54 protein-coding genes and 2 pseudogenes are annotated in these 55,376 nt (G+C 71.3%); 15 read left to right on the forward strand and 41 right to left on the reverse strand.

Translation table 11 applies throughout. The features are described 5' to 3' along the window. Positions 1–85: 85 nt before the first annotated feature. Positions 86–538 carry a hypothetical protein gene (locus ACIA5F_RS27265; RefSeq protein ID WP_399357408.1) on the reverse strand — a complete coding sequence of 151 codons (453 nt, stop codon included), beginning with the start codon at positions 536–538 and terminating at the stop codon, positions 86–88. 318 nt (positions 539–856) lie between these two features. Between ACIA5F_RS27265 and ACIA5F_RS27270 the strand changes: the two genes are divergently transcribed. Next, positions 857–2,476 carry a DUF6923 family protein gene (locus ACIA5F_RS27270; RefSeq protein WP_399357410.1) on the forward strand — a complete coding sequence of 540 codons (1,620 nt, stop codon included), beginning with the start codon at positions 857–859 and terminating at the stop codon, positions 2,474–2,476. A 264-nt stretch (positions 2,477–2,740) separates the two neighbouring features. Here the strand turns inward: ACIA5F_RS27270 and ACIA5F_RS27275 are convergent, their stop codons facing one another. The 4 genes from ACIA5F_RS27275 to ACIA5F_RS27290 form a co-directional block, all read right to left on the reverse strand. Next, complete coding sequence (locus ACIA5F_RS27275; protein WP_399357411.1) at positions 2,741–3,349, reverse strand: GNAT family N-acetyltransferase; 609 nt, start codon at positions 3,347–3,349, stop codon at positions 2,741–2,743. 60 nt (positions 3,350–3,409) lie between these two features. Beyond that, the gene (locus ACIA5F_RS27280; RefSeq protein WP_399357413.1) at positions 3,410–3,772 is read right to left on the reverse strand and encodes a DUF4180 domain-containing protein; all 363 of its coding nucleotides are present in this window, start codon (positions 3,770–3,772) and stop codon (positions 3,410–3,412) included. Positions 3,773–3,782: 10 nt separating this feature from the next. Next, positions 3,783–4,409, reverse strand: coding sequence for a hypothetical protein (locus ACIA5F_RS27285; protein WP_399357415.1), 627 nt, complete (start codon positions 4,407–4,409; stop codon positions 3,783–3,785). 232 nt (positions 4,410–4,641) lie between these two features. Continuing rightward, positions 4,642–6,321, reverse strand: coding sequence for a DUF418 domain-containing protein (locus ACIA5F_RS27290; RefSeq protein ID WP_399357417.1), 1,680 nt, complete (start codon positions 6,319–6,321; stop codon positions 4,642–4,644). Between the two features lie 289 nt (positions 6,322–6,610). Between ACIA5F_RS27290 and ACIA5F_RS27295 the strand changes: the two genes are divergently transcribed. Next, the gene (locus ACIA5F_RS27295; RefSeq protein ID WP_399357419.1) at positions 6,611–7,858 is read left to right on the forward strand and encodes a serine hydrolase domain-containing protein; all 1,248 of its coding nucleotides are present in this window, start codon (positions 6,611–6,613) and stop codon (positions 7,856–7,858) included. Between the two features lie 258 nt (positions 7,859–8,116). On the opposite strand, the gene ACIA5F_RS27300 is transcribed toward ACIA5F_RS27295, so the two are convergent. The 9 genes from ACIA5F_RS27300 to ACIA5F_RS27340 all read right to left on the reverse strand — a co-directional run bounded on the left by ACIA5F_RS27300 (position 8,117) and on the right by ACIA5F_RS27340 (position 15,418). Further along, positions 8,117–8,719, reverse strand: coding sequence for a recombinase family protein (locus tag ACIA5F_RS27300; protein ID WP_399357421.1), 603 nt, complete (start codon positions 8,717–8,719; stop codon positions 8,117–8,119). Positions 8,720–8,875: 156 nt separating this feature from the next. Further along, the gene (gene eis, locus ACIA5F_RS27305) at positions 8,876–10,045 is read right to left on the reverse strand and encodes an enhanced intracellular survival protein Eis (RefSeq protein ID WP_399357423.1); all 1,170 of its coding nucleotides are present in this window, start codon (positions 10,043–10,045) and stop codon (positions 8,876–8,878) included. Positions 10,046–10,054: 9 nt separating this feature from the next. Continuing rightward, positions 10,055–10,585 carry a MaoC family dehydratase gene (locus tag ACIA5F_RS27310; protein ID WP_399357425.1) on the reverse strand — a complete coding sequence of 177 codons (531 nt, stop codon included), beginning with the start codon at positions 10,583–10,585 and terminating at the stop codon, positions 10,055–10,057. Then, positions 10,582–11,427, reverse strand: coding sequence for an HpcH/HpaI aldolase/citrate lyase family protein (locus ACIA5F_RS27315; protein ID WP_399357427.1), 846 nt, complete (start codon positions 11,425–11,427; stop codon positions 10,582–10,584). Before ACIA5F_RS27315 ends, ACIA5F_RS27310 begins: the two co-directional genes overlap by 4 nt. An 8-nt stretch (positions 11,428–11,435) precedes the next feature. Beyond that, positions 11,436–11,666, reverse strand: coding sequence for an acyl carrier protein (locus ACIA5F_RS27320; RefSeq protein ID WP_399357429.1), 231 nt, complete (start codon positions 11,664–11,666; stop codon positions 11,436–11,438). After that, positions 11,663–12,664, reverse strand: coding sequence for a beta-ketoacyl-ACP synthase III (locus tag ACIA5F_RS27325; protein ID WP_399357431.1), 1,002 nt, complete (start codon positions 12,662–12,664; stop codon positions 11,663–11,665). The genes ACIA5F_RS27320 and ACIA5F_RS27325 overlap by 4 nt, the downstream gene beginning before the upstream one ends. After that, positions 12,661–13,686 (reverse strand): 4-hydroxy-2-oxovalerate aldolase, encoded by a 1,026-nt coding sequence (dmpG, locus tag ACIA5F_RS27330; RefSeq protein ID WP_399357433.1) that lies wholly within the window; start codon positions 13,684–13,686, stop codon positions 12,661–12,663. The genes ACIA5F_RS27325 and dmpG overlap by 4 nt, the downstream gene beginning before the upstream one ends. Positions 13,687–13,700: 14 nt before the next feature. Then, positions 13,701–14,558, reverse strand: coding sequence for an acetaldehyde dehydrogenase (acetylating) (locus ACIA5F_RS27335; RefSeq protein ID WP_399357435.1), 858 nt, complete (start codon positions 14,556–14,558; stop codon positions 13,701–13,703). Positions 14,559–14,626: 68 nt separating this feature from the next. Then, positions 14,627–15,418, reverse strand: a complete 792-nt coding sequence (locus ACIA5F_RS27340) for a 2-keto-4-pentenoate hydratase (RefSeq protein WP_399357437.1) — start codon at positions 15,416–15,418, stop codon at positions 14,627–14,629. Between the two features lie 190 nt (positions 15,419–15,608). Between ACIA5F_RS27340 and ACIA5F_RS27345 the strand changes: the two genes are divergently transcribed. Beyond that, positions 15,609–16,982: a hypothetical protein gene (locus tag ACIA5F_RS27345; protein WP_399357439.1), complete on the forward strand. Its 1,374-nt coding sequence runs from the start codon at positions 15,609–15,611 to the stop codon at positions 16,980–16,982. A gap of 2 nt (positions 16,983–16,984) precedes the next feature. On the opposite strand, the gene ACIA5F_RS27350 is transcribed toward ACIA5F_RS27345, so the two are convergent. The 7 genes and pseudogenes from ACIA5F_RS27350 to ACIA5F_RS27380 form a co-directional block, all read right to left on the reverse strand. Then, a complete protein-coding gene (locus ACIA5F_RS27350) occupies positions 16,985–17,725 on the reverse strand; it encodes an NUDIX domain-containing protein (protein ID WP_399357441.1) in 741 nt (246 codons plus the stop codon). A gap of 135 nt (positions 17,726–17,860) precedes the next feature. Next, positions 17,861–18,787 (reverse strand): annotated as a pseudogene (locus ACIA5F_RS27355) (Tn3 family transposase); the annotation flags it as partial. A gap of 80 nt (positions 18,788–18,867) precedes the next feature. Beyond that, complete coding sequence (locus ACIA5F_RS27360; protein WP_399357443.1) at positions 18,868–19,233, reverse strand: hypothetical protein; 366 nt, start codon at positions 19,231–19,233, stop codon at positions 18,868–18,870. A 269-nt stretch (positions 19,234–19,502) separates the two neighbouring features. Beyond that, positions 19,503–20,381 (reverse strand): carbohydrate ABC transporter permease, encoded by an 879-nt coding sequence (locus tag ACIA5F_RS27365; RefSeq protein WP_399357445.1) that lies wholly within the window; start codon positions 20,379–20,381, stop codon positions 19,503–19,505. Continuing rightward, on the reverse strand, positions 20,378–21,346 hold the full coding sequence (locus ACIA5F_RS27370; protein WP_399357447.1) for a carbohydrate ABC transporter permease: 969 nt from the start codon (positions 21,344–21,346) through the stop codon (positions 20,378–20,380). The genes ACIA5F_RS27365 and ACIA5F_RS27370 overlap by 4 nt, the downstream gene beginning before the upstream one ends. A 38-nt stretch (positions 21,347–21,384) precedes the next feature. Then, positions 21,385–22,689 carry an extracellular solute-binding protein gene (locus tag ACIA5F_RS27375; RefSeq protein WP_399357449.1) on the reverse strand — a complete coding sequence of 435 codons (1,305 nt, stop codon included), beginning with the start codon at positions 22,687–22,689 and terminating at the stop codon, positions 21,385–21,387. Positions 22,690–23,092: 403 nt separating this feature from the next. Then, a complete protein-coding gene (locus ACIA5F_RS27380; RefSeq protein ID WP_399357451.1) occupies positions 23,093–23,734 on the reverse strand; it encodes a GntR family transcriptional regulator in 642 nt (213 codons plus the stop codon). Positions 23,735–23,897: 163 nt separating this feature from the next. Here ACIA5F_RS27380 and ACIA5F_RS27385 point away from each other — a divergent pair, with 163 nt between their 5' ends. The 4 genes from ACIA5F_RS27385 to ACIA5F_RS27400 all read left to right on the forward strand — a co-directional run bounded on the left by ACIA5F_RS27385 (position 23,898) and on the right by ACIA5F_RS27400 (position 29,749). Further along, the gene (locus tag ACIA5F_RS27385; protein WP_399357453.1) at positions 23,898–25,661 is read left to right on the forward strand and encodes an L-lactate permease; all 1,764 of its coding nucleotides are present in this window, start codon (positions 23,898–23,900) and stop codon (positions 25,659–25,661) included. Between the two features lie 20 nt (positions 25,662–25,681). Then, a complete protein-coding gene (locus tag ACIA5F_RS27390; protein WP_399357455.1) occupies positions 25,682–26,971 on the forward strand; it encodes a glycerate kinase in 1,290 nt (429 codons plus the stop codon). A 315-nt stretch (positions 26,972–27,286) separates the two neighbouring features. Then, positions 27,287–28,528: an alpha/beta hydrolase family protein gene (locus ACIA5F_RS27395; protein ID WP_399357457.1), complete on the forward strand. Its 1,242-nt coding sequence runs from the start codon at positions 27,287–27,289 to the stop codon at positions 28,526–28,528. Positions 28,529–28,669: 141 nt separating this feature from the next. Further along, the gene (locus tag ACIA5F_RS27400; RefSeq protein WP_399357459.1) at positions 28,670–29,749 is read left to right on the forward strand and encodes an RICIN domain-containing protein; all 1,080 of its coding nucleotides are present in this window, start codon (positions 28,670–28,672) and stop codon (positions 29,747–29,749) included. 106 nt (positions 29,750–29,855) lie between these two features. Here the strand turns inward: ACIA5F_RS27400 and ACIA5F_RS27405 are convergent, their stop codons facing one another. The 8 genes from ACIA5F_RS27405 to ACIA5F_RS27440 form a co-directional block, all read right to left on the reverse strand. Next, positions 29,856–30,236, reverse strand: coding sequence for a GNAT family N-acetyltransferase (locus ACIA5F_RS27405; protein WP_399357515.1), 381 nt, complete (start codon positions 30,234–30,236; stop codon positions 29,856–29,858). A gap of 194 nt (positions 30,237–30,430) precedes the next feature. Beyond that, positions 30,431–31,789, reverse strand: a complete 1,359-nt coding sequence (locus ACIA5F_RS27410; RefSeq protein WP_399357461.1) for an AMP-binding protein — start codon at positions 31,787–31,789, stop codon at positions 30,431–30,433. Between the two features lie 114 nt (positions 31,790–31,903). Continuing rightward, positions 31,904–32,896 carry a hypothetical protein gene (locus ACIA5F_RS27415; RefSeq protein WP_399357463.1) on the reverse strand — a complete coding sequence of 331 codons (993 nt, stop codon included), beginning with the start codon at positions 32,894–32,896 and terminating at the stop codon, positions 31,904–31,906. Beyond that, on the reverse strand, positions 32,896–33,879 hold the full coding sequence (locus ACIA5F_RS27420) for a hypothetical protein (protein ID WP_399357465.1): 984 nt from the start codon (positions 33,877–33,879) through the stop codon (positions 32,896–32,898). Before ACIA5F_RS27420 ends, ACIA5F_RS27415 begins: the two co-directional genes overlap by 1 nt. After that, a complete protein-coding gene (locus tag ACIA5F_RS27425; protein WP_399357467.1) occupies positions 33,869–34,924 on the reverse strand; it encodes an ABC transporter ATP-binding protein in 1,056 nt (351 codons plus the stop codon). Before ACIA5F_RS27425 ends, ACIA5F_RS27420 begins: the two co-directional genes overlap by 11 nt. Before the next feature lie 2 nt (positions 34,925–34,926). After that, the gene (locus tag ACIA5F_RS27430; protein ID WP_399357469.1) at positions 34,927–35,478 is read right to left on the reverse strand and encodes a septum formation family protein; all 552 of its coding nucleotides are present in this window, start codon (positions 35,476–35,478) and stop codon (positions 34,927–34,929) included. Positions 35,479–35,570: 92 nt separating this feature from the next. Continuing rightward, positions 35,571–35,870, reverse strand: a complete 300-nt coding sequence (locus ACIA5F_RS27435) for a hypothetical protein (RefSeq protein WP_399357470.1) — start codon at positions 35,868–35,870, stop codon at positions 35,571–35,573. A 336-nt stretch (positions 35,871–36,206) separates the two neighbouring features. Further along, entirely contained in the window at positions 36,207–36,734 is a 528-nt protein-coding gene (locus ACIA5F_RS27440) for an ATP-binding protein (protein WP_399357472.1), read from the reverse strand. A gap of 328 nt (positions 36,735–37,062) precedes the next feature. Between ACIA5F_RS27440 and ACIA5F_RS27445 the strand changes: the two genes are divergently transcribed. The 3 genes from ACIA5F_RS27445 to ACIA5F_RS27455 all read left to right on the forward strand — a co-directional run bounded on the left by ACIA5F_RS27445 (position 37,063) and on the right by ACIA5F_RS27455 (position 38,530). Beyond that, positions 37,063–37,950: a helix-turn-helix domain-containing protein gene (locus tag ACIA5F_RS27445; RefSeq protein WP_399357474.1), complete on the forward strand. Its 888-nt coding sequence runs from the start codon at positions 37,063–37,065 to the stop codon at positions 37,948–37,950. Further along, complete coding sequence (locus ACIA5F_RS27450) at positions 37,947–38,156, forward strand: DUF397 domain-containing protein (protein ID WP_399357476.1); 210 nt, start codon at positions 37,947–37,949, stop codon at positions 38,154–38,156. The genes ACIA5F_RS27445 and ACIA5F_RS27450 overlap by 4 nt, the downstream gene beginning before the upstream one ends. A gap of 170 nt (positions 38,157–38,326) precedes the next feature. Next, positions 38,327–38,530 (forward strand): DUF397 domain-containing protein, encoded by a 204-nt coding sequence (locus ACIA5F_RS27455; RefSeq protein WP_399357478.1) that lies wholly within the window; start codon positions 38,327–38,329, stop codon positions 38,528–38,530. 122 nt (positions 38,531–38,652) lie between these two features. Here the strand turns inward: ACIA5F_RS27455 and ACIA5F_RS27460 are convergent, their stop codons facing one another. From ACIA5F_RS27460 to ACIA5F_RS27475, 4 genes are all read right to left on the reverse strand, one after another. After that, complete coding sequence (locus tag ACIA5F_RS27460) at positions 38,653–39,471, reverse strand: ABC transporter permease (RefSeq protein WP_399357480.1); 819 nt, start codon at positions 39,469–39,471, stop codon at positions 38,653–38,655. Then, positions 39,468–40,490 (reverse strand): ATP-binding cassette domain-containing protein, encoded by a 1,023-nt coding sequence (locus ACIA5F_RS27465; protein WP_399357482.1) that lies wholly within the window; start codon positions 40,488–40,490, stop codon positions 39,468–39,470. Before ACIA5F_RS27465 ends, ACIA5F_RS27460 begins: the two co-directional genes overlap by 4 nt. A gap of 167 nt (positions 40,491–40,657) precedes the next feature. Then, complete coding sequence (locus tag ACIA5F_RS27470; RefSeq protein ID WP_399357484.1) at positions 40,658–41,527, reverse strand: DUF4097 family beta strand repeat-containing protein; 870 nt, start codon at positions 41,525–41,527, stop codon at positions 40,658–40,660. Positions 41,528–41,655: 128 nt separating this feature from the next. Next, on the reverse strand, positions 41,656–42,192 hold the full coding sequence (locus tag ACIA5F_RS27475) for a hypothetical protein (RefSeq protein WP_399357486.1): 537 nt from the start codon (positions 42,190–42,192) through the stop codon (positions 41,656–41,658). A 267-nt stretch (positions 42,193–42,459) separates the two neighbouring features. On the opposite strand from ACIA5F_RS27475, the gene ACIA5F_RS27480 reads away from it, so the two are divergent. Beyond that, entirely contained in the window at positions 42,460–44,274 is a 1,815-nt protein-coding gene (locus ACIA5F_RS27480) for an ABC transporter ATP-binding protein (RefSeq protein ID WP_399357488.1), read from the forward strand. Positions 44,275–44,449: 175 nt separating this feature from the next. Here ACIA5F_RS27480 and gdhA read toward each other — a convergent pair whose 3' ends face one another. The 4 genes from gdhA to ACIA5F_RS27500 all read right to left on the reverse strand — a co-directional run bounded on the left by gdhA (position 44,450) and on the right by ACIA5F_RS27500 (position 48,472). Continuing rightward, the gene (gene gdhA, locus ACIA5F_RS27485) at positions 44,450–45,841 is read right to left on the reverse strand and encodes an NADP-specific glutamate dehydrogenase (protein ID WP_399357490.1); all 1,392 of its coding nucleotides are present in this window, start codon (positions 45,839–45,841) and stop codon (positions 44,450–44,452) included. A 272-nt stretch (positions 45,842–46,113) separates the two neighbouring features. After that, positions 46,114–46,800, reverse strand: coding sequence for a 4'-phosphopantetheinyl transferase (locus ACIA5F_RS27490; protein WP_399357492.1), 687 nt, complete (start codon positions 46,798–46,800; stop codon positions 46,114–46,116). Continuing rightward, complete coding sequence (locus ACIA5F_RS27495; RefSeq protein WP_399357494.1) at positions 46,797–47,696, reverse strand: metallophosphoesterase family protein; 900 nt, start codon at positions 47,694–47,696, stop codon at positions 46,797–46,799. Before ACIA5F_RS27495 ends, ACIA5F_RS27490 begins: the two co-directional genes overlap by 4 nt. Next, positions 47,696–48,472, reverse strand: a complete 777-nt coding sequence (locus ACIA5F_RS27500) for a thioesterase II family protein (protein ID WP_399357496.1) — start codon at positions 48,470–48,472, stop codon at positions 47,696–47,698. The genes ACIA5F_RS27495 and ACIA5F_RS27500 overlap by 1 nt, the downstream gene beginning before the upstream one ends. A gap of 227 nt (positions 48,473–48,699) precedes the next feature. On the opposite strand from ACIA5F_RS27500, the pseudogene ACIA5F_RS27505 reads away from it, so the two are divergent. Together ACIA5F_RS27505 and ACIA5F_RS27510 are read left to right on the forward strand one after the other, a co-directional pair. Beyond that, positions 48,700–49,170, forward strand: a pseudogene (locus ACIA5F_RS27505) (hypothetical protein); the annotation flags it as partial. Next, positions 49,080–49,553, forward strand: a complete 474-nt coding sequence (locus ACIA5F_RS27510; RefSeq protein ID WP_399357497.1) for a hypothetical protein — start codon at positions 49,080–49,082, stop codon at positions 49,551–49,553. The pseudogene ACIA5F_RS27505 and the gene ACIA5F_RS27510, both read left to right, overlap by 91 nt. 164 nt (positions 49,554–49,717) lie before the next feature. Here ACIA5F_RS27510 and ACIA5F_RS27515 read toward each other — a convergent pair whose 3' ends face one another. Together ACIA5F_RS27515 and ACIA5F_RS27520 are read right to left on the reverse strand one after the other, a co-directional pair. Further along, positions 49,718–50,026 (reverse strand): hypothetical protein, encoded by a 309-nt coding sequence (locus tag ACIA5F_RS27515; RefSeq protein WP_399357499.1) that lies wholly within the window; start codon positions 50,024–50,026, stop codon positions 49,718–49,720. 11 nt (positions 50,027–50,037) lie between these two features. After that, a complete protein-coding gene (locus ACIA5F_RS27520) occupies positions 50,038–51,630 on the reverse strand; it encodes an acyl-CoA carboxylase subunit beta (protein WP_399357501.1) in 1,593 nt (530 codons plus the stop codon). A 182-nt stretch (positions 51,631–51,812) separates the two neighbouring features. Here ACIA5F_RS27520 and ACIA5F_RS27525 point away from each other — a divergent pair, with 182 nt between their 5' ends. Next, a complete protein-coding gene (locus ACIA5F_RS27525; protein ID WP_399357503.1) occupies positions 51,813–52,259 on the forward strand; it encodes a Tn3 family transposase in 447 nt (148 codons plus the stop codon). Between the two features lie 55 nt (positions 52,260–52,314). On the opposite strand, the gene ACIA5F_RS27530 is transcribed toward ACIA5F_RS27525, so the two are convergent. Continuing rightward, a complete protein-coding gene (locus ACIA5F_RS27530; protein WP_399357505.1) occupies positions 52,315–53,391 on the reverse strand; it encodes a winged helix DNA-binding domain-containing protein in 1,077 nt (358 codons plus the stop codon). Positions 53,392–53,417: 26 nt separating this feature from the next. Next, on the reverse strand, positions 53,418–54,152 hold the full coding sequence (locus ACIA5F_RS27535) for an alpha/beta fold hydrolase (RefSeq protein ID WP_399357507.1): 735 nt from the start codon (positions 54,150–54,152) through the stop codon (positions 53,418–53,420). A 79-nt stretch (positions 54,153–54,231) separates the two neighbouring features. Between ACIA5F_RS27535 and ACIA5F_RS27540 the strand changes: the two genes are divergently transcribed. Next, positions 54,232–55,206 carry a helix-turn-helix transcriptional regulator gene (locus ACIA5F_RS27540; protein WP_399357509.1) on the forward strand — a complete coding sequence of 325 codons (975 nt, stop codon included), beginning with the start codon at positions 54,232–54,234 and terminating at the stop codon, positions 55,204–55,206. The last annotated feature ends 170 nt before the right edge of the window (positions 55,207–55,376 follow it).

Below are 55,376 nucleotides of genomic sequence, written 5' to 3' on the forward strand. Positions count from 1 at the left end.
GTCCAGTACAAGCCGTGACCCTCCGCCTTGCGATCCACCGCACCGGACGCCGCGGGCCTACCGGCAAACCTTTCCGGTCACAGCACTAGAGGCCCGAGACCTTGGACTGGGGGAGCTGGAGCGGCTGGAAGTTCTGGCCCGTCAGCACGTCGTTCCCGGCGAACAGGTTCGTCGCCGCGCGCAGTGCCGTCTTCTCCGAGTGCAGCCGCGCCATCAGGCGCTTCACCTGGTCGTCCCAGTGGGTGTGCGCCTTCGTCAGGCCCGCCGCCGTCTCCCAACCGTTGAACGCCTTGACGGCGGCCCTGGTCGGCTCGTCGGCGGCGTCGGCGGCCTTCGTGGTGCCGGGCTGGAGGACGTTCTCGATGGTGTCGGCCGCCTTCTTCTTCTTGGCGGGGGTGGTCTCCAGGGTTCCTCCGGGGCCGCCACCGGGCGCCGTGGAGCCGCCCTGCTCGGCGGGGAGCTGGTTCAGCCGGGTCTGCGCGGGCGGACCCTCGGCCACGGCCTGCTTGTGCCGGCCCCACTCTTCCTCGAACGACATGGCTCCCCCTGGAACTCGGTACCGGACCCGCCGGGACCGGGCCATTTTACCGAGCCGCGCCGACGGTGGGCCGGGGAAGGCCGGGGCCTGGGGATGCCGGTGGTGGGCCGGGTGGACCGGGCCGGTGGACCGCGCGGGTGAACGCGCGGGGAAACGGTGGGTACAGCGCCGGATCAGCCGGGCCTTCGTGTTGTCGTCTTGTCACACAGTTCATGGAGAGCCGGACATCTGAACGGGCGGGCGGCGGGCATGCGGCCCGCCCGGGGCCCGCGTTGCCTGCCCGGTGCTCCCCCGGTCCTGGCAGGAAGGCGTATCCGAATGCGAAGACTCCTGGCACGCGCGTGGGCTTGCTCCGCGCTGGCCGTGCTGACGGTGACGGCCGGTGTGAACGCACCGGCCGTCGCGTCCGACGCTCCCCCCTCGTCCGCACCGAAAGCCACGGCGAAGGCGCGGGCTCCGTTCGGCTGTGCCGGTGACATCCTGCTGTCCGCCGGCGCGGACGCGTCACAGCTGTTCGACGGAGTCTCCGGTCCCGGCACGATCGCGTTCAACCCGGTCGGTCCGGCCACCACGCTCTACAACGCGACCGGGGTGAACCCGCTCGACCGGTTCCTGTACGCGATCAAGACGCAGGGGCCGGGCTGGGACCTGCTGCGGATCGACAACGCCGGCGCGGTGACCGACCTGGGCACCGTGGGCCTGCCCACCCCGTCCCCCCAGCCCTTCTACTACTCCGCCGCCTTCGACCCGGCGGGCAACTTCTACGTCGCCAGCGGGTACGACAACCAGCTCCAGAAGATCAACGTCGCCACCAAGACGTTCACCACGACCACCCTCAGCCAGCCCCTCGCCCAGGTGATCGACTTCGCCTACAGCGGCGGCTACCTGTGGGGCGCGGACCCGACGGGCGCCGTCTGGCGGATCGACCCGGTCACCGGCACCGTCACCACGTACCCCGGCATCGTCAGCACCTCGACGCAGGGGTACGGGGGCGCCTTCACCTACGGCAACGGTGACCTCGGGTTCTACGACAACAACGGGTTCATCGTCCGGGTCCAGCTCACCAACCCCGCCTCCCCGACGCTGACCCAGCTCTCCTCGCAGACCGCCCCGGCGATGTCGCGGCTCGTGGACGCCACCTCCTGCTTCGTCCTCCCGGTCGACCTGGGCGTGACCAAGACGGGCCCGGCGACCGTGCTGCCGGGCGGGAACGTCTCGTACACGATCCAGGTGACCAACAACGGGCCCAACGCGTCCTCCGGCTGGACCCTGACCGACGCGATCCCGGCCACGCTGGCCAACGCCGCGACCACCACCCCCGGCTGCACCGTCACCGGCGGCAACCTCTCCTGCACCAACGGCCCCCTCGCCGTCGGCGCCACCGCGAACATCACCCTGACCGGTACCGCGGCTGCCGGGGCCACCAGCATCGTCAACACCGCCGTCGTCCACGGCAACGACCCGGACCCCAACCCCGCCAACGACACCAGCACCTTCACCACCGTCGTCGGTACCCCCGGTCTGACCCTCACCAAGAAGCAGAACGGCCCCGCGACCGTGAAGGCCGGCGCCACCGTCGACTACACGATCACGGTCACGAACAGCGGCACCCTGCCCTACACCGCCGCGAACCCGGCCTCCTTCACCGACGACCTCAGCGCACTCCTCGACGACGGCCGTTACAACGACGACGCCACCGCCACCAGCGGTGAGGTCTCCTACGGGCGGCCCGTCCTGAGCTGGTCAGGGGCGCTCGACCCGGGCCAGAGCGCCACCATCACCTTCTCCCTCACCACCAACGTCCGCACCTTCGGCGACCTCAAGCTCGACAACACGGTCGTCTCCGACACCCCGGGCAACAACTGCCCCCAGGCCGGCACCGACCGCCGCTGCACCACCCACGGCACGGTCAAGGCGAAGGACAAGGACAAGGACTAGGACTGGGCGAGGACACGTACTGAGGAAGGTCCGCAGGACAGGCAGTGAGAACTGAGAGCTGATGACTGACAGCTGAGGGCTGAGCGCTGGGACCGGTCAGCCGGTCACCGCTCACCGCTCACCGCTCACCGCTCACCGAGGCCGGTCACCCGGCCCGGACAGTTCCCGCGCACCGCGCCCCCGGCTCCCGCACCGTGCGGTGACCGGGGGCGCTGCGCTGCCCCCGGTCACCCGGGGCGGTACGCCTGGGCGGCAGCCCTGGCCCTACGCGTCGGCCGGGCGGCGGGGCTCGCGCCGCATCGACCACAGCGGCGGGCCGCCGCCCGGCAGCCGCAACTCCCCGCGCACGGTGAAGCCGAAGTGCTCGTAGAAGGGGATGTTGGACGCCTTGGAGGACTCCAGGCAGACGGGCAGGCCCGCCGCGTCGCCCTTGGCCAGCCCCGAGCGCAGCAGGGCGGCGCCCTGGCCCTGGCCCTGGGCGGCGGGGTCGGCGCCGATCACCGCCAGGTACCAGTGCGGGTCCTGGGGTGTGTGCTCGGCGGCCAGCTCGACGGCTTCCCCGAACAGCCCGGCCCGGTCGCCGAGGAGGTTCCGCAGCTCCTGGACGGTCTCCTCGTCGGGAACGGCCTTGGCCTGTGCCTCCGGCGCCACCCAGAAGGCCGCCGCGTCCCCGGTGAACTCGCACACCCCGTTGTGGACGTACTGCCGGGTGAAGATCGTGGTGAAGTAGCTGCCCAGCGATGCTTCGCGCGAGGAGTCGTCGGGGAAGAACCAGCGCATCATCGGGTCGTCGTCGAAGGCTCGGGCCAGCGAGCGGCTGATCTGTGCCGCGTTGTCGATCGCTGCCGTCTTCGGCATGTTCGTTATCGCCATACGGACATCCTGCACATGATGATCTTCGACGGCCGGGTGGGGGGTGCCCTCCTGGTCAGCTCATGCTTGCAGGCGTTCGCGCAGTTCCCCGGCATCGGCGAGGAACCACGTCTGCCGCCCGCGGTTGCACTCGCGGACGAAGTCCCGCAGCGCGGAACTGGCCTCCGTGTGGTGGGAGATGTCGCCGAGGACGACGAGCCCCATGCGGTAGTTGGCGAACTTCTGGACGATGTCGCCCGCGACGCGGGTGCTCAGCCGGAAGAACGTCTCGTCGAGCCGCCCGGCGGGGACGACGACCCACTGGGCGCCCTGGTAGGAGGCGTTGCCTATGAGGTCCAGGGCATCGCGTTCGCCGGCTATGGCCTCGCCTTCGGTGTCGCACATCAGGACCGGCACGTCGTGGATCGTCTGCAAGGTGCTCATGAGGCCGAGGTTAGTTCGGGTCGTGGTCGCGGTCGACATCTTCTGTCCTGCCGTCGACATCATCGGTCCCGCCCCTGTCCGGGCGTTCCGCCGTCCATCGGGTCCACCGGGCCCACCGGGTCCACCGGTCGTGGGCGGGCTCGGTCCCCGTCGCCCAGGCCCGGGTCATGCCGTGCCAGAAGGTCCCGTACGGCCAGAGGGTCCCGTACGCGTGGCCCGGGTGCGGGATCTTCCGCTCGCCCAGGACCACGCGGACCGTCGCCACGTCCCGGGCCGTGTTGCGCGTGCTGGAGCGCGGCAGGGCCGGGCCGGCCCTGTCCCGGCGCTTCTCCGCGACCGTGCGCGCCCACACCACCTCCGAGGAGGAGATCCCTGGCCGGGCCGCCGGGTTCTCGCTCTTCGTCCGGGCTATCGCGAGGTCGATCATCCGGCCCTCGGGACGCCGGTAGTCGAGCGGGACCTTCACGGTCGCGCACTCGTACGCGGCCGGACCCTCGGGGCCGCAGCGCTGCCAGACGGGTTCCTGCACGAGGTATCCGGGTATCCGGGCGGCGGACGCCCGGGTCGCGAGGAGCAGGGGCACGGTGGTCGCGACGAGTGCGGCGACGAGCAGCGGGGCGAGGAGCTGGATGCGCACGGGAAGCTTCCTTTCGGGAAAATCACTTACCGGTACACCCTGTTACACGCGGTGCCCGGGGCGAATCCCTCCCAGGAGCCTTCTTCTTCGTCCACCTCACGGGGGATCGGGGGGCGTGGGTCAGACCTACGGGGGAGGGCGGGCGGTCACCGGTCGCCGGTCGGCAACCACCCCGCCCCGCCCGGCTCATCCCACCCCGCCCCGCCCTGCCCGTTCGGGAGACGCGCGCGGTTCAGCGCCGGTCGGGTGTGTGGTGCAGGAGTTCCAGGCGTTGCTGCGCCAGCCGCAGGTGCCGGGGGTCGAGCGACGGCAGGGCCCGCAGGAGGCGGATGAGTTCGGGACCGGCCTCGATGGCCGCCGCCTGGTCCTTGAGCTGGGTCCAGCAGTAGAGGGCACCGGCCGCGGCGGCGCGCACTTCCGGCGCGTCCGGGGTCTGGAAGGCGAGACGGGTCCGGCCCGCGCCGGTCCACAGCTGGGTCGCGAGGCGGAAGTCACCCGCGATCCGGGCGAGGTCCGCCCGGATCTCCACCCACTGGGTCACCTGCGGCGAGGTGAACCCGTACAGCTCCAGGACCTGTTGCTCACACGTCTGTGCGAGTTCGGCGGCCTCGCGGTGCCGGCCGGACGTGGCCAGGGCATGGATGCGCGGCCGTGGATCGTCCTGGACGGCCGTCACCCCCACCCCTTCCCCCGCCCCGGGTTCCCGCTGCCGCCTGGTCGCCACGGCCGCTCCCGGGGCCGCCCCCGGAGCCGTGGCGTCCGCCGCCCGGTCGCCGGGCGGGAAGCCGTCGCCGGGCGGGAAGCCGCCACCGTCCTCCGCCGGGCCCTCCGCCGCGCCCGTACGGCGGTCCGGCGCCGGCCCGGCCGACGCACCGAGTTCGCGGGCGGTCGGCAGGATGAGGGCGCCCGGCGGCAGCGCCGCGGCCCCCACCGCGAGGGTGTGCAGGGCCAGGTTGGCCGGCCGGGTGGGGCTGCTGCGGAGCTGGTCGATCCAGTGCCGTGTGTAGCTGCTCACCGTGTTGCCGCCGCCCGCGAAGCCCGGCGGGGAGACCACCCCGTACACCTCGGCGGACGGAAAGGCCGGCAGGCTGCCGTACTCCTGCAACAGCGGCCACGCGGCCTTGTCCGCGGCCAGGTCGAGCAGGACCGTGCTCAGCCCCGGGGGACGGCGGCCCAGTTCCGTGCCCAGCCACTCCCAGGGCAGTGCCGTGTAACGGACCGACACGGACGTGGTCCCGGCCAGGGCCAGGTGGAGCCGCCCCCTGCGGCGGTCGACCGTGAGCCTGCCCGACAGGTAGACGAGCAGCGGGCCCGGCGTGGCGGCGGCCGTACGCAGCCGCATCAGCACCATGTTCGGGTCCCGGACCCCGTCCAGACAGGTCGTGTCGCTGGGAACCTCGCTGTTCAGCAGCGCGGCGACCGGCACCACCCCCAGCGCGGCCAGGTTGGCGCTCGGCGCCACCTGCACGACGCGACGACGCACAGCGGCATCCCCCGCTATGAGGAGCACGTGCCCCCGCTGCTGCCCCGGCTCGATGATCTGCATGGACAGACCGTACTCACTCACCGCCCGGGGAGTCCGCCTCCCCCACCGTCCCGGCCGGGAGCCCGTCGGCGGCGAACGGCTCGGCGCGGCTCGGCGGACGGCTCGGCGGACGGCTCGGCGCGCGGGCCCGGCAGGCTCGCGCCACCGCGGGCGGGCGCCGTTGGTCACGGCGCGCAGCAGCCACTCGACCGGCCCGTGCGGGTGCGTACGGAGCCACCAGCGGCATGCCAGGGCCTGCCCGGCGAAGAGGGCGAGCGCCGTGCAGGCGACCAGCGGCGGGGAGGCCCGGCCGACCAGGGCGGCGCCGTAGCCCGTGAAGAGGAGCACGCAGACCAGGGACTGGGTGAGGTAGTCGGTCAGGGTCATCCGGGGCGGGCCGGAGGACGGGATCAGGGACGGGGAGCAGAACAAGGACGGGCACGGGGACGGAGACGGGGACGGGGACATGTCCGGAAGCAAGTCGGCACAAGTGGGCAGTAAATGCCCGTACCTCACACAACACCGCAGGTCAGGTCGTGTTGTTCGCCGCGTCGGCTACGTCGGCTGCGTCGGACCCGGCGCTCACCCTGCATGATGTTCCTGCATGAGGTGGCCCCAACCACCTCATCAGCATCATCTTTCACCGCGTTATCGCACAGAACGAGTTGAGGAACACGTGCTCCTGACCCTGAGACGTCGTCTGGCCCTGAGTACCACCGCCCTGGCGGTGGTGGCCGGTGTCGTACCGGCGGCGACCGCCCACGCCGCGCCCGCCGCGCCCGCCCCGGTGGTGCGGGCGACGGAGACGGCGCCCGACATGGAGGGTGTCCTCGCGGCCCTGCAGAAGACCCTCACCGCCGGAGCGCCGGGCGCCATGGCCCGGGTCTCCGGTCCCGGCGGGGTCCAGACGGAGTCGCTCGGCGTACGTGACAAGGTCACGGGCGAGGCGATGGACCCGCAGGCCCGCTTCCGCATAGGCAGTGTCACGAAGACGTTCTCGGCCGTCGTGCTGCTCCAGCTGGTGAGCGACGGCCGGGTGAACCTGGACGCCCCGGTGGTCCAGTACCTGCCCGGCCTGCTGCCCGACGAGCGGATCACCGTCCGTCATCTGCTGACCCACCGCAGCGGGCTGTCGGACTACACCAACGCCATGTTCGCCAACACCGTCCCCGGGTTCGAGTCCGTGCGCAACCGCGTGTTCTCGTACCAGGAGCTGGTGGACCTCTCGCTCGCCGAGCCGAGGACGGGCCAGCCGGGTGTCGCGTACCAGTACTCGAACACCAACTTCGCCGTGGTCGGCATGCTCATCGAGAAGATCACCGGCCGTCCGGTCGCCACGGAGTACGAGCGCCGCATCATCAAGCCGCTGCGCCTGCGGAACACCTTCTACGTGCATCCCGGCACGCAGATCCCGGGGCTGCACGTGCGGGGCTACCTCCACGAGGACCAGAGCGGCCTCCCGCAGGTCGACTCCACCGAGCAGACGGCGTCCTGGGCCCAGTCGGCCGGCGCGATGATCTCGACCACCGCCGACCTGAGCACCTTCGTGTCAGGGCTGACCCGTGGCCTGCTGCTGCGTCCCGCCATGCTCGAAGAGATGCTCACCATGACCCCGGTGAACACCGCGAACACCCGCTTCTACGGCCTCGGTGTGCGCCGCTACGACCTGTCCTGCGGCACGTCGATCTACGGCCACACCGGCACCGTCCAGGGCTTCTACACCTACGCCTTCTCCACCCGTGACGGCAAGCGCACCCTCACCGCCATGGCCAACACCTCGAACCGCGGCTCGGCCAACACCGCGCTCGGCGAGACGCTCGAATCGGCGTTCTGCGGCAAGCCGCCGGTGCCCGCCGCCGGTACGCGCAGCGCGTCGCCCACGGCGCCCGCAGCGCCCGAGCTGCCGCAGCGGGACGAGTACTGAGCCCTGCCAGGACCCGGTGACGTGACCCATGACGTGACCCATGACGTCACCGGGTGACACGACCGGGTGACACGACGGCGCCGTGTCCCGTGGCCGCACCTGCGGCTTCGGGGCACGGCGCTCCGTCGTACGGGGGACGGACGGCCACCGGCCACCGGCTCCGGTCAGCCGTGGTCGCCATCACCGTCGTCGGAGTCCGGACCGGCCATGCCGCTCGGGGTGCCGGTAAGAACGCTGTCACCAGCCGCAAACGATGGGTCAGGGCTTAGTGACCACGGTCTTCTTGGGCTGGCGGGGGACGGTCTTGGTCTTGTCGAGGTGCCCATACACCGTGGAACGGGGCACATTGAACATGTCGGCGATCTGCTGGACGGTCTTCTCGCGCGCGTCGTAGAGCTGCTGGGCGAGCTCGGCCTGATCGGTCGTGAGCTTGGGCCGGCGCCCGCCGACCCGGCCGCGGGCCCGTGCGGAGGCGAGCCCGTCGTTCGTGTTCGCCACGATCAGCTCCCGCTGGAGCTCGGCCAGTACGGACAGCATGCCGAACATGGCCCGGCCCTCCATCGTGGAGGTGTCGATGCCCTGCTCGATGACGTGCAGGCCAATGCCGCGCTCGCGCAGCTCGGAGCCGAGGGTGACCAGGTGCAGGACGGAGCGGGAGAGCCGGTCGAGCCGGGTGACCTTCAACGTGTCGCCCTCACGCATCAGCTGCATGACGAGGTCGAGTTTGGGGCGGGATGCCTTCGCGCCGCTGGCGACGTCGACGTGGATGTTGTCGCGGTCGACGCCGTTGCGCAGTAGTGCGTCAATCTGATGGTCAGGGTTCTGTTCGGCCGTCGAGGTGCGGCAGTATCCGAGAAGCATTGTCGGAAATTACCCCAACGACCGTTCGCCGAAGTTGATTTCCGACGCGAGTTGCCGACACTGCCCACCTGCGGGTTCGTGACATGACACCGAGTGTCGGCAGACGAAGGTTTGCCGACACTCGGGCAGGTGAGAACGGGGAGACTCCCGCTGCTGTCAGAAGTGGTCCGGCAGCCAGGGCTCGAACTGTGTCGTGCTGCGGACGAGGGTGGTGAGGGCTTTGTCCGATGTGGTGTGGACTCCGGCCATGCGGGCCGAGGTGGTGGACCGGTAGCCGCCGGCGTACCAGACCGCGAGCTGTCGCCGGGTGAAGGTCACCTGTCCCTCGACGTGGGTGGGGATGATCTCGGCTGCTCCGTCACTGAACTGAAGCATCCACCGGGAACAGTCGCCGGTCTCGTTCTCGATCTCGATCGGTACGGCGGCGGTGAGGTCGGTGGGCCACCCGCGGAGCCGGATGGCCTGGGAGGTGTTGAGGATGCGGAGCATCCAGGGGTGCCAGGCTTCGGCGGTTGTGCGGTGGTGGCGGAGTCCGTGGAGGAGGGTGGGGTAGGGCGGGAGGGCGCCGCGCCGGAACTCGATGGTGCGGGCGCGGGTGTTGTGGTGACCGAGGAAGGCGAGCATGGCGGCGGCGGTGGGCTGACCGGCGGCCCAGAAATCATGGACGACCAGGCTCATGCCGTGGCGCTCGTGCCGTTTGGTGGTGAGGCTGAGCAGGCCGGTGACGGGGTGGCTGGGCTGGGCGAAGCGGTAGGTGGTGAGGTTGCTCTTGTCGTGCTTCCACCGGGGCCACCAGGTGGGTCGGTGGACGGGGCCGTTCCACTGTCGGGCGAGGTCGCGTTGGAGAGCTTCGGCTTCGTCGGTGAGCCCCTGCTCGACTTCGAAGTCTGCGGTGGTGAAGGAGCGTTTGAGGTCGTCGGTGGCCACCGCCCAGGCGAGGACGCCGGTGGGGGCTTCCCATCCGAGGCGGCGGGCGTAGCCGGTGGAGGAGGTCACTACCGTGGAGATCACCGCTCCGCGATCGATCAGGGGGCGCAGTCGTTCGGTGGCCATGTCGGCGGCCAGGTGCTCGCCGCGCTCCTCGGGGGCCACGCAGCCGTCGCCGAGGCAGGCGCTGGCGACAGGAGCACCGCCGAAGAACTGATCGACGAGGAGGCCGAGGCCGCCGGCGACGACCCGGCCGCCGCGGACGGCGACCTGGAGGTCGGCGTGCTCGCGCAGGTGGGTGATGTCACCGACCGGGTGGCCGTAGGCGCGGGTGGCGAGCTGGTTGTACTGCTCCCACAGGCCGTCGTCGGCCGGGGCGAAGGTCAACTGCTGATTCATGGTTCGCCCTCAGTAGGAGGTGGCGTCGCGAGCGGCGTCCGCGTTCAGAGGCACGAGGAAGGTGCGGGTGAAGGCCAGGACGCTGGTGTTGTCCTGGTTGTGTGCGGTGGTGTGGCAGGTGATGACCCCGGTGTCGGGTCGGCTCTCGGAGGCCCGGCGGGTGAGGATCTTCGTCTCGGCGTACAGGGTGTCGCCGATGTGGACGGGCGTGGTGAAGCGCACGTGGTCGACGGCGACGTTGGCGGCGGTCAGGCCACTGACGCTGCGGACGGTCATGCCGGCCACGAGGTTGAGGGTGACGCCGGAGCACACCAGGATGCGGCCCCACCGGGTCTGGCTGCTGTAGTGGGCATCGGTGTGGATGGGGGCGACGTTGCCGCTCAGGGCGGCGCCGAGGAGGTTGTCGAGTTCGGTGACGGTCCGGCCGGGCCGGTGTTCGATGATCAGGCCGGGGGCGAGTTCGGGGTAGGAGAGGCCGACGTTCTCGCGGATCCGGTCCTCGCCGATCTGCCGGTAGCTGTGGGGCAGGCCGGTGCTCATGACGTACGGTCCGTTTCGGCGACGAGCGCGCGGGCCCGGTTGAAGAACGGGGTGCCGCGCATCTGCCCGTCGACGGTGGTCACCGTTCCGCCGCTGGCGTCGGCGGCCGCGACGATGGCGCGGGCCTGTGCGATCTCTTCGGTGGTCGAGGTGAAGACCTCGTTGATCACCTGTACGTGGCGGGGGTGGACGCAGCCCTTGCCGTAGAAGCCGATTTCCTTGGCTCGTTCGGCGTCACGGCGCAGGGTGCCGGGGTCGTCGAGTTCCCAGGTGGGGGCGTCGATGGCGGGGATGTTCGCGGCGGTGGCGGCGTTGATGAGGGCCGAGCGGGCATAGTGGAGGGTGTCCCAGTCCAGGCCGCAGCGGACGGAGGCGGCGTAGTCGGCGGAGCCGAAGAGGACGCCGCCGAGCCGGGGTGCACGCATGATCGCGGGGAGGGTGTCGAAGGCCCGGGGGCTTTCGATCAGCGCCCAGATGTCGGGGGTGTAGCCGTCGGTGTCGAGTACGGCGGCGACGAGTTCGATGTCGCGGGGGGATTCCACCTTGGGGACCACGATGAGGTCGGGCCGGGCGGTGTAGGCGGCGAGGGCGGCGAGGTCTTTGATGCCGTCGATCGTCGTGAGGCCGTTCATCCGGATGCCGAGGGTGCACGGCGGGTCGGGGTGGGCGAAGAACGACTCCGAGGTGGTGCGGGCGGTCTGCTTGTCGGGGAGGGCGACAGAGTCCTCGATGTCGACGACGGCGACCGCGGCGCCGGACTTCCGCGCGGTGGCGAAGCGGCCTTCGTACAGGCCGGGGGTGATGATCCAGGCCCGTCCGGGACGGCGGCTGTTGCTGGTCATGGGGTGGTTCACCTTCCGTTGCGCTTGGTGGTGATGAGGAGGTCGAGCCGGCCGAGGGTGGCGGCGTTCTTGATGTCGCTGTCGCTGATGTCGATGCCGTAGCGGTCGGTGAGCAGGACGGACAGTTCGACGACGGCGAGAGAGTCGAATCCGGCGTGGTCGAGGCTGGCGTCGTCGGTGAGCCGGTCGGCGGACAGCTTGAGGTCGTCGGTCAGGATGCGGGTGAGATCACCGGTCATGTCCGGCTCCATTCGGTGGGTGGCTGCGGGGAGAGGCCGGGCCAGGTGAGGGTGGTGGCACCCCAGGTCAGTCCGGCGCCGAACGCGGTGAGCAGGATGCGGTGGCCGGGCTTGAGACGGCCGTCCGCGGCGGAGCGGGCCAGGAGCAGGGGGATGGACGCGGCGCCGGTGTTGCCGGTCTCGGCGATATTGCTGAGCTGACGGTCTTCTGGGACGCCGAGCCTGCGTGCGACGAAGGCGGTGATGCGGCTGTTGGCCTGGTGCGGGACCAGGCGGTCGACGTCGCCGAGTTCCCACCCGGCGGCGGCGGTGGCCTGGCGGGACGCGGTGGACATGCGGTCGACCGCATGCCGGAAGACCTCGCCTCCGTCCATGTGCAGGGCACCGGGACGGGAGGCCCGGATCAGGCCGGCGCCGGTGCCGTCGCTGCCCAGGACCACCGGCCCGAGCGCCCCGGCTTCGTCCGCGCTGCCGTGGCGCAGCACCACGGCTCCGGCGCCGTCGCCGAACAGGGGGACGGTCGTGCGGTCCTCGGGGTCGGGAAGGGCGGCGAGGCGGTCGGCACCGATGACCAGGACGGTCCCTACGGTGCCGGCGGCGATGAGCCCGGCCGCGGTGGCGAGGGCGTAGAGGAACCCGGTGCAGCCGGCCGCGAGGTCGTAGGCGGGGATGCCGGTCAGGCCGAGCCGGGTGGCAACGGCGGGGGCGGTGGCCGGACAGCAGCGGTCCGGGGTGGTCGTGGCCACCACCAGTGCCTCCACGGTGACCGGTTCGCCGTCGGCGAGGGCCTGGGCGCCGGCCCGTACGGCGAGGTCGGTCGTGGACAGGTCCGCCCCGGCAACGTGCCGTTGGGTGATGCCGGTCCGCGAGCGGATCCACTCGTCCGTGGTCTCCAGACGTGCGGTCAGGTCGGCGTTCGAGACGATGTGCGGGGGCAGGGCCGCGCCGACTGCGCAGATCACGGCCGCTCTCCCGGCAGCGACGGATGCGGCGGTCATCGGGCGGCCGCCTTGAGCTTCCGGGCGACAACGCCGATCAGGTCTTCCTGTCCGGCGACAACCTGACGCTCGCCGAGGGCGAGAAACAGGTCGATGGGGTCGACGCCTTCCGCTTGCGCGGTCTGAAGGACGGGCCGCCTGAAGCCGGAGAACACCCCGGCGAGTCCGCTGGCCACGGCGATCGAGTCGATGGACGGCGGGGCCTCCATCAGGCGGTCGGCGGCGATGTCGGCGGCGGCCAAGACCTCGCGCAGGCCGATCCCGGTCTCGGCGCCGCGGCGCTCCAGGACTGCCACGAGGACTTCGAGCTGGGTGTTGCCGGCCCCGGCGCCGAACCCGCGGGCGGTCGCGTCGATGACGGTCGCCCCCGCGTCCACGGCGGCAAGGCTGTTCGCCACGGCCAGGCCCAGGTTGTTGTGGCCGTGGAAGATGACCGGCACACCGACGGCGTCGGCGATGGCGTGCACGCGCTCGGTGACGTCGGACGGGAGGTAGTACCCGGCCGAGTCCATGATGCCGACGGCCTGAGCACCGAACTTCACCATCAGTGCGCACTGTTCGGCGAGTTCAACCGGGCCGGTCATGTGGCTCATGAGCAGGACGCCCTGGGCTTCGGCTCCGAGGTCGCGGACGACACCGAGGTGGCGTTCGGTGACATCGGCCTCGGTGCAGTGCGCGGCGATCCGTACGATGTCGGCGCCGTGGTGGACGGCGGCCTCCAAATCGTCGGAGGTACCCCAGCCGGGGGCCATGAAGACGCCCATCCGCGACGAGGTGAGGGCTTCGCGGACGGTGGTGAGCATCGTGGCGTCGTCGAGCTTGGAGCGGCCGATCTGGAGGCTGGAGGCGCCCAGGCCGTTGCCGTGGCCGACCTCGACCACCGGCACGGCGGCGGTGTTCGCGGCGATGGCGTAGGCGCGGAGCTGGTCGGCGTCGAGCTGGTGGCCGACGGCGTGGTGTCCGTCGCGCAGAGTCGGATCGTGCAGGAGGATCCGGGGCCGCTCGTGCGGATATGTGTTCACGGGTGGGGTTCCCTTCATCGGGACTGCTCGGCGAGCAGAACGGCGGCGGCGTTGATGATGTCGACGCTTCCGGCGTGAGCGGGCAGGCGGCCGCCGCAGGCGGTCACCTCCACCGCGACCGAGATCCGGCCCGGTTCCACGGCGAGCGAGGTCACCTTGAACCCGGGCGTGTAGGCGCGCACGGCCTGGGCGGCTGCCGCGATGCTCGTGCGGACCGGTGCGGCACGGATGCTGTCCGCGAGGACGGTCATGGCCACCCGGAACGGCGGGGCGGGCCGGGCGGGGCTGAGGTTGACCATCACTTTGACGTCCCGGGTGCCGGTGAAGGTCCGGATCGCGGCGGAGGTGGTGGCGATGTACTGGTCGAGGTTCAGGCGGGTGGCCCGGCCGGCGCTCGCGCTCGCCCCCGTGGAGACCACCTCGATGTAAGTCGGGGTGCAGTGCCCGGAGATCGCGTACAGGACCGGAATGGCCGCCTGCCCGCCGCAGCTGACGAGGTTCACGTGCCGGTGGGCCGACGACCGGTGGCTGTTGACCCCCGGGACGATGACCGTGCCAAGCTCCGTGGGGGTCAGGTCGATCAGGGTGGTGCCGGTCGGACGCAGCGCCGCCCAGTGTCCGGCGTGGCTGTCGGCGTTGGTGGCGTCGAAGACCACATCGAAGGGCCCGGCATCCACCACGGCGCGGATCCCGCCGGCCGTGGTCGAGTGGCCCATCTCGGCCGCCCGTCGCAGCCCCAGGCTGTCCCGGTCGCGCCCTGCCACCAGGGCCAGTTCCAGCTTCTGCGACTGGTGGATCTTGTCGGTGAGGTCGACGCCGATCAGGCCCGCGCCGAGTACCGCGACACGCAGACTCTGTTCATCAGCAGCCATCGGCCGCTCCTTCATTCGAGGGGAGGGGGTGCATGAGTGCGAGGTGCGGGGTCAGCAGGGTGCTGCGGTCAGCGCACGCGCAGCTCGACCGGCGGGAGATGCGGCGAGCGGGCGCGCACCGTGCTCCGAGCCTCCAGCGGGAGGCTGGCGTGCACGGCCCCGGCCAGGACCAGCTGCCCGGCGCGCAGTCCGCCGCCTGCGTGGTGCAGCCGTCCGGCGAGCCAGGTCAGGACGCGGAGCGGGTCGCCGAGGACGGCGCGGCCCTCTCCGGTGGCGACCGCGGTGCCGTTGACACTGACGACCAGCGGTTCGGCGGCCAGGTCCATGTCCGCGCCGAGCGGCACCATGGGCCCGGTGACCACCCGGGCGCAGGACGCGTTGTCGGCGATGCTGTCCGCGACCGTGATGCGCCAGCCGGTGAACCGGGTGTCGATCACCTCCAGGGCGAGGAACACCTTCTCCACCGCCGCCCATGCCTCGTCCACACTCACGTTCTCGCCCGCCAGGTCACGGCCGAGCCGGAAAGCGATCTCCGCCTCCACCCGCGGCTGCATCAGCACGGACCGGGCCATGGTGCTGCCGGTAGGCATCACCATGTTGTCCAGCAGGACACCCGAGTCCGACTCGTCGACGCCCATCTGTTCCTGCATGGCCCGAGAGGTCACCCCGGCCTTGTGACCGACGACGCGGGCGCCGCCCGAGATCCGCCGGGCCACCGCCGCCCCCTGCACCCGGTAGGCGGTCTCCAAAGACAGCTCCGGACTTCGGACGGTCAGTGCGTCGATCGGCACTCGCTCGTACTCCGCCGCCAGCAGAGCCGACGCCGTAGCGGCGATCCAGCGATCATCCGGCTCGTCCATGACGATTCCTCCTCGGGCATGGGGCATCACCTACGGTTCGCAGACGTGGGCACGGGAGCAGATCCGGCGCGGCGCTGAGATGCCGGCCGCCGGGCTCGGGCCTGATGAACAGTCAACCCGGGGGCTCACCGCAGCGGTACGGTGATGGACAGGCCAAGCGGTATATCGCGTATATACGGGGCAGGTACTCATGACCACGCGCACGCCGAACGCCCAGCTCAGCGCCCTTGTCGCCGAATCCGGCCTCACCTACGAGGCCCTGGCCAAGGCGGTCCGCGCGGTCGCCGCCGAGTGCGGTGCGGACTTACGCACGAACAAGTCCAACATCGAGCACTGGCTCGGCGGATCCGTGCCCCGAGGCGACACACCCCGCTACCTCGCGGTCGCGCTCTCCCGGCGCCTGGGCCGCCTCCTGACCACCGCCGACCTCGGCCTGCCCTCCCCGGCAGAAGCCGAGAATGAGACCATCGGACTGTCCCTGGAGGGCGACCCGCTGGACGCTCTGCTGCCGATGTGGAGGTACGAGTTGGACCGCCGCCGCTTCCTGACGGCCTCCGCCTACTCCGCGGCCTCCGCCGCGTTACCCCTCAGCCACGTCCAGGACATCGCCGCCCGCACCGCGGCCGCCCGCACCGGCTACACCGTCGGCATGGCCGAGGTCGCCGCCGTCCGTGACATGATCCACGCGTTCTCCGAGATGGACGAACGCCACGGCGGACAACACGGCCGCAGCGCCCTGGTCACCTACCTCTGCGACGACGTCGCCCCGCTGTGCCGGGCCCGGTTCCGTACCGACGAAGTCCGCCAGCAGATGCTGTCCGCCGCCGGCCGAGGAGTCCACCTGCTGGGCTGGAAGAGCTACGACGCAGGTCAGCAGGGACTCGCTCAGCGCTACTACCTCCAGTCCTACGCTCTGGCCGCCGAATCCGGCCTGCGCGGGCACGACGGATTCGTGATGCGCACGATGGCCATGCAGGGCCTCAAGCTCCATCGCCCCGAGCACTGCCTGGGCCTGGCCGAGACCGGACTAAACCGGGCCAAGGGACGAGTGGACGCCCAGACCGAAGCGCTCTTCCGCGTCGTTCACGCCCACACCCTGGCCAAAAGCGGCAAGCGCCGCGCGGCCCTGGCCGAGGCCGAACACGCCCGCATCCTGCTGACCGGTGCCCCCGGCGACGAGGTGCCGTTCTGGGCGCTGACCTGGGGCCCGCCGGCCGCGTCGGTGTACTCCCGCACCGCCAAGGTCCACGAGACCGTAGGAGACCACCGGGCCGCCGCCGAACAGTACGCGCTGGCCGCCACGGCCCGCCCCGCAGACACCTACGCGCGGATCGTCGCCCTGGACCTGGTCGCGGGCGCGGAGATGCACCTCAAGCGCGGCAGCATCGAGCAGGCGTGCGCCACCTGGCACCGAGCCATCGACCACATGGACGGAGTCCGCTCCGTCCGCACCCGCAAGGCGGTCTCCCGTATGCGCGGCGACCTCGCACGCTTCCGGGCCCGTGGCCTGCGGTGCGTGGCCGACCTCGACGAACGGGGACGCGACTTCCTCGCCGGGGCCTGACCTCAGCGGCACCCGGCGAAGCGGCGAACGATCGGTTCCAGATAGTCCGCGTGCGGCCCCGTCAGAGCAGCCAGTTCGTCCGGTGAACGCACCAGGGCGATGTCGTCGAGTTCAGGTACACGGCCCTGAACACGCTCGGCTGCCGATACGGCGGTGAAGTCCGCACGCAACGTTGCCTCGGAAAGGGCAGGTGCGAGGTAGGTCAGGCCGACACTGCCGTTCTCGCCACGGGTGACGGCCCACAGCCTCAGCTCCTCCGCAGCCGCGCTGATCCCCAACTCCTCGGCAAGCTCCCGCGCGGCCTGGCCGGCCAGCGCCGACTCGTCCAGCACCGCCCCGGCCTCGGGCGGCTCCACAGATCCCCCCGGCAGTTGCCAGCGGCCCGGGGCAGCCGTAGCGGGCGACATCCTCGCCGCCAGCACACGGCCGTCAACGGTCGGCTGAACGACGTTCACGAACAGCGAGGGCAGTGCGATGGCACCGGGAACACGACGCAGCGCGTAGTGCCGGTAGGTCACACGCACCCAGGACAGGCGCAGGATGCGCGGTCCGCTCCGCTCCAGTCCCCCACACGCCACCACAGGCCCGTCGAAGAGAGCGGGGTTGGCCCGGACTGCCCTCTCCCACACCCGGTCCCGGGCCTCAGCGTCATGGGACGGCAGGGGCGGTTCCGCAGCTTCGGTCAGCAGGAGCCGTTCGACGTCGAAGAGATCAATGCCCACGGGGGGCAGCGTTTCGGTCACCAGCCCATCGTAGAACCCGCTCCAGGCATGACCGCCAACTCGGGCGATTACGTGAAACTATGGGCGCCCGGCTGACTGCCGGTCGTCGGTGTCCGCCGGTGAGCGGGGGCCCGGAACGGTGGCCGCAGCCAGGTTCAGACGGGCGCCCATGTCGAGATTTACCTCCCCGTACGGCCGCACGTGTGACCAGAACAGCGGGGTCAGCCCGCGCCGGTCGGCGGGCGTGAGCAGGTCCGCCCACTCCGGTTCGCCGAGGATGTCCTGGAGCATCAGGGTGTTCACGTAGACCAGAGCGGACTGGAGGATCCGCAGGCACAGGACGAACATCTCCTGCTCGTCGCGCCGGTTCGAGGCGATCTCGCCGCCCTTGCCGTAGGCGATCACGGAGTTTGCGCCGTTGGAGGACTCCATGACGTTCAGGCCCTCCTCGATCTCCCGCTGGAGGTCGCGCAGCCGCAGGTAGCGGGCCACGAAGATGGTCTTCTGGGCGCGGCCGACCTCCAGCATCGCCGCGTAGGTGGGGTGGGAGGCGTTGCGGGTGAAGCGGCGCAGGATCGCCTCAGTGGACGCGGTGCGGGTACGGATCGCGGTGGCGTACTTGATCATCTGGTCGTACTGCTGGGTGATGAGTTCCCAGCGGATCGGACGGGTCAGTGCTGGGGTGAGCTGCGGGTAGGCGTCCGGTTCGCCGGCCACCGGCCGGTACAGCTTCACCTTGTTGATCCGCTTGATACGCGGCAGCAGGTCGAAGTTCAGCAGCCTCGTGATGCCGAACCCGATTTCCGACTGGCCGTGCGAGTCCGTGTAGTTGGCCTCGACGTCCATGGTGGTGCCGTGCCGCATCGCGCCCTCGATCATCGCGGCGACCTCGGAGGCGGTGCAGTGGATCAGCTGGGAGTGGATGGCCAGCGACTTCTTCTCCACATGCCAGTAGATGAGCACCCCGCGGCCGCCGTAGCGCGAGTGCCACTCGGTGAACAGGTTCTGGTCGTAGGCGCGCACGTGGGTGGAGTCGGAGGCGACCGCGGTCGATCCCTGGCCCCACAGCTCGGTGCTGCGGGCGGCACGGGGCGGCGGCGGGCCGGGGTGAGCCCGCCCGGCCATGCCGCGCTTGGCGTCAGCGTCCAGGGTCACCTTGTAGGTCACGTCCGGTCGCCTCCGTCCCGGCGTTCGAAGGTGATCGGGTCGTAGTCGGTCATGACCTCGTCGAGGGTGTAGGTCGTGGCCGTGCCGTCCCGCGAGGCTCGCTCGGCGTCCTGAATGACGGGGTGGACCAGCGAGAGCCAGATCACCCGGTGTTCCACCAGGACCTGACGGACCCTGGTGAGAGGCTCTTCCCCCTCGCTGGTGAACGGGGTGGATTCCAGCTCCTTCACGAAGCTCTGCAAGGCTTCAGGCCACGGGGCGAGCGCGGTCTTCATCTCCGCGATCGTCCGGGGGCCTTCGTCCCACTCGACCACGTAGGGCGAACGGGTCGGGTGCGGCCGGCTGTTGTCGTGATCATTCATACGGGCAGGCTCCTCGGCGCGGGGAGTATGACCGGGTGGTCGTCGGGAGAGTAGAGGCAAGCAGTCCGCCCCGAGGCGGTTCGGCGTTCACCTCACCTGGACGAGGGAGACGAGGGACAGGCCGGGCCTCTGGAGTGGTGCACGTCTTGGGCCGCACGGATCGTGCGCCGGGCAGAACAGCCGGGTGAGGGTGGGCAGAACCACCCCGGACCTCCCCCTCAGGGGTCCGGGGCGGCGGCGGGCCCCGGTGCCGGGGCGGGCGGGCGGGGTCAGTCCTTGACCGCGCCGCCGAGGCCGGAGACCAGGCGGCGTTGGACCAGGACGAAGAAGATCAGCACCGGCACCGTCATCACCGTCGAGCCGGCCATGATGCCGCCCCAGTCGTTCTCGTCCGGTTTGAAGAAGACGAGCAGCGCCATCGGGAGGGTCGACTGGGAGGTGTCGCTGATGATGAACGACTTGGCGAAGAGGAAGTCGTTCCAGGTGGAGATGAACGAGAAGACGCTCGTCGCCACCAGCCCCGGGAAGACCAGCGGGAAGAGGATCTGCCACAGGAAACGCGTACGGCTCGCGCCGTCGATGTACGCGGCCTCCTCCAGCGCCTCGGGGACCGCCTTCACGAAGCCGCGCAGCATCCAGATCGCGAACGGGAGCGAGAAGGCGATGTGCGGCAGGACCAGCGACCAGAGCGTGTTCAGCTGGCCCGTGTCCCGCATCAGGAAGAACAGCGGGATCGTCAGGGCCTCGATCGGCACCATCTGCGCCACGAGGAACATGATGAGCAGCGTCGTGCGGAACTTGAAGCGGAAGCGGGTGACCGCCGTCGCCGCGAGGAAGGCGATCAGCGCGGAGGCCAGGACCACCGATCCCGCGACGAAGAGACTGTTGAGGAAGTAGCGCCCGAACTCCTGCTGTTCGAACACCCGGCGGAACGAGTCGAGCGACGGGGCCAGTGTCCAGGGGCGCGCCTCGGTCGACTGGATCTCACCGGCCGGTTTGAAGGCGGAGAGCACCATCCAGTACAGCGGGAACGCCACGACCACCGCGACGACGAGCGCGGACGCCTCGGCGGCCAGCCGCCAGGGCCGGCGGACACGGAACCCGCCGGACCGGACCGTACCGGCGGGGAGCGTACTGGTGCGGCTCACAGTTCTTCTCCCTGGCGTCGCATGAGGCGCAGATAGACGAGGGTGACGGTCAGCAGGATCAGCAGCATGACGATGCCGATCGCCGAGCCCAGGCTGTACTGCGAGGACGCGAATGCCTTCTGGTACGCGTACACGTTGAGGACGAGGTTCTGTCCGGCGATGCCTCCGCCGGCGGTCATCACGTAGATCTGGGTGAAGACCTTGAAGTCCCAGATGATCGACTGGATCGTGACGACGATCAGGATGGGCCGCAGCATCGGCGCGATGACGGAGCGCCAGATCCGCCACTGGGAGGCGCCGTCCAGCGAGGCGGCCTCCAGGACCTCGGAGGGGATCGCCTTGATGCCCGCGTAGACGGTCACCATGACGAACGGGAACGAGCACCAGACGACCTCGAAGAGGACGAGGGCGAAGGCGCTGTAGCGCCCGTACGTCCAGGAGAAGTCGCCGAGGCCGAGGAGCCGGTTGACCGGGCCGTGATCCGGGTCGAAGAGGAAGACCCAGACGGTGGAGCCGGTGACGGCGGGGGTCGCCCACGCGCCGAGCGCGGCCAGCATCAGGGCGAGCCGGGGGAGCGCCCGGATGCGGGTCAGCAGCACGGCGAGCGCGCAGCCGACGCCCAGGGTGGCGATCACACAGGAGGCGGCGAAGACGACGGTCGCGAGCAGGACCTGCCAGAACTGGCTGTCGGCGAAGAGGGCCCGGTAGTTGCCCAGGCCCTTGAAGGTGGTGGGTTCGCCGCCGCTGACCTGGGCCTGGGTGTATTCGAGGAAGGAGATCAGGCCGAGCTGGTAGATCGGGTAGACCAGCAGCGCGGCGAGTACGACGAGGGCGGGTGCGAGGTAGAACCAGGGCGTCCAGCGGCTGCCGTGGCGCCCTCCGGAGGCCCGCTCGGGTGGTGCGGCCGGGGCCGGAGCGGTCGGGGAGACCCGCTCCGGCCGGGCGGCTGTCGTTTCGTGCGTCATGTCGTGCGTCATGTCGGGGGTTCTGGTTCCGGTTCCGGTCAGCGCGCGCTGGTGAAGGCGGTGTCCATCTTCTTCGCCGCGTCACCGGAGGCGGTGGCCACGTCCTTCTTGCCGCTGACGATCTCCTGGAACATCGTGGGCAGGACGGTCGAGGCGTCGATCTGGCCCCAGCCCGGGGAGGCCGGGACGAACTTGGTGCCCGCCGCGAGGGTCTTGACGAACGGCTCGACGAAGGGGTCCTTCTTGGCGATCTCGGACCGGACGTCGGTGTACGTGGGCAGGAAGCCCATGCCGTCGAAGAGCTTGCGCTGGGTCTCCTTGCCCGCGAACTGCTTCATCAGGTCGACGGCGAGGGTGCGGCGGGCGCTGCTCTTGAGGACGCCGATGTTGTTGCCGCCCGCGAAGGCCGGGGCGATGTCGCCCTCCTTGACGCCGGGCAGCGGGACGACGGCGTACTTGCCCTTCACCGCGCTCGCCTCGACGGCCTTGCGGTTGAAGTCGCCGCCGATGGCCATGGCCGCGGTGCCGGAGGCGAAGGCGGTGACGGTCGCGTTGCCGCCCATGGCGGCGCACTTGGCGGCCGGACAGTTGTCGTCGCCGAAGAGCGAGGTGTACGCCTCGATGCCCTTCTGCGCGGCGGGGCTGTTGATCGCGGACTTGTAGCCGTCGCTGTTCTCCTCGGCGAGTTCGCCGCCGTTGGACCAGATGAACGGCATCGCGCCGTAGGTGTACGCACCGCCGACGGCCACCCCGTACAGCTCGGGCTTGGCCTTGCGGATCTTCTTGGCGGTGGAGATCAGCTCGGCCTGGGTCTTCGGCGGCTGGACGCCCAGCTCCGTGAAGACGTCGGTGCGGTAGTACAGGGCGCGGACGCCGACGAAGAACGGGGCGCCGTACACCTTCCCGCCGACGGTGACGGACTGGACGGCGGTCGGGTCGGTGTCCTTCGCCTCCGTCCAGTCGCCGAACTCCTTGCTGATGTCGGCGAGTCCGCCGTCCTTGACGTAGCCGGCGGTGTCGGTGTTGCCGTACTCGACCAGGTCGGGCGCGCTCTTCGGGTCGTTGAAGGCGGCCTTGATGCGCTGGGCGCGGGTCTCGACCGGGATGTACTCGACCTCGACCTTGGCGTTCTTGTGCTGCTGGGTGAAGGCGGCGATCGCCTCGTCCACGACCTTCTTCTTGGGGTCGTTGTTGACCTCCTGGAAGAGCCAGACGCGCAGGGTGCCGGACGTCTCGTCCTTCGAGGAGGTGGTGACGGAGGTCTGGGGGGCGCAGGCGGTGGCGGTGAGTCCCGCCAGGACGAGGGCGGCGGCGGGTGCGGCTATGCGGGAGCGGAGCTTCATTGGCGATCCCCAGGAGAAGAGTGCGAATGCATTGCGGCGTACGCAATGCATGTTTCGTACTGCACAACAGGAGGAGGCTAGAGCGGCTCAAACACGGGGACAAGTGGTCTCAACCACTCTGTGACCGGACGGAGCATCCTGCGCAACGCGCGGCGGGGCGGGGTGGGCACGCGAAACGGCCCCCGGGGCGCGCGCGAACGCGCTCGCCGAGGGGCGTCCGGGCCGTCCGGGCGAGGGCGGAGGACCCTTCGCACGGGAGTTGACGAATCGTCATGTCACCTTCTCCGCAGGCGAGTTGGGGCTGACACACGGAGAACGGCCTGCGGGTGCGGGTTCGTCGGCCGACGCCCCTCCGGGGGCCCTCCGGGGACTCTCCGGCACCCTCCGGGAACCCGTCCGGCAGTCAGCCGGTGCTCTCCGGGAGGAGGAAGCCCGCGAGGGTGTCGCGGGCGCGGGTGAGGTGCGCGGTCACCGCCTCGGCGACGCCGTCCGGATCGCCGTCGAGGATGCGGTCGAGGATGGCCTGGTGTTCCTCCGCGATGACCGACGGCTGGAGCAGCCGGCGGGTCTGGACCTGTGCCATGCACAGCCGCATCTCGCCCATGAGGGAGCCGTAGAGCCTGCTCATCCGGGGGCTTCCGGTGGCGTCCACCAGCGACAGGTGGAACCGCATGTCCGGCGCGACGATCGCGAGCGTCGGGATGTCGCCCTGGGCGACGATCTCCGCATGCGCCTCGAAGGCGCCCGGGGGTACCCGGCGGGTCCCGGCGAGTTTGCGCAGGACCTCGCGCTCGATGCACATCCGGCTGTCGTAGAGGTCGCGGACGTCCGCGACGCCGAGTTCGGGCACGTGGGCGGTCTTGTGCGCGGTACGGCGCAGCAGGCCCTCGGCCACCAGCTTCTCGATCGCCGCCTTGGCGGTGGGCCGCGAGACCTCGTACCGGCCGGCCACCTCGGCCTCCGGCAACAGCGCGTTGACCGGGATCTCGCCACTGAAGACGCGCTCGCGCAGGTCCTCCGCGAGCGCGTCGATGATCGATGTCATCTGTAGCTTGATGCCCCTCACCAGACCTCCACACCTGTCTTCGCGGGGGAGCGGTAGCGCCCTGGGCGAACGATATCAAGGGGTTGACTGACAAGAAATATTGTCTTACAAGTTTACCACCGGTGGCTCATCAGGAGCGCGGAGACCCAGCTGGGGAGTTCGTGTGTACCGACAAATCCTTGACCCCATCGCCGATTCCCTGATCCTTTCGGCGTTGTGCGCGGCCCTGCCCCTGGTCACCCTCTTCGTGCTCCTCGGCGTCTTCCGGGTGAAAGCGCACTGGGCGGCACTCTCGGCGGTGGCCTCGGCCGTCGCCCTCGCGGTCCTGGGCTGGAAGATGCCCGCCCTCCAGGCCCTCTCGGGCGTCTCGGAGGGAATCTTCTACGGCCTCTTCCCGATCCTGTGGATCTTGATCAACGCACTGTTCGTGTACCGCCTCACCGAGATCACCGGATGGTTCGCGGTCCTGCGCCGCACCTTCCGCTCGGTCTCCGACGACCAGCGCATCCAGGCGATCCTCATCGCCTTCTGCTTCGGCGCGCTGATCGAGGCGCTGGCCGGCTTCGGGACGCCCGTCGCCATCTCGGTCGTCATGCTCATCGCCGCCGGACTCAAGCCGATCAAGGCGGCGACGGTGGCACTGGTCGCCAACACGGCGCCGGTCGCCTTCGGCAGCCTCGCCGTCCCGATCACCACCCTGGCCGGCGTCACGGGCCTGCCCGTCGACGAGCTGGGCGCCATGGCCGGACGGCAGACACCGGTCCTCGCGGTGTTCGTCCCCCTGATCCTGGTCCTCCTGGTCGACGGCGCCCGCGGTGTGCGCCAGACCTGGCCCGCGGCCGTGGTCGCCGGTCTCACCTTCGGCATCAGCCAGTTCGTCTGGGCCCAGTGGGTGAGCGTCGAGACCACCGACATCGCCGCCGGCGCCGCGACCCTGGTGGTCCTGCTGGGCTTCCTGCGCGTGTGGCGCCCCCGCACCGTCGTCACCGCCGAGAGCAAGGACAGCGAGACGGACGCCCGCAAGGGCAGGTCCGCCACCGACGACGCCACCGACACCGACGGCGACACCGACGGCGACACCGACGGCGGGACGGGCGACGGGATCACCACCGCCGACGAGGCCTCCGTCCTGGACGCCGACGCCACCGCGGCCGACACCCACCGGGCCCGTACCGGCGAGGGCAGCGCCTGGCTCGCCTTCGCCCCGTACCTGATCATCATCGCGCTCTTCGCGATCGCCCAGTTCGGCCCGGTCAAGCAGTGGCTCGGCGTCCACGGCACCTACGCCTTCGCGTGGCCGGGGCTCGACGTCCTCCCGCCGACCGGGGACAAGCCCGTCGGCCTGACGACCTTCAAGCTCGACCACATCAAGGCGTCCGGCACGATCCTGCTGCTCTCCGGCCTGATCACCATGGCCCTGTACAAGATCCGGCCGGGCCGGGCGGTGCGCGCCTACGGCGGCAACCTCGTCAAGCTCCGCTGGACCGTGGTCACCGTCACCCTCGTGCTCGGTCTCTCCTACCTCATGAACCTCTCGGGCATGACCGCCACCCTCGGCGAGGCCCTCGCCCAGACCGGCCCGGCCTTCGCCTTCCTCTCCCCCATCCTGGGCTGGATCGGCGTCGCCCTCACCGGCTCCGACACCTCCTCCAACTCCCTCTTCGGCAACACCCAGGTCGCCGCGGCGCAGAAACTCGGCCTCGACCCGGTCCTGCTGGCCTCCGCCAACTCCTCCGGCGGTGTCCTCGGAAAGATGATCTCCCTCCAGAACCTCTCCGTCGCCGCCGCCGCGATCGGGCAGCCCGGCTCCGAGAGCCAGATCTTCCGCAAGGTGATCGGCTGGAGCCTCGGACTCATCGTGCTGTTCTCCTTCTTCGTCTACCTCCAGTCCACGCCGGTCCTCGGCTGGATGACCAAGTCCCTGTGAGCGGGGTAAGGGTGAGCGCTTTGAACACGACGATGAACACGACGATGAACACGACGATGAACACGGCAGCGGGCACGGCAGCGGGCACGACGGTGAACGCGGCGGCGGGCACGGCGTCGGACCCGGTGACGGGTCTCCCGGACCCGGCGGGCGGCGCGGGAGCGGCCCGGCGCCCGCGGGTGCTGTGCGCACCCGACAAGTTCCGGGACGCGCTCAGCGCCCAGGAGGCCGCGGAGGCCATGGCGGCCGGGGCGCGGCTGGCGGGCTGGGAAGCCCTCACCCACCCCCTGGCCGACGGCGGCGAGGGCTCGCTGGAAGCCGTCGTCGGCAGCGCCGGGGGCAGTTACCAGACGGTGGACGCCGTCGACCCGCTGGGCCGGCCGCACCGCACCCGGCTGGGCTGGCTCCCGGACCGCACCGCGGTCGTCGAGGCGGCCGAGGTGATCGGGCTGGCCGCGCTGGCCCCCGCCGACCGCGACCCGCTGCGCTCCGGCAGCGCGGGGCTGGCCGCGCCCGTCCTGGCCGCCGTCGCCGGAGGGGCCCGCCGCATCGTGGTGTTCCTCGGCGGCACGGCCACGGTGGACGGGGGCACGGGCCTGCTCGCCGCACTCGGCGCGCACCTCACCGACGAGCGCGGCGAGCCGGTCCCCGGTACCGGCGCCGGGCTGGCCCGCATCGCCCACGCCGACCTCGCCCCGGCCCGCCGGGCACTGTGCGGCATCCCGCTGGAGGCGGCGACCGACGTCAGGAGCCCGCTGTACGGGCCGGACGGCGCCGCGTTCGTCTTCGGCCCCCAGAAGGGCGCCGGTCCGCGGGACGTGGCCCGCCTCGACGAGGGGCTGCGCCGCTTCGCGCCGCTGCTCGGCAGCGCGGCGGACGTCCGCGGGGCGGGCGCGGCGGGCGGTCTCGGCGCGGCGCTGACCGCGCTCGGCGAGCGGCCCCCGCTGCTCGGCGCGGAGGTCGTCCTCGACCTGACCGGCTTCGCCGCCCGGCTGGCCACCGTCGACCTGTGCCTCTCGGGCGAGGGGCGGATCGACCGGAGCACGGCGGCGGGCAAGACGCCCCACGCGGTGCTGACCGCCGCCGCGCGGGCCGGGGTGCCGTGCGCGCTCGTCGGCGGTACGGTCACCGCCGAGGCGGAGGAGCTGTACGCCCACCACGCGGCGGGCATCGTCGCCGTCGGCCGTCGGCCCCGCCCGCTGGCGGAGGCGTTCACCACCACGGCCGACGACCTGGCCACGACGGTCCGCGCCCTGTGCACCCTCGCCGGGGCGTTCCGGCCGGTGCCCGCGGGGGCCGCCGGCCGGTGACGGACCGGTGACCGGCCGCCGCCGGTCCGGGTGCGCGATGCCCGGACCGGCGGCGGCAGTTGGCGGTCGAGTGACAAATGTCAGCGGGAAAGGTGAGGAATCGCAGCAGACCAGCGGATACACGGCTCCTAGCCTTCTCGGAGGGGGCGTCCTCGCGCCTCGCACCGCGCGTGTACGACCGTGAAGGAGAACGCCGTGCCGTATCCGGCCCCGCCCTCGTCCTCATCCTCGTCCCCGCCTCCGTCCTCGCTTTCCTCCCCGTCCCCGTCCCCGTCCGGCACCCCCCGTACCGGCGGCATCGGCCGGCGGCGGCTGGTGGCCACGGGCGCCGCGCTCGCCGCGGGCCTCGCGGTGGCGGCCTCCCCCGCGGCCTCCGCCGCGACGGCCGCCGCCGCTGCGCCCGGCCGGGCTCCGGGGGCCGCCCGGCCCCGTACGCCCGGTGGCGAGCCTCCTCCCGTACGGCTCGTCCTGCCCCGCCCGAGCGGCCCGCACCCGCTCGGCACCGTGGCGCTGCACCTCACCGACCACGGCCGCCGGGACCCCTGGTCCGACACCCGGCCGGCGCGGGAGGTGATGGTCCAGCTCTGGTACCCCGCGCGGGCCACCGCCACCGGCCCGGACCGGGCGCCCTGGATGACCGCGAAGGCCGCCGAGGTCTTCCAGCGGACGGGATACCTCCTCCCCCCGTACGCCACCCTCCCGGACACCCACGCCCGGACGGGCGCGGCGGCCCGGACGCGCGACGGCCGACGGCCGGTGATCATCTACTCCCACGGGCACGGCCAGCACCGCGCCTCCAGCACGGCGCTGGTGGAGGACCTCGCCAGCCACGGCTACGTCGTGGTCACCGTCGACCACACCTACGACGCCGGGCAGGTCGAGTTCCCGGGCGGCCGGGTCGAGACGTACGGCATGCCGCCCTTCTCGGACCGGGACGACGACCCGGTCATCCTCAAGGCCGTCGACGTGCGGGTGGCCGACACCCGTTTCGTCCTGGAGGAGCTGTCGCGGTGGGCGCGCCCCGGCCGGGGCCCGCACCCCGGCGGCGACCCGCTCCCGCAGGGGCTCGCCGGGGTCCTCGACCTGTCCCGGACCGCCATGTTCGGCCACTCGCTGGGCGGCGCGACCGCCGCGGCGGCGATGGCGGCCGAGGTGCCGTTCCTGGCGGGCGCGAACCTCGACGGCAGCCTCTTCGGCCCGGTGGTGACGCAGGGGCTGCGCGGGCCGTTCCTCCTGATGGGCGAGGACGCCGACGTCCATCCGAGCTGGCACGAGGTCTGGCCCCGGCTGCGCGGCTGGCGCCGCCACCTGCGGATGACCGGCACCCGGCACTTCTCGTACACGGACTACGAAACGTTCCTGCCGCAGGTCGCCGAGCGGCTCGGAGCCACCCCCGAGCAGCTCGCGGAGGCCATCGGGCCGCTCGACGGAGCCCGGGCCGTCGAGATCCAGCGCCGTTTCCTGCTCGCCTACTTCGACCTCCACCTGTGCGACCGCCGCGCCCGGCTCCTCGAAGGCCCGTCACCCCGCTACCCGGAGGTCGACTTCATCGCCTGACGGCGCACACACGGGCGGCCCGGCGACCCGGTAACCCGATGGTGGCCCGGTGGCCGATATTGCCCTCTATGCACAGTGTGATGATCCGACCACGATGGGTGCTTCCTTCCGGGTTCTGGACGACGAACGGACGAAGCAACGATGGCGTCGGAAATCACTGCGGGCCGCAGCTACGTGATCCGCAACCGCAAGGGCGGGTACGTACTGAACGTCGCGGGCAACGGGACCAACCCGTCCGCGAAGATCGACACCTGGGACCTTCAGACGAACCACGACCGCAACAGCCAGCTCTGGCACCTCTTCCCGCTGGACCAGGGCAGTTTCCTGATCGTGAACAAGAACAGCGGCCAGGTCCTCAACGTGGTGGGCAACAGCTCGGCCGCGTCCACCCGGCTGGAGCAGTACCCCTTGCAGTCCGCTCCGGAGGCCATGCAGACCTGGATGCTGCGCCCCGCTCCCGGCGGCGGGTACTTCGTCGTCAACAAGCGCAGCGGCCTCTACATGAACATCCAGGGCAACGATCCGGCCAACGGGCGCGTCGAGCAGTACCACTACCAGAACGGCGCGGACGCCGCGCAGGTGTGGGACCTGGAGGTGGAGGACGAGTACAAGTCCGTCCTGGACCTCGCCCACATCGTCACCGACCCCGCGGACGTCGGTGACGTGCTCCGGCTGACCGGTTTCCGCCAGCCCACCAAGAAGCAGACCGACGCGGTCCTGATCGGCCAGGCGGCCGTGCCGTTCCCGCTGGTCCAAGACCCGGCCCTGTCCCGGGACCGGCAGGCCCAGGAGTCCCCGTACTACCTGCTCAAGCGGCACGGCTACTGGTCGCTGGTCTACTACTTCGAGCACAGCGGCTCCTCCGAGTACACCAAGTCCCAGGAGGTGAAGGTCGGTCTGACGACGACCAACTCCCGGGAGGTCGAGTCGACGGTGGGCATCTCGGTCACGGCGGAGGCGTCGTTCAGCTACGGCGGGTTCAGCGGCTCGCTCAGCGCGACCCTGAGCGCGGAGCTCAAGGTGACCACCAGCTCCAGCTCCACACAGGAGAGCACCCGCACCGACACCGTCTCCCGCACCTACGCCGCCGGGAAGCGGGCCAGCGAGGCCATCTGGTACAAGGAGGACCGCTACACCCTGGAGCGGCTGGACGGCACCAAGGTCACCGAGTGGACCGTCCGCGACTCCGACACCGTCATCAGCGACGGCTACTCCGGCTGAACCTGCCCGGTCCGCAGCCCTGGGGTACGGGGCGTCCGAGTACCGGCACCGGCACCGGCACCGGCACCGGCACCGGTGTTGGTTCCGGTTCCGGTTCCGGTTCCGGTCAGAGGAGGCGGGCCATGCCCACCGACGCGGGGGCGGTCTCGGCGAAGCCGAACTTCGCGTAGAGGTGACGGGCGTCGCCGTCGGCGATCAGGGAGACGTACGTGCCCTGCGGGGCGCGGCGTTCCAGCTCCGCGCAGAGCGCGGCCATGACGCGCTTGCCCAGGCCGTGGCCCTGGTGGTCGGGGAGGACGCAGATGTCGACGATCTGGAGGAAGCACCCTCCGTCGCCGATGATCCGGCCCATGCCGACCGTCCGGCCGCCGTGGCCGACCGTCACGCAGTACCAGGAGTTCGGCAGCCCGATCGCCGCGCCCTCCACGCTCTTCGCGCCGAGCCCGGTCGCGCCGCGCAGCAGGCGGTAGGTCTCGACGTCCGGCACCCCGGGCCGGATCTCGTACGCGGCGACGCCGTCCGCCGTCCCGTTCCCGACGCCGTTACCGCCCCCGTCACTGGTCCCGTTCCCGATGCCGTTCGTCATGTGCGCCGTGCCTGTCCGTGAGGGAGTCCGCCGAGGTGAAGGGTACGGTCCCGGCCCCGGCGGGAGCCGGTCGGGGCCGGGCCTGACCAGGGCGGCTACCGGGCCGGCCGTCGCGCGGGGGCGTCCGTCAGCAGCAGGTTCTTCTGCGGCTTGCCCATGGCGTTGCGCGGCACCGAGGCGACGAAGCGGACCTCGCGCGGGCGTTTGTGCACGGACAGGTGGGCGGCGACGAACGCGGTGATCTCCTCGGCCGTGACCCCCTCGGCGACGACGAAGGCGACGATCCGCTGGCCGAGGTCCGGGTCCGGGACGCCGACGACGGCCGCCTCGCTGACCTTCGGGTGGTCCAGCAGCGCGTTCTCGACCTCGCCCGCGCCGATCCGGTAACCGCCCGACTTGATCAGGTCGGTGGAGGCCCGGCCCACGATCCGGTGGGCGCCGTCCGCCTCGTCGATCGCCGCGATGTCACCCGTACGGAACCAGCCGTCCGCGGTGTACGCGGCGGCGGTCGCCTCCGGGCTGCCCAGGTAGCCGGAGAACAGGGTCGCCCCGGTGAGCTGGAGTTCCCCGATCGTGGCGCCCGGTTCGGCGGCGACGCGGGTACGGATGCCCGGCAGCGGGGTGCCGACCGTGCCGGGGCGGAGCGCGCCGCCCGCCCGGCCGCTGACGGTGATCAGGGTCTCGGTCATCCCGTAACGCTCCACGGGCCGCTGCCCGGTGAGCCGTTCCAGCTCCCGGAAGACGGGCGCGGGCAGCGCGGCGCTCCCCGAGACCAGCAGCCGGGCGCCCGAGAGCGCGGCGGCGGCGGGCGGGTCGGCGACGACGCGGGACCAGACGGTGGGCACCCCGAAGTAGAGGCTGCCGCCCGCCCGCGCGTACGCCCCCGGGTCCGGCCGCCCGGTGTGGACGAGACGGCTGCCGGTCCGCAGCGCCCCGAGCACGCCCAGCACCAGCCCGTGCACGTGGAACAGCGGCAGCCCGTGGACCAGGGTGTCCTCGGCGCTCCACTGCCAGGCCCCGGCCAGCGCGTCCAGGTCGGCGGCGATGGCCGCGCCGCTGAGCAGTACGCCCTTGGGCGGGCCCGTGGTGCCGGAGGTGTAGAGGATCAGCGCCGGGTCCCCGGGCGCGACGGCCGTCCCGGACCAGTCGGGGCGGCGGCGGGCGAAGTCCACCTCGATCAGGGCGGCCCCGGAGTCGCGCAGGATGTGGTCGCGCTCGGCGGGCCCGGCGTCGGGCGGCAGCGGTACGCAGGGCACCCCGGCCAGGACGGCTCCGGCCACGGCGGCGACGGTCTCCAGCGAGGCCGTCGCGGTCACCGCGAAGGCCGGGGCCCCGGCCACCTCGGCGGCGACGGCGCGGGCGGCGGCGAGGAGTTCCTCGTACGAGGCGGTGCGCCCGCCGACGCTGACGGCGTCGGCCCGGTCCCCGTACACCCCGGTGAGTGCGGTCAGCATGGCGGCGGTTCCCCTTCATCGGTCTCGGTCCCCGGATGCCCGGCCCGACACCCCACGCCGCCCCGGCACCCGCGCGACGAGCGTACGGGCCGGGACGGACGGCGGGGACGGGGCTCAGCCGATGTCGGTGCGGGTGAACCTCCACAGGGCAGCCGCCGAGACCGGGAGCAGGTAGAGGGCCAGGGCCAGGAAGGCGTGGGAAGCGGGCGTGCCCTCGCGCATGGCGGCGCAGGCGATCTCACCGACGCAGTCGGTCCTGTCCGTGAGCATCAGCAGGCGTTCGTTGAGGACGGCGAAGGTGATCCCGGAGAAGTGGTAGTCCGTCAGCAAGGGGACGTAGTCCTGTGTCAGGCGTTCGGCGACGACGACGTAGGCCAGGGCGATGCCGAGCGACACCGTCAGGCTGCGGGTCAGCATGGCCAGGCCGTAGCCGACCAGGGCCACCAGTCCGACGAAGAGGGCGCCCCGCAGCACGATGACGGCCAGTACGGTCCAGAAGTGTGCGTCGGCTCCGGCGGTGGTGCCCCGGAAATGGGCGGTGACCAGGAGCAGCGGGACCAGGAACACCGCTGTCGCCGCGGCCGTCGACGCCGCGACGGCGGCGACGAGCAGGCCGCGGGTGGCGAACAGGCGCACCCGGCGCGGCTCGGCGGCGGCGAGGTTGAGGATGACGCGGGAAGACCAGTCGGAGCCTCCGCTGAAGAGTCCGAAGACCAGTCCGGCGACCGCGACGCCCGACAGCACGGCCCGCAGGTCCACGAACGACGCCTTGGTCAGCTGATAGCGCGGATCGTCGAAGAAGTACTGCGGCGACAGCTTCTCGACGGCGCCCGGCCTCCTGGCGGCCTCCGCGGCGTACTGCTGGTAGGCGGCCTCGGCCCTGCGCCAGGCCGTGGCCATGTCGGTGTCGTGGCCGAGGTACGCGGACAGCGCGTACGCGACGAGGACCGACGGCAGGGCGTACAGGGCCAGGCGAACCGGCCGGGGGCTCAGAATCCGGCGTAGTTCGGCGCGGGCGAGCCGGCGCAGGGGGAGCGGGCGGGAACGGTGGTCCGGGGGAGGAAGAGCGGCCGGGCGACCCGTCTCGGGTGCGGCTGCCGTCGTCATCAGGTGATGTCCGTTCGGGTGAAGCGCCACAGGGCCACCAGCAGCACCGGTACGAGATAGATCAGTACGCCGACGAACCCGTCCGCGGCGGTGAGATCGACGTGGACCGCCTCACAGCCCGGGCCGGCGATGCAGTCGGACTCCGCCATGGGGACCACGGGTTTCTCGTTGAGCACGGCGAAGATCAGCCCGTCCATGTCGTACTCGGCTCCGCGCGGCCCGCGGCCCGCGAAGATCTGGTCCGCACCGGCGAGGTAGAGGAATCCGATGGCGAGGGCGGTGGATGCCTTGCGCGTCAGCATGGCCAGGCCGTAGCCGAGCAGGCAGAGCAGTCCGACGAGGAGGACGCCTCGCAGGTACTGGCTGACGAGGGCGGCCCAGTAGACGCCGTCGAGGCCGGCCGTGCTCCCTCTGGTCCGCGCGGCCAGCAGGAGCAGGGGGACGAGCAGCAGCCCGGCCCCCGCGGTCGCCGCCATCGACAGGCCGGTGGCGAGCAGGGCACGGGTGACGAACAGCCTGAACCGGCGCGGCTCGGCCGCCGCGAGGGTGAGCATGACCCGCGAGGACCAGTCGGAGCCTCCGGCGACCATGCCGAAGACCACCGCCGCGGCGGCCAGAGCGGTGACGAGCGTGCGCAGATCCCCGAAGGACAGGGTGTCCATGAGATAGCGCGGGTCGTGGAAGAAGTTCTTCACGCTCGTGCCGGATGCGGTCGCGAGGCCGTAGGAGCGGGCGTCCGAGAGGAACTGGGCGTACCGCTCATCGGCGCTGCGCCAGGCACCGGCGGTGTCGGCGTCGTGGAGCAGCAGTTTGGACAGCCCGAACACGATGGTTGCCAGGGGCAGGCCGAACGCCACGTAGCGCATGGCCCGTGGAGCCCGCAGCCGCCGCAGCTCGGCCCGGACGAGACGGCGCCAGGGCAGCGGTCCGCCGGCCGGGTGCCGCTGCCGGAGCGGGGTGGAGACCCGGTGGTCAGTCGCCATGCTGTCGCCCCCGGGGCACCGTGGCGGCGTCCGCCGCACGGATGGCCGCCACGTAGATGTCTTCGAGGGACGCCGACTCGACCAGCAGTTCGCGGGGGTAGACGGACCGGTCCGCGAGCAGTCTGAGCACTTCGGAGCCGTCGGCACGGTCGTACCGGTCCGTGCCGGCCGGATCGTCACCGGTCGGGGCGTCACCGGTCGGATCATCATCGGTCGGCGCGGCGCGGCGCGGTTCGACCTGGAGCTCGGCGCCGGCGGGGCCGTTGGTGGGCACGGCCGTGTACCCGTGGTCCGCCAGGACGCTCTGGGCGGTCACCGCGTCGTGGACCCGTACCACCAGGCGTGACGTTCCCTGGCTGAGCAGTTCGGGAACGCTCGCGTCGCAGATCACGCGGCCGTTCCGGACGATCGTGACCCAGTCGCTGACGAGTTCCACCTCGGCGAGGATGTGCGAGGAGACGACGACGGTCATGCCGCGCTCGTCGCGCAGCCGCTTCAGCAGTTCCCGCATGTGGCGGACCGCCTCGGGGTCCAGGCCGTTCATCGGCTCGTCCAGCACCAGCAGATCGGGCCGGGAGATGAGGGCCGCCGCGACCCCGAGCCGCTGTTTCATGCCGAGCGAGTACCCGGAGTACGCACGCCGGGCGGCCCGGTCCAGTCCTACCAGGTCCAGCGCGTCGGTGACCTCGCTCCGGTCCGCGCCGTGCAGTTCGCCGAGGAGCCGCAGATTGTGTTCGCCGGTCAGCGAGCCGGTGAAGGCCGGGCCCTCGATGAGGGCCCCCATCCGGCGGGCGACGAACCGCTGGTCGCGCGGCAGCTCGTGGCCGAACGCGGTGATGGTCCCGCGGTCGGGGCGGACCAGCCCCAGGAGCGCCTTGAGCGCGGTGGTCTTGCCGGACCCGTTCGGCCCCAGCAGCCCGACGACCGCCCCTCTCGGGATGGACATGGAGAACCCGTCGAGAGCGACCTGCCGGCGCCCGCGCGAGGTCCGGAACGACTTGAACACCTGGTCGAACCGGACCAGGACCTCCGGGAAATCGCCCACGGTCACCCCTGGACGCCGGTCTCGGCGAGCGTGCCGGGGGTGGGGACGGCGAAGGCGATCCCGCAGTGTCCGAGGCGGTTCCCCTCGTCCCAGGACTTCTTGTTCAGGGGGGCCAGGTAGAGGCTGATGAGGGTGCCCCGCCGGGAGCCGATCATCGGGGCGAGCTTCGGTTCGCACGCGGTACGCATCTGGTCCATCACTCCCCTGTCACCGGGGAACTTCGCGGAGGCGTCGCCGGGCAGGGTCACCTGGGAGACGATCTCGAAGAAGTGGGGTGTCCGGCAGTCCACGGTGCCGACGGGCGCGTCGGTGTGCACGTCGCCCCGGTGGTTGGAGCATGTGCCGGCCTTGAGGTCCTTGAACGCCACCGGTGTGCCCTGCGGCAGGTCCTTGAAGGGGTCGGCCCCGGTCGGCGGCCCCGGCGGCTGCCCGGCGTCCGACGCTGTGGCACCGGCCGGCTTGTCCGCCGTGGTGGCGCAGCCGGCCAGCGCCAGCAGACCGAGCGCCACCGTCACCGTCACCGTCGCTGGTAAGAGGGTTGAGGCACGACGCATGCTTGCTCGCCTTCGGTTGTGCGGAAACCCACTGCCCCCTGCGCAGAAAGTTGCTTCTGCGCAGAAGGCAGTGGGTCAGTCAGCAGTCGGGATCAACAGGAGCGGGTGCCGTAGTACGAGTCCCACGTGTCGCCATCATCTCCGCCATTGTTGTCGGCGTACCAGTCCACCAGACCGTTGGCGTAGGCACCGACGTAGTGGTTGCCGGTGCGGTGACTGTGACCAGAGGCCCAACTACCTTCTTCCGCACCGGGGTTGCCGTTGATGTAGACCGTGCTCCACTCGCACCGGGTATCGGCCTGGGCCACGCCGGCGCCCCCGCCGACAACTGCCAGTCCGCCCAGCAGCGCAGCTGCCGCCCCCATGGCACCGATGCGTCGAATGTTCTTCACGTTCCCGCCCCTCATCGATTCTTGTTGCACTGGCGATTTGCTGGGCAATCATGTGTGGCTCTCTCGACCACGGTCAACCAGATATGGCCTCCTGACCGAAGTCAGCCTGTCCGCACCCCGGAAGGACCCTCACCCCACGCCGTCGCCCTACGTCACCGCCCCTCGCACGAGCCGATGAAACATGCGTGCGACACCGTCCCCAGCGCTACCTTCTGTGAACCAGAACAACAAGAGGGAACAAACATTCCGCTCCGTACGGTCACGAAGTTGGCGAGAAAGAGCCGAACACCATGCCGATCCGACGCCTCGGGCGGGGCGGAGTGAGGTGGGCGCGGCCTACGGCCGGGCAGGGGTGACGGGGATCGTGGTGGGGATCGTGCACCAGACGGTCCCGGTGCCGGGTGAGTGTCCCCAGCGTCCGCCCAGTTCGGCGGTGACGAGGTCCACGAGGTGCAGGCCCCGGCCGCGCTCCGACTCCAGGCCGGGGGCCCGTACCTGCGGGTGCCCGTGAGCCTCGTCCCGTACCTCGATCCGGAGCCCGCCGCGCACGGACACCTGGGTGACCGTCACACACCCGCCACCGGAGTCGGCCGTGTGCTCGACCGCGTTCGTCACCAGCTCGCTGACGACCAGCAGGACGGAGTCCCGCAGCGCGCCGAGCCCCAGACAGCCGAGCCGCGCGTCCACCACCCGCCGGACCTCCCCGACCCGCCGCGCGTCCACGTCCGGCACCGGCTCACCCACCGCCCGCCCCTGAACCACGAACGAGCAGCACATGAGGTCTGCGGTCCGCCGGATACCGCCGACCGCCTCTGTCGTCGCCGACGAGGGCGGAAGCGCGAGCGGGGTGGTCGTCTGCGTCATGGTCCACACCTGTCCGAATAGGCCGGTAAGGGAAGTCAGCCGGAGGGAGCCGCCATGACCAGAACCAGGCCGGAACAGCACTCCGACTCAGCGGCCTGACCTTGGCTGTCCGAAGGTCGGCCGCTTCGCCTCAACTAGCCTGCCGCTCGGTAGAGTTATAGGGCAACGGATATCGAGGTGAATATTCTCCGCGATAGAAAATGGCACATGCCATCGCCTACTCATCGACTGTTGCCACGCGCGCATCGCGTGCCAGACTGCGCGCACCGGCAGTACGGGCAGGCGCATGAACGGCATCGGCGCGCGCATGGAAAGGAGAGACACACGCATGGCTGCGAAACCCAGGCCGACCGTCCGACGCATCGAGCTCGGATACGAGCTGCGCCAGCTCCGCGAACGTGCCGGCATGACCTTGGAAGAGGTCGCGGAATCGGGTGCGGTGACGAAGATGTACTTCGCCAAGCTCCAGCGCGTGGAGAAGGGCACCCAGACCCTCCGGACGGCCGCTGAGCTGAAGGCACTCCTGAACCTCTACGGCGTCGAGGGCGAGGAAGACGTCGCGGCCTTGCTGGAGATCCAGCGGGAAGGTGGCAGCCAGGACTGGTGGACACCCTTCCAGTCCACGATGCCCTCAGGAATGCCACGGTTCGTCGGCATCGAGTCCGCTGCCACGGAAACATGGGCCTTCCATCCGATGCTCGTCCTTGGCCTGCTTCAGACGGAGGACTACGCCCGCCGTCTTCACGAGGTCGCACAGCCGGTCGAGGAGACGACCAGCGAGGCCATCACGCGGAACGTCGAAGTACGGATGCGACGGAAGGAAGCCATCCTCCGAGAGGATGAGCCCCTGCGACTGTCCGCCGTGCTCTGGGAGCCTGCCCTCAGACACCTCGTGGGTGACCCGGACGTGATGCGCGCGCAGTACGCCGAGCTGATCCAGCTCGCGGGCCTGCCGAACGTCACGATCCAGATCCTCCCGATACTGCCTCCGAAGTTCCGCGGGCACACCCCGACACACAACTTCAGCGTGCTCCACCTGCCGGATGAACTGCCCACCTCGGTCCAGGTGGACGCTCCGTGGACTTCGACCTCCGTGTCCGACAAGCCGCGCGAGGTCGGGCGGTTCAAGCGGGCCTTCACCAGTCTGTTGTCCTCGGCGCTACCGCCGGAGGACACCCCAGAGTTCCTGCACCAGCTATCGCGAGAGATCCCATGATGAACCAGAAGCTCACCAACACCCGATCCGAAACCCGCCTGACCTGGGTCAAGTCCTCCTACTCCGACGGTGCCGGGCAGAACTGCGTCGAGGTCGCCGTTCTGGCCGGTTGCATCGGCATCCGCGATTCCAAGGACACATCGGGCCCGGCTCTCCTGGTGCCCGCCGAAGCGTGGACCGCCTTCGTCGGGATGGCCCGCAGCTAGACCGTGTTGCGGGGTTCTCCCGGACAGGGCAAGGAGGACCCCGCAGTCCGTCTCAGCTTGGCGTACGGCGCCGACGCGACGAACTCCTGGCCGTGTGGGACCGAGAAACCGGCCCGGCCGCCGGAAGGCACTCCTGAGTTCCTGAAACAGCTATCCCGGGAGATCACCACATGAACCAGAACCTCACGAACACCGGATCAGAGCCGCGCACGTGGTTCACGTCGTCCTACAGCAACGACACCGGAGGATCGTGCGTCGAGGTCGCCGTTCTGGCCGGTTGCATCGGCATCCGTGATTCCAAGGACACGTCGGGCCCGGCTCTGCTGGTGCCCGCCGAAGCGTGGACCGCCTTCGTCGGGATGGCCCGCGGCTGAGGGCTGTCCCGTCATGCCCGGCGGCGGGCCGGCACAGCCGACCGGGCGGCGTACGCAGACGCGGGGTCTGCGTACGCCGCCCTGGGTGGGACGGCCTGCGGGGGGCCGCACCGTCATGGTGGTTACTGCGGGTCGCGGTCGAACTTCGACGTCGACCAGAAGTAGCCGAGCACGGTCAGGCCCAGGCACCAGGCGACGGCGAGCCACCCGTTGGCGCCGATCTCGCCGCCGAGCAGGAGCCCGCGCAGGGTCTCGATGGCGGGCGTGAACGGCTGGTACTCGGCGATCGGCTGGAACCAGCCCGGCATCGCGTCGACGGGGACGAAGGCGCTGGAGAGGAGCGGCAGCAGGATCATCGGCAGCGCGTTGTTGCTGGCGGCCTCCGCGTTCGGGCTGATCAGGCCCATGCCGACCGCGATCCAGGTGAGCGCCGTGGCGAAGAGCACGAGCAGCCCGAACGCCGCCAGCCACTCCAGGACGCCGGCGCCCGTGGACCGGAAACCGATGGCCACGGCGACGGCGCCCACGAGGACCACGCTCAGGACCGACTGGAGCACGCTGCCGACGACGTGCCCGACGAGCACCGACCCGCGGTGGATCGCCATCGTGCGGAAGCGGGCGATGATGCCCTCGGTCATGTCGTTGGAGACGGACACCGCGGTCCCGACCACGGTGCCGCCGATGGTCATCAGCAGGATGCCCGGGACGAGGTACGCGATGTACGCGGAGCGGTCCGCACTGCCACCACCACCGCCGCCACCGCTACCGCCACCGCCGATGCCCGCGCTCATCACGTCGCCGAAGATGTAGACGAAGAGCAGCAGCAGCATGATCGGGGTGAGCAGCAGGTTCAGGGTCAGGGAGGGGTAGCGCCGCGCGTGCAGGAGGTTGCGCCGGAGCATCGTGGACGAGTCGCGCACGGCGAGGGAGAGGGAGCTCATCGGCCGGTCTCCTTGGGCTGGTTGGGCTGGTTGGACCGGTCGGGGACTGCGGCGCCGCCGGTCAGGGCGAAGAACACGTCGTCGAGGTCGGGGGTGTGCACGGTCAGCTCGTCCGCCTCGATGTCGGCCGCGTCCAGCCAGTCGAGGATGGAGCGCAGCTCGCGCTGGCTGCCGTCGCTGGGGAGCTGGAGGGTGAGGGACTCGTCGTCGCGAGTGGCCTCGCGCAGGGCGGAGGCGGCGGACCGGTACGCGGCCGGGTCGGTGAAGCGGAGGCGGACGTGCCCGCCGGGGACGAGCCGCTTGAGTTCCTCGGCGGTGCCTTCGGCGGCGATCTTGCCGTCGTCGAGCACCGCGATGCGGTCGGCGAGTTCGTCGGCCTCCTCCAGGTACTGCGTGGTGAGGAAGACGGTGACGCCGTCGGTGACCAGCTCGCGGATGATGCCCCACATGGTGTGGCGGGAGCGCGGGTCGAGGCCGGTGGTCGGCTCGTCGAGGAAGATGATCCGCGGGTTGCCGACGAGCGTCATGGCGATGTCGAGGCGGCGCTTCATACCGCCGGAGTAGGTGGAGGCCGGCTTCTTCGCGGCCTCGGTGAGGTCGAAACGCTCCAGCAGCTCGGCGGCGACCCGCCGTCCCTCGCCCCTGGCCAGGTGGTGCAGTTCCGCCATGAGGAGCATGTTCTCCTCGCCGGTGATCAGGTTGTCGACGGCGGAGAACTGCCCGGTGACACCGATCGCGGCGCGGACCGCCTGCGGGTCGGCGGCCAGGTCGTGGCCGCCGACGCGGACGGCGCCGGAGCCGTGGCCGGCGGAGACGAGGGTGGAGAGGATCTTGACGACGGTGGTCTTGCCGGCGCCGTTCGGGCCGAGCAGCGCGAAGACGGTGCCTGCCGGGATGTGCAGGTCGATCCCGTCGAGGACGAGCTTGTCACCGTAGGACTTGCGCAGGCCGACAGCGGAGACGGCGGCGGGCGACTCCTGGCCGCTGCCGCGCCTGGGCACGGGAACAGGCATGGGCATGGGCATGGGCATGGGCATGGGCATGGGCATGGGCATGACAGATGAAGGCATGGGCCCTCCGGGTCGAAGGCTGGAACGGAGTGAAGGAAACGGAGCGGAGGGAACGGCGGGACGGGAACGACGGGACGCGGGAACGGCGGGACGGGAACGGAGCGGAGGGCGGGCCCTCAGGCGCGGGCGCGGGCGCGGCGGATGTCGATGTTGCCGTGGCGGGTCCGGGCGTGGACCTTGACGGTGTCCTCGGCTCCCCCGGCGTCCCCGGTGTCCTCCGGGGCCTCGGAGGCGGTGAGCGTGTTGCGCACCTGCCCGGAACCGGAGTGGGCGTCGAGCCAGGCGGCGGTGCCCTCACGGATGCCGACCTCGATGGCGCCGTAGGAGGTCTCCAACTGGACGGTGCCGCGCGCGACTTCGGCGACGCGCAGGGTGCCTTGGGCGGTGGTGGCGGTGACCGAGCCCTCGGCGCGCGCGATGTCGATGTCGCCGTGGGCGCCGCTCACCCGCAGGTCGCCGGTGACGGCGCCGACGGTCGTGGTCCCGTGCGAGTTCTTCAGGACGGCGGGACCGTCGACGGTGCCGACGCGCAGGCTGCCGGAGCTGGTGGTGATCTCGGCCGCGCCCTCGACCCGGTCGACGGTGATCGAGCCGTGGGAGGCGGTCAGCCGGAGCGGCCCGGTCGTGTCGAGCCGGACGTCACCGGACGAGGTCTTCACGCGGACCTCGCCGAGCCGGCCCTCGCCGAGCACCTGGACCCAGGCGCCGGTCATGTCGACGCGTGAGCCCGTGGGCAGTTCGACCGTCACGTCGACGGTGCCGGGGCGCCCGAAGGGGTTGCGCGGCCTGGACGTCCTGACGGTCAGGACGCCGCCCGCGTACGTGACCTCGGCCTGGTCGGCCGACCGCACGTCCTGGTCCCGCTTCGGGTCGCGGGGCCGCACCTCGACGACCGTGTCGAGGCGGTCGCCCGCGGTGAACCGGAGGGAACCGGCTTCCACGTGGACGGTGGCCGAGATCGGTTCGGGGGTGTCGAAAGAAGGCATGGCTGTCCCGTCCTCGTGAGTCTTGGGGTCGTCCCCGCTGGTGGGACGTGGTGGGGGTGAAGTAGCGCGGGTGAAGTGGCGCGGGTGCGCGTGCAGTAGTACGGGTGCGGGCGCAGGCACGGCAGGGTCTAGCGCACCCAGCCCGTGAAGCTCTGGCCGATGGTGTGGGCCCGCTCCGTCGCGCGCGGCCGTGTGCCGCCGTCGACCGCGGCCGACACGGCCCGCACCAGCCACGCGTTGACCGACAGGCCCTCGTTGCCCGCGGCCTCCTCGGCGCGCGCCTTGAGGTGCGCCGGCAGACGCAGGTTGACGCGGGCGGTGCCGCCCTCGTCCGCGTCGGCGAGGACCGGGGCCGGGGTCGAAGCCGGGGCGGGCAGTGGTGCGGGTGCCGGTGCGTCGAGCGGTCCGGTCCGGTCCTCGCGCTGCGGCAGCACCACCACGAAGTCGGGGTCGATGCCACGCAGCCGTACGTCGACCGAGCCGGGGGCGAGTTCACGGGTGATCTCGTCCATGGCGGCGGACAGCACGTTGAGCAGGGTCAGGCGGGTGGCCGACTCCAGCGGCGCGGTCAGCCGCTCGGCGAGCTCGCGGGCTTCGTCGCCCCCGGCTTCGGCGGCCACCGCCAGTTCCCTGCGGAGCGTTTCGATGTACGGCGTGAGGTCCATGACGCCACTATGGCACCACTGTGGTGTCATCAACAAGCCCCAAGGGCCAACTTATGGCGCAAGGATGGGCTGCCGGGTGGAAGGTTGACTTATTCTTGCAGGTCAGAGGCGGTACGAAGTGACGGTGCCAGATTGTCGCGAGATGGTGCCACGCGGAGCTGGACGGTCGCGAGGGCCGCATGGCCCGCACGGGCCATGCGGGCCATGCGGGCCATGCGGGCCGGCTCCGTGCTCAACGGGGATGCCGGGTTGTGCGTCCTTGTGGAGGTGACCCTTGCGCAGACCACGACTCCCGAGCTGTCCGCCCGCGATACCTGGCGGGCCCTGTACCGGCATTTCCGCCCGCACCGCTGGACGGTCGCGTTCGGCGGCTTCCTCGCCCTGATCGGCGCCGCGACCGGCATCACCCAGCCCCTGGCCGCCAAGGCGCTGGTCGAACGGCTCGGGCAGCAGGAGCCGGTCACCGCGATCCTGGTGACCCTCACCGTGCTGGTGGTGCTCGGCACGGTGATCGAGGCGGTCGGCGCGTACGTCCTGGAGCGCACCGCCGAGTCCGTGGTGCTCGCCGCGCGCCGCACTCTGATCGGGCGGCTGCTGCGGCTGCGGCTGCCGGAGATGGAACGGAGCCGGCCGGGCGACCTGATGTCGCGGATCACCTCGGACACCACCTTGCTGCGCGCGGTCACGACCAACTCGATCGTCTCGGCGGCCATCGGCGGGCTCGGATTCCTCGCCACGATCGTGATGATGGCGGTGATGGACCCGGTCCTGCTCGGCGTGACCCTCGGTGTGATCGTGGTGATCTCCGCCTCCGTCGCGCTCGTCATGCCGAAGATCTCGCAGGCGGCCAAGCGCTCCCAGGAGGCGGTCGGCGAGATATCCACCCGGCTGGAGCGGGCCTTCGGGGCGTTCCGCACGGTCAAGTCCTCGGGCGCCGAGGACCGTGAGGCCGCGGTCATCGACGCGGCCGCGACGCAGGCGTGGCGGCACGGGCTGACGTCGGCGAAGTGGCAGTCGGTCGCCTCGTCTTCGGTCGGGCTGGCCGTGCAGGTGTCGTTCCTGGCGGTGCTGGGGGTCGGCGGCGCCCGGGTGGCGTCGGGCGCTATCTCGGTGGCCACGCTCGTGGCCTTCCTGCTGTACCTCTTCTACCTGATCGACCCGGTGAGCAAGCTGGTGGAGGCGGTCACCCAGTACCAGGTCGGGGCCGCGGCCATCGCGCGGATCGAGGAGGCGGAGCGGCTGGAGACCGAGCCGCGGCCGGCCGCCGCCCAAGCCCTGGCCGGAGCCCAGGCCGGGGCTACGGCTACGGCTACGGCTACGCGGGGTACGGCCGTCGCCGGGCCCGCGTCCCTCGTGTTCGAGGACGTCACCTTCCGCTACCGCGACGGTCAGCCGTTCGTCCACCACGGCGTGTCCTTCGAGGTGCCCGGTGCCGGGATGACGGCGTTCGTCGGCCCGTCAGGCGCGGGCAAGACAACGGTGTTCGGGCTGATCGAGCGGTTCTACGACGCGACCGGCGGCCGGATACTGGTCGACGGCAAGGACGTACGGGACTGGCCGCTGGACGAGCTGCGCGCCTGCATCGGATACGTCGAGCAGGACGCTCCGGTACTGGCGGGCACGCTGCGGGAGAACCTGCTCTTCGCCACACCGGACGCGACGCGGGAGCAGATCCGCGAGGTGCTGGTACGGACCCGGCTGGACGCGCTCGTGGACCGGTTGCCGGACGGCCTCGACACCGTCGTCGGGCACCGCGGTTCCACGCTGTCGGGCGGCGAACGCCAGCGCGTCGCCATCGCGCGGGCCCTGCTGCGCGGGCCCCGGCTGCTGCTGCTCGACGAAGCGACCTCGCAACTCGACGCGGTCAACGAGCTGGCCCTGCGGGACGTGGTCGCGGAGGTGGCGCGCGAGGTGACGGTGCTGGTGGTGGCGCACCGGCTCTCGACGGTGACGCTCGCCGACCGGATCGTGGTCATGGAGGCGGGCAGGGTCCGCGCGGTGGGCACCCACGCCGAACTGGTGGCCGGTGACACCCTGTACGGGGAGCTGGCGGCGACGCAGTTCCTGACCTCCACCACCTGAGCGACGGGGCGACCCACGGCCGGGGCCCACGGCCGGGTCCCGGGCGCCGGGTCCCGGGACCACCACCTGCCCGGGTCTCACGGCCCTGCCGCCGCCCCGCCCGGTGGCGCGCCGCGCCCCCGGCACCCGGGCGCCGGGACCCCGGTAGCCCGGACCAGGGCCTCAGATCAGGGCCTCAGATCAGGCCCTGGGCGAGCATGGCGTCGGCGACGCGTTCGAAGCCCGCGATGTTGGCGCCCGCGACGTAGTCGCCGGGGCGGCCGTACCGTTCCGCCGTCTCGTAGGCCGTGTTGTGGATGCCGCGCATGACCCGCGTCAGCTCCTCCTCGACCCAGGTGAACGGCCAGGACGCCCGGCCCGCGTTCTGGCTCATCTCCAGGGCACTGGTGGCCACACCGCCCGCGTTCGCCGCCTTGGCGGGGCCGAACGCGACGCCCGCCTCGCGCAGGACCCGGACCGCGCCCGGGGTGGTGGGCATGTTGGCGCCCTCGGAGACGGCCCTGACCCCGTTGCGGACCAGGGTGACGGCGTCCGCCTCGGTGAGTTCGTTCTGCGTGGCCGAGGGCAGGGCCACATCGGCCGGTACGTCCCACACGCTGCCGCCGGTGACGTAGCGGGCCGAGCTGCCGCGCCGCTCCGCGTACGTGCTGACCCGGCCCCGCTCGACCTCCTTGATCTGCTTGAGCAGTGCGAGGTCGAGGCCCTTCTCGTCCACGACGTAGCCGCCGGAGTCCGACACGGTCAGCACGTGCGCGCCCAGCATCTGCGCCTTCTGGACCGTGTAGAGGGCGACGTTGCCCGAACCCGAGACGGTGACGCGCTGCCCCGCCAGTTCCTCGCCGCGCTTCTCCAGCATCGCCGAGGTGAACAGGACGTTGCCGTAGCCGGTGGCCTCGGTCCGGGCGTGGGAGCCGCCCCAGCCGGTGCCCTTGCCGGTCAGCACCCCGGCCTCCCAGCGGTTGGTGATGCGCCGGTACTGGCCGAAGAGGTAGCCGATCTCGCGCCCGCCGACCCCGATGTCACCGGCCGGTACGTCGGTGTGCTCGCCCAGGTGACGGTAGAGCTCGGTCATGAACGACTGGCAGAACCGCATGACCTCGGCGTCGGAGCGCCCGCGCGGGTCGAAGTCGCTGCCGCCCTTGCCGCCGCCGATGCCGAGCCCCGTCAGCGCGTTCTTGAAGATCTGCTCGAAGCCGAGGAACTTGACGATGCCCAGGTTCACCGACGGGTGGAAGCGCAGGCCGCCCTTGTAGGGGCCGAGCGCGCTGTTGAACTCGACGCGGTAACCGCGGTTGACCAGGGTCCGGCCCCGGTCGTCCTGCCACGGCACCCGGAAGATGATCTGCCGCTCGGGCTCGACCAGCCGCTCGGCGATCCTGGCCTCGCGCAGTTCCGGACGGGCGGCGAGGACCGGGCCGAGGGTCTCCAGGACTTCCCGTACGGCCTGGTGGAACTCCGGCTCGCCCGGGTCGCGGCGCCGGACCTGCTCCTCCAGCGCGCCGAGCCAGGCGTCCGGTGTCGAGGTGGCCGGTGCGGTTCCGGTGGCTCCGGTGGGTGTCGACGGCATCCTGTCGGTTCCTCTTCTTCGGATTCCCTGGATTCCCTGGCCCGACGTCGGCCCGTCGTACGTCCCGGGCCGCCGGGTCCCGGCCTGTCTCGGCAGGGCGGCACCCGATTGTCTTCCGGGTCGATCACCGCCCGATCACCGTCCGGTCATCGCGCGCCCACTCACCGCCCGACCGCGCCCGCGTCACGTATCACGTATCCCGCATCACGCATCACGCATCCCCGTCCCGTATCCCCCGTCCCGCGCCCCCGTCCCACCTCACGCGCCCCGCGTCACGTCCGCGTACCGCGCCGGCGGCCGACCGTGATCGCGGTGACGATCAGCCCGTCGCGGACCAGGTACGAGCCGGTGAGGGAGTCGAGCCGGACCCCGGCCGCCACCACCGGGGCCGGTACCAGCAGCCGGGCCCGGAAGGTGGACCAGGCCGGGTCGACGGTGATCACCGCGTCCTGGAAGTCCAGCCAGCGGCCGGTGAGCGGGTACCAGACCTTGTAGACGCTCTCCTTGGCGCTGAAGACCAGCCGCTCCCAGTGGATCTCGGGGCGGCGCGCGCGGAGCCCGGGGAGCCAGGCGCGCTCCTCGTCGACGGTGACCAGGGCCGCCACCCCGGGATTGCTCAGCGGGAGGTTGGGCTCGGCGTCGATGCCGAGCGCCGCGACCTCGGCCGAGGTCGCCACGACGGCGGCGCGGTAGCCCTGGCAGTGGGTCATGGCGCCGGTGAACCCGGCGGGCCAGACCGGGGCGCCCTTCGGGTCGCGCAGCACCGGCCCGGGGTCGGCGCCCAGAGTGGCCAGGGCCGTACGGGCGCAGCGGCGTACGGTGGCGAACTCCCGGCGGCGGCCCTCCTCGGCGGTGGCGACCAGCCGGGCCTCCTCGGGGTGGAGTTCGGCGACGGCCCCCGGTTCGTCCCCGAAGGACTCCACCGCGGCCGTACCCGGCTCCAGCAGTTCCTCGATCATGTGTGCTCCGCGAGAATCCGTACGAGCCCGGCCGGGGCCCCGGCGCGCTGCTTCCACTCCCTCGGGTAGCCGAGGGAGACCTCGTGGTGGGCGACCCCGTCGCGCCGGATCAGCCGGGGGATGTGCAGATGACCGTAGACGACGGCCGCCGCGCGGAAGCGGACGGGCCAGTCCTCGGTGGCCTCGGTGCCGCACCACAGGGCGAACTCGGGGAAGCGCAGGATCCTGGTGGGTTCGCGGACCAGCGGGTAGTGGTTGACGAGGACGGTGGGCATCCCGTCCGGGATCGCGGCGAGCCGGGCCACGGTCTCCTCGACGCGCGCCCGCGACCATGCCTCGCGGCTGGGGTAGGGGTCGGGGTGCAGGTAGAACTCGTCGGTGCACACGACCCCGGCCCGGTCGGCGATCTCCAGGGCCTCCTGGCGGGTCCGGGCCCCGGCGGGCCGGTAGCTGTAGTCGTAGAGCAGGAAGAGCGGGGCGACGACGGCGGGGCCGCCCGCCCCCTCCCACACCGGGTACGGGTCCTCGGGGGTGGTGACGCCCAGGGTGCGGCAGAGGGCGACGAGGTGGCGGTAACGGGCCTCGCCGCGCAGTTGGACCGGATCGCCCGGGGTGGTCCACAGCTCGTGGTTGCCCGGCGCCCAGACGACGCGGGCGAAGCGGTCGCGCAGCAGCCGCAGCGTCCACTCGAACTCCTCGACGGACTCGCTGACGTCACCGGCGAGCAGCAGCCAGTCGTGCTCGGAGTCCGGCCACAGGCCGTCGACGACCTTCTTGTTCTCGTCGTGGCGCACGTGCAGGTCGCTGATGGCGAAGAGCGTCCCGGGGGCGGGGGTCGCGGGAGCGAGGGACGGGGTGGGGGTCGGGGCGGGGGCGCCGCGGGCGGTGGTCGGCATCAGACGGCGCCCAGCGCTTCGGCGCCCGCCCGGCGCAGCGCGCCGCGGACGATGTCGGCCACCTGGGGAACGCTGTGGTCGAGGTAGAAGTGCCCGCCGGGCAGGACCCGGATCTCGCTGCCGGCGGTGGTGTGCCGGTCCCAGGCGGCGGCTTCCGCGACGGGGACGACGGGGTCGTGGTCGCCGACGAGCACGGTGAACGGGACGTCGAGCGGGTGTCCGGGGCGCCAGGCGTACGAGCCGATGGCCCGGTAGTCGGCGCGCAGCGGCGGCATCACCATCTCCAGCAGGTCGGGGTCGTCGAAGACGCGTCCGACGGTCCCGCCGAGCCTGCGGATCATGGCGATGACCTTGGCGTCGGTGTCGAGCCGGTCGCTGGCGCTGCCCTGCGGGGTGGGCGCGAAACGCCCGGAGAGGAAGAGCCGTCCGGGGCCGGGCAGCTCGCGCCGGGCCAGCTCGCGCGCGAGCTCGTACGCGAGGACCGCGCCCATGCTGTGCCCGAAGAAGGCGTACGGGCGCCCGTCGCCCCCGGGCCCCAGTTCGGGGGCGAGCGCGTCGGCGAGCGCGGTGACGAGCCGGCCGATGTCGTCGAGCGCCGGTTCCATCCGGCGGTCCTGGCGCCCCGGATACTGGACGGAGCGGACGTCGAACTCCGGTGTCAGCTCCTGCGACAGGGCCAGGAAGGCGCTGGCGGCGCCGCCCGCGTGCGGGAAGCACAGCAGACGCGTCTCACCCTCGGATGCCGGGCCGAACCGCCGGAACCAGTCACTGGCCATGTCTTCTTCTCCCCTTCGACGTTCTGATTCGATGTTCTGACGACTCGGACTCCAGCGTCGGCCGGAACGCTGGACCGTCGCTGGAGAGATGGCGGAAGCACGGTCCAGACGGCCCGCCCTGGACGGGCGGTGGGTGCGGGGTGAGTGCGCGGTGACCGTGCCGTGAGCGGAGGTGGCCAGAATCCGCTCGCTCCTTCCCGCCACTCCCTCACTGTTCCCCCTCCTCCTTCAGCGGGGTCTTCCAGGGCATGGCGGCCGGGGCGGCGTTCCTGATGGGCTTCGAGAGCTGCGCGGCGCTGGCGCTGGAGACCGGGGAGCCCCGGCGCGACGTGCCCTTCGCGGTGCTGGGCATCCCGGTGCTGCTCGGGGTGGTCTACCTGGTGGCGACCGTCGTCCAGGTGCCGGGGCTCCTCGCGTCGGCGGACCGGCTCGCGGCGGGCATGTCCCCGGCGGCGGCGCTGGCGCTGAACTCCGGGCTGGGCGGGACCTTCGCGAGCACCACCGACCTGGTGCTGGCCGTCGCCACCTTCGCGGGGCTGATCGGCTTCGTCAACTTCGGTTCGCGGTTCGTGGCGACCCTCGCCGAGGACGGCTGCTGCCGCGCCGGGTGGGGCGCCCGCACCCCCGGTACGGCTCCCCGGCCACGGCGGTGCTCGCCCTGTCGGTCACCGGTTTCGTGGTGCTGGCGGTGGCGGTGACCGTCTCCCCGCAGTCGCTGCCCGCCGTGTACGCGGCGCTGGCGACGCTCATCGTCTACCTGTGGGTCTTCCCGTACGTGCTGATCTGCGCGGCCCATGTGGTGCTGATGGTGCGTGAGCGCACCGTGCGTCCGTTCGCGCTGGCCGCGTCGGTGCTCGGGGCGCTCGCGATGGCCTGGGTGTACCTCAACGGGTTCGTCAACCCGCCGGCCCCGCCGGTGGACTCGATGTCCTACGCCGCCCTCGCCCTGATCGGGGTGACGGTCCCGGCCCTGGCCCTGGCCCGCCACCGGAACGCAAAACCCCCGACACCCGGACGGGCACCCCGGAAGCCGGCGGCGGAGCGGGTGGCGGGTGCGGTGGCCGGCGCGGCCCGTTCCTGACGGGCCACGCCGCCGTCGGGGAAGCCTGTGGGCCCCGGGCCCGCCGTCCGTGGCGGTGGGGCCGGGGCCGGGGGGCTTCCGTGGCGCGTCAGGGGTTCCGGGCCGGGTTGCCGTTCCGTACCCGTACGGGGGTTCCGTACGGCGGTTGGGGCCCGGGCGGCGGTTCAGGCCGTGTTGCGCCAGCTCGGCTGGGCGCCGCCGGCCGCCCAGGAGGTGGCCGCGCGGCGGCGGGCCGCGGCGGGCATCCAGCGGGCCGACGCGCGGGCCTGCTCCTCCTCCGCCTCGCGGACCGCCTCGGCGGCGCGTGCGGCCAGTACCGCCGAGAGCGCGACCGCCACCGCGGCGACCTCCTCCACACCGGGCGAGCCACTGGTGATGCGCCACGCCTGCGCCGCCAGGATCTGCGAGGTCAGCGCGGTGTTCTGCGAGGTCAGCGTGGTGTCTTGTTCCGTGGGCAGCGCTCGTACCGCCATCAGGTCCTCCGTCACTGGGGCTGGTTGCCGTGTTTGCGGCTGGGCAGCGGCGCGTGCTTGCAGCGCAGCACCTCCAGCGCGCCGATCAGTGCCGAGCGGGTCTCCGCCGGGTCGATGACGTCGTCGACCAGGCCGCGTTCGGCCGCGTAGTAGGGGTGCATCAGTTCGTCGCGGTACTCCTCGATGCGCGCCGCCCGGGTCCCCTCGGGGTCGTCGGAGGCGGCTATCTCCCGGCGGAAGACGACGTTGGCCGCGCCCTCCGCGCCCATCACCGCGATCTCGTTGATCGGCCAGGCCAGCGCGAGGTCCGTACCGATGGAGCGGGAGTCCATCACGATGTACGCGCCGCCGTACGCCTTGCGCAGGACCAGCGAGATCCGCGGGACGGTCGCGTTGCAGTACGCGTACAGCAGCTTCGCGCCGTGCCGGATCACGCCGTTGTGCTCCTGGTCCACGCCCGGCAGGAAGCCGGGCACGTCCACGAGGCTGACCAGCGGGATGTTGAAGGCGTCGCACATCTGGACGAAGCGCGCGGCCTTCTCGGAGGACTCGATGTCCAGGACGCCGGCCATGTTCTGCGGCTGGTTGGCGACGATGCCGACGACCTGGCCGCCCAGCCGGGTCAGCGCGCAGATGATGTTGGGCGCCCACCGCTCGTGGACCTCGAAGAAGTCCCCGTGGTCGGCGATCTCCTCGATGACCTTGCGCATGTCGTAGGCGCGGTTGGGGTCGGCGGGAACGAGGTCCAGCAGGAGTTCGGTACGCCGGTCCGACGGGTCGTCGGCGACCTCGGCGGGGGGCAGCTCGCGGTTGTTGGAGGGGAGGTAGGAGAGCAGGTGGCGGACGTCCTCCAGGCAGTGCTCCTCGTCGTCGTAGGCGAAGTGCGCCACCCCGGAGACGGAGGCGTGCACATCGGCGCCGCCCAGTCCGTCCTGGGTGATCTGTTCACCGGTGACCGCCGCGACCACGTCGGGCCCCGTGATGAACATCTGCGAGGTGCCCCGCACCATGAAGACGAAGTCGGTGAGGGCGGGCGAGTAGGCCGCGCCGCCCGCGCAGGGGCCCATGATCACGCTGATCTGCGGGATGACCCCGGAGTTGCGGACGTTGCGCTGGAAGATGCCGCCGTACCCGGCGAGGGCGGTGACCCCTTCCTGGATACGGGCGCCCGCGCCGTCGCAGAGCCCGACGATGGGCGCGCCGGCCTTCTCCGCGAGGTCCATCAGCTTGTGGATCTTCTGGGCGTGGGCCTCGCCGAGCGCGCCGCCGAAGATGCGGAAGTCGTGGGCGTAGGCGAAGACGGGGCGGCCGTTGACCTGTCCCCAGCCGGTGACGACGCCGTCGCTGTGCGGCTTCTTGTCCTCCAGGCCGAAACCGGTCGCGCGGTGCCTGCGGAACGCCTCCATCTCCGTGAAGGTGCCCTTGTCGAAGAGGAGTTCGACCCGCTCGCGGACGGTCAGCTTGCCCTTCTTCTTCTGTGCCTCCGTCGCCCGCTCGCTGGGACCGGCGATGACCGCTTCGCGCAGTTCCGCGAGCTCCGCCACCCTCGACCCCATGGTCACGGCCGCCGGAGGGGTCAGCGGCGCTTCCTCGACGATGCTCATACTTGTCCTTTCCAGACCGGAGAGGACTCCATCCTGGCCAGCGCCTCTGTAGAGCGCCTTGAACCGCCCTGGACGCCCGGACGAGGAGGGGGACGGAGGAGGAGGGACAGAGGGAGGGGTGAGCGGGGGCGGCGACGCCGGGCCCCGGGCCCGCCGGCCCGGGGCCCGGCGGGCCCGGCCGCGTGATCCGCACCGTCCAGCTCCTGCGCTACCTCTCGGACGCGCCGCTTCGCCGGCGGGTGACCGCGGCGACCAACAAGGTCGAGTCGTTCAACCGGTTCTCCCAGTGGGTCGGCTTCGGCAACCGCGGCGTCATCGCCGACAACGACCCGGTCGAGCAGGAGAAGGCGATGAGATTCAACGCTCTGCTCACGAACATGGTGATCTTCCACAACGCCCTGGACATCGCCGAGATCATCCGCCAACTGCTGGACGAAGGCTGGGAGATCGGCCCCGAGGACCTGGCCCACATCTCGCCCTACCCGACCGAGCACATCAACCGGTTCGGCGAATACAGCACGCACGAACTCGGTATCCAGCCGGAAGCGTACGACCCGAAGCTTGACGTCGACTTCACCCCGCTCCGTGAGCAGAGTCTGATCGCCGCCGGCCTCGGTCAGGCCGCTTGACCCAGCGTTCTCGCCTACGCGGCCGCCCTATTTTTTGGATCGGGATGCGGGTCGGCTATGCGGTGGGCCGCAGGAAGCGGACGACGGCGTCTTTCTCCATGTCGACTTCCCGCTGGATCTGAGGGGGGACAGGTTCGAACGCATCCACCTGGATGGAGCGCGCGCCGGAGCCACGGCTCCAGGTGGCGACGGCCAGGCCGTCGGCGATGACGGTCGGCCGGATGAGGCCGCCTCCCGGCCAGACGTGGGCCTGGTGGAGAGCGGGGACGGACATCTCGCGAGTGCGGTAGCCGACCAGGTAGTTGTCATAGGCGGGCAGCATGCGAACGTCTGGAGTGTCAGACGGGCCCGGGAGTTCCTCCACCCGTCCGGCGAGCACGGTCAAGCCGCCGTACTCGGTGATCACGCCGGATTCCGCCAGCGGTTTCCAGGCCCTGCGGGCCCAGGTGACCGGCAGCCCGGACCAGGCGGCGAAGTCCTCCAAGGTGGCGGGGGCATACGCGGCAAGGTAGCGATGGGCCAGCTCGGCGAGAGCAGCGCCTTCCTCCCACCGGAAGCGCCCGGTGGTGGGCAGCCAGTCGTCGAGCAGGACATACGTGGCCTCACCGGCGCGCTGCGGACCGTGACAGAGGACGCCAGTGAGTGCCGCGTGGCGGATCAGGTGGAAAGGCGCCTGCCCGTCCGGCGGGATGCCGAGGGTGGTGAGGTGCTCGGTCAGCTCGGACCGGGTGAGCGGGCCGTGCGCGGCGAGAACGCGCCGGATGAGATGGTCGGCGCGCTGGCGCAGATCATCGTCCAGGCCCAGCTGCTGGTAGCGGCGGCTGGTTGCGGCAAGAATCCGCGGGGACAGCAACCGCAACACCCAGCGGGCGTCGTCGCTGGGAATGGTGTGCAGGGTGCCGCGCATGTACCAGTTGCGGACGATGCTCCGCTCTTTCTCGTATGCCGTGCGGATGGCCTGGGCGGTGATGTCCCGGCCGCGTACCCGGATGCCCAGGTCGGAGGCTGTGGCGTCCTGGGCCTGGATGGCGAAGACCCGTCGGACGACCGCCTCGGCCGATGTCTCCCGTGCTCCGTCGGCCAGGGCCTGCGCACAGGCCCGCAGTCGGCGGACGCTCTCGTGGTCAAGCATCGGGCTGTGCGTCTCAGCCGGCGCGGTCAGGAGACGGCCTTGTCGAGGACGCGGGCGAGTTCGGTGGGCGCGGACAGCATCGGCCAGTGCCCGGTGGGCAGGTCGAAGCGCCGCCACGGCGGCTGGTTCAGGTAGGCCAGCATCGGCACCCCGGCGTCCAGCAGCCCCTTGAAGTCATGGCACGCGACCAGGACACGGTCCACACCGGGACCGGGCTCGGCCGGGCCGGCGAGGCGCTGGGTGAAGGTACCGAACGGCTGAGGGGTGGCACCCGTGCGCAGAGCGTCCAGCCGGCCCTCATCGAGCCCGTCGAGGCTGCTGGACAAGCCGAGGACGTCGAAGGGCGGCATCGGCAGCCTCCACCCGTCGCCAGACGCGTCGACCTGCTGGCGCAGCTGGTCCGCTGCCTGCGGTGGCATGAGGTCGAGCATGCACATGCCCGCGGCAAACGGGGCGCTGTCCACGTAGATAACACGCTCCAGCCGGTCGCCGAGACGTCCGGCTGCCCCGGTCACCGGGGCAGCCGCGTAGCTGTGGGCGACCAGCGTGACGTCGCGCAGACCGTTGCGCTCGACGAATCCCGTGATGTCCGCGATGTGCGTGTCCAGATCTGTCTCGGGTCCGCCCTGGTCCGCGTGCTCGGCCAGGGCGGTCAGTGTCAGCGGCAGCGCCGTGTGACCACGCTCCCGCAGAGCGCGGGCGGTGTCTTCCCAGGCCCACGCCCCGAGCCAGGCGCCGGGAACGAGTACGAAGGTGGCCATGTGATCTCCCAGAAGTAGGTGCTGCGGGGAGCGTAAAGTCGATACAGGACAGAATCCGCCCTGAAATGCCGAGTGATCCATGTCGCATCCCCTGACCCGTGTACTGACCCTGCTGGAACTCCTCCAGTCAAACGCCCGACTCACCGGGGCGGAGCTGGCAGACCGCCTGGACACCGACGTCCGCACCGTGCGCCGGTACACCGCCCACCTGCGGGAACTGGGCATTCCCGTGGAGGCCGAACGCGGCCGCTACGGCGGCTACCGACTGGCCCGCGGCTACCGCATGCCACCTCTGGTCCTCACCAACGACGAGGCCCTCGCAGTCGTTCTTGGCCTGCTCGCCGCGGAACGTCTGGGCATGGGCACCGCGGCACCGGCCAGTGCCGGTGCCCTGGCCAAGATCGAGCGGGTGCTTCCGCACGCCCTGCGCGAACCGCTCGCCGCCATGCGGGAGACCCTGTCCTTCACCGCCAACGCCGTGATCGGGCAGGCACCCGGAACCGGCGTCCTGCTGGCACTGGCCCAGGCCTCCCGCGCCCGCACGACCGTCGGTATCAGCCACCGGTCCTGGCGCCAGGAACACACCGAACGCGACATCGACCCCTACGGGGTGGTCTTCCACACCGGCCGCTGGTACGTCGTCGGCCACGACCACCTCCGCGACAGCCTGCGTACCTTCCGCATCGACCGCATCGCCTCCGTCACCTCCCGAACCGACAGCTTCACCGCACCCGACGGCTTCGACCCCGTCGCCCACCTGACCTCGACCCTCGCCCAGGGGTCCTACCGCTGGCAGGTCGAGGTGACGATCCATGGCCCCCTCGATGAGATCGCCCGCCGGCTGCCCCGCTCAGCAGTGACCCTCACCGCCCAGCCGATCGGCGTCCTGATGCACGCACGGGCAGAACGGCTGGACGGCATGGCCCACATGCTCGCCTCCCTGGAGTGGCCCTTCACCATCCACCATCCCGACGAACTACGGCAGGCGCTCAAGAATCTGGCCGCCCAGCTCACCGCAGCCGCCCAGCGGAGACCGGAAGAACTACCGCAGTAGATACCGGATTTACTGCGGCGGGGCCCCTACCGTGATCATCGCGACCTGCGGCGGGCCTACCCGGCCATCGGGACGAGGTGTACGCATTCACTGCGGCAGTACCAGAAGGGTGGGACGGCGTGACGACCGAACGAGTGACCGAGCTCGGGAGCGGGGGCGCACTTCGGTTG

It is taken from the genome of Streptomyces sp. NPDC051567, assembly GCF_044454165.1.
In the GTDB taxonomy this organism is placed as follows: Bacteria; Actinomycetota; Actinomycetes; order Streptomycetales; family Streptomycetaceae; genus Streptomyces.

Excerpts from the sequence above, each read along its gene's own strand:
- ACIA5F_RS27265 (WP_399357408.1), bottom strand. The coding sequence starts at position 538 with ATGTCGTTCGAGGAAGAGTGGGGCCGGCACAAGCAGGCCGTGGCCGAG.
- ACIA5F_RS27270 (WP_399357410.1), top strand. The coding sequence starts at position 857 with ATGCGAAGACTCCTGGCACGCGCGTGGGCTTGCTCCGCGCTGGCCGTG.
- ACIA5F_RS27275 (WP_399357411.1), bottom strand. The coding sequence starts at position 3,349 with ATGGCGATAACGAACATGCCGAAGACGGCAGCGATCGACAACGCGGCA.
- ACIA5F_RS27280 (WP_399357413.1), bottom strand. The coding sequence starts at position 3,772 with ATGAGCACCTTGCAGACGATCCACGACGTGCCGGTCCTGATGTGCGAC.
- ACIA5F_RS27290 (WP_399357417.1), bottom strand. The coding sequence starts at position 6,321 with ATGACCCTGACCGACTACCTCACCCAGTCCCTGGTCTGCGTGCTCCTC.
- ACIA5F_RS27300 (WP_399357421.1), bottom strand. The coding sequence starts at position 8,719 with ATGCTTCTCGGATACTGCCGCACCTCGACGGCCGAACAGAACCCTGAC.
- eis (WP_399357423.1), bottom strand. The coding sequence starts at position 10,045 with ATGAATCAGCAGTTGACCTTCGCCCCGGCCGACGACGGCCTGTGGGAG.
- ACIA5F_RS27310 (WP_399357425.1), bottom strand. The coding sequence starts at position 10,585 with ATGAGCACCGGCCTGCCCCACAGCTACCGGCAGATCGGCGAGGACCGG.
- ACIA5F_RS27315 (WP_399357427.1), bottom strand. The coding sequence starts at position 11,427 with ATGACCAGCAACAGCCGCCGTCCCGGACGGGCCTGGATCATCACCCCC.
- ACIA5F_RS27320 (WP_399357429.1), bottom strand. The coding sequence starts at position 11,666 with ATGACCGGTGATCTCACCCGCATCCTGACCGACGACCTCAAGCTGTCC.
- ACIA5F_RS27325 (WP_399357431.1), bottom strand. The coding sequence starts at position 12,664 with ATGACCGCCGCATCCGTCGCTGCCGGGAGAGCGGCCGTGATCTGCGCA.
- ACIA5F_RS27335 (WP_399357435.1), bottom strand. The coding sequence starts at position 14,558 with ATGGCTGCTGATGAACAGAGTCTGCGTGTCGCGGTACTCGGCGCGGGC.
- ACIA5F_RS27340 (WP_399357437.1), bottom strand. The coding sequence starts at position 15,418 with ATGGACGAGCCGGATGATCGCTGGATCGCCGCTACGGCGTCGGCTCTG.
- ACIA5F_RS27345 (WP_399357439.1), top strand. The coding sequence starts at position 15,609 with ATGACCACGCGCACGCCGAACGCCCAGCTCAGCGCCCTTGTCGCCGAA.
- ACIA5F_RS27360 (WP_399357443.1), bottom strand. The coding sequence starts at position 19,233 with ATGAATGATCACGACAACAGCCGGCCGCACCCGACCCGTTCGCCCTAC.
- ACIA5F_RS27370 (WP_399357447.1), bottom strand. The coding sequence starts at position 21,346 with ATGACGCACGAAACGACAGCCGCCCGGCCGGAGCGGGTCTCCCCGACC.
- ACIA5F_RS27375 (WP_399357449.1), bottom strand. The coding sequence starts at position 22,689 with ATGAAGCTCCGCTCCCGCATAGCCGCACCCGCCGCCGCCCTCGTCCTG.
- ACIA5F_RS27380 (WP_399357451.1), bottom strand. The coding sequence starts at position 23,734 with ATGACATCGATCATCGACGCGCTCGCGGAGGACCTGCGCGAGCGCGTC.
- ACIA5F_RS27400 (WP_399357459.1), top strand. The coding sequence starts at position 28,670 with ATGGCGTCGGAAATCACTGCGGGCCGCAGCTACGTGATCCGCAACCGC.
- ACIA5F_RS27410 (WP_399357461.1), bottom strand. The coding sequence starts at position 31,789 with ATGCTGACCGCACTCACCGGGGTGTACGGGGACCGGGCCGACGCCGTC.
- ACIA5F_RS27415 (WP_399357463.1), bottom strand. The coding sequence starts at position 32,896 with ATGACGACGGCAGCCGCACCCGAGACGGGTCGCCCGGCCGCTCTTCCT.
- ACIA5F_RS27420 (WP_399357465.1), bottom strand. The coding sequence starts at position 33,879 with ATGGCGACTGACCACCGGGTCTCCACCCCGCTCCGGCAGCGGCACCCG.
- ACIA5F_RS27430 (WP_399357469.1), bottom strand. The coding sequence starts at position 35,478 with ATGCGTCGTGCCTCAACCCTCTTACCAGCGACGGTGACGGTGACGGTG.
- ACIA5F_RS27440 (WP_399357472.1), bottom strand. The coding sequence starts at position 36,734 with ATGACGCAGACGACCACCCCGCTCGCGCTTCCGCCCTCGTCGGCGACG.
- ACIA5F_RS27445 (WP_399357474.1), top strand. The coding sequence starts at position 37,063 with ATGGCTGCGAAACCCAGGCCGACCGTCCGACGCATCGAGCTCGGATAC.
- ACIA5F_RS27450 (WP_399357476.1), top strand. The coding sequence starts at position 37,947 with ATGATGAACCAGAAGCTCACCAACACCCGATCCGAAACCCGCCTGACC.
- ACIA5F_RS27455 (WP_399357478.1), top strand. The coding sequence starts at position 38,327 with ATGAACCAGAACCTCACGAACACCGGATCAGAGCCGCGCACGTGGTTC.
- ACIA5F_RS27460 (WP_399357480.1), bottom strand. The coding sequence starts at position 39,471 with ATGAGCTCCCTCTCCCTCGCCGTGCGCGACTCGTCCACGATGCTCCGG.
- ACIA5F_RS27465 (WP_399357482.1), bottom strand. The coding sequence starts at position 40,490 with ATGCCCATGCCTGTTCCCGTGCCCAGGCGCGGCAGCGGCCAGGAGTCG.
- ACIA5F_RS27470 (WP_399357484.1), bottom strand. The coding sequence starts at position 41,527 with ATGCCTTCTTTCGACACCCCCGAACCGATCTCGGCCACCGTCCACGTG.
- ACIA5F_RS27475 (WP_399357486.1), bottom strand. The coding sequence starts at position 42,192 with ATGGACCTCACGCCGTACATCGAAACGCTCCGCAGGGAACTGGCGGTG.
- gdhA (WP_399357490.1), bottom strand. The coding sequence starts at position 45,841 with ATGCCGTCGACACCCACCGGAGCCACCGGAACCGCACCGGCCACCTCG.
- ACIA5F_RS27490 (WP_399357492.1), bottom strand. The coding sequence starts at position 46,800 with ATGATCGAGGAACTGCTGGAGCCGGGTACGGCCGCGGTGGAGTCCTTC.
- ACIA5F_RS27495 (WP_399357494.1), bottom strand. The coding sequence starts at position 47,696 with ATGCCGACCACCGCCCGCGGCGCCCCCGCCCCGACCCCCACCCCGTCC.
- ACIA5F_RS27500 (WP_399357496.1), bottom strand. The coding sequence starts at position 48,472 with ATGGCCAGTGACTGGTTCCGGCGGTTCGGCCCGGCATCCGAGGGTGAG.
- ACIA5F_RS27515 (WP_399357499.1), bottom strand. The coding sequence starts at position 50,026 with ATGGCGGTACGAGCGCTGCCCACGGAACAAGACACCACGCTGACCTCG.
- ACIA5F_RS27520 (WP_399357501.1), bottom strand. The coding sequence starts at position 51,630 with ATGAGCATCGTCGAGGAAGCGCCGCTGACCCCTCCGGCGGCCGTGACC.
- ACIA5F_RS27530 (WP_399357505.1), bottom strand. The coding sequence starts at position 53,391 with ATGCTTGACCACGAGAGCGTCCGCCGACTGCGGGCCTGTGCGCAGGCC.
- ACIA5F_RS27535 (WP_399357507.1), bottom strand. The coding sequence starts at position 54,152 with ATGGCCACCTTCGTACTCGTTCCCGGCGCCTGGCTCGGGGCGTGGGCC.
- ACIA5F_RS27540 (WP_399357509.1), top strand. The coding sequence starts at position 54,232 with ATGTCGCATCCCCTGACCCGTGTACTGACCCTGCTGGAACTCCTCCAG.